The organism is Carboxylicivirga sp. M1479 (genome assembly GCF_007097485.1).
In the GTDB taxonomy this organism is placed as follows: Bacteria; Bacteroidota; Bacteroidia; order Bacteroidales; family Marinilabiliaceae; genus Carboxylicivirga.
On sequence record NZ_VKDE01000036.1, the window covers coordinates 1 to 45,484 of the forward strand.

Here is a 45,484-nt window from a genome sequence, read left to right on the forward strand (position 1 = left end):
TTGCCTAGTGCGCCTTTCAGAGTAACCATTGTTTCTCAAAGCGGGTGCAAAATAACGGAGTTTAATTCAAACCTCCAAATCTAAAAGCATGTTTTTTTGTAGCGTATTTCATCACGCAAGCTTTATGAGCTGATTTGGTGGGATTTGGGTAGGGAAATAATTTTGAGAGAGGGTGAGATAGTGCATCCACATGCTGAATTCTGTATAAAGTACGCCTTTTATGCATCCTGAATAAGGCTGAAAGGAAACAAACTCATACTAAAGTCATAGTTAAGTCATATTAAACTCAAAGTAAATTCGATTAGAGCTGAGTTTAGTGTGGGTTAAGTGTGACTAAACTATGGCTTGATGACTTTGTAATTTCGGAAGAGCTATATTAATGTCTTTTCAAATAAATATTGTAGCTATTTCCTTTTTAATAAAATATCGTGAAATTAGCTATCGATACATCCGCAATAAGTCATTAACAAACTATATACATATGAATTTTAAAAAATTAATGAGCAATCTGGGCTTTCAGATCTTGGTTGCTATGGTAATAGGCACAGTCCTTGGGGCACTAATGGGTCCAAAAGCATCGATGTTTGCGCCACTAGGTGATTTTTTCATGGACCTGATTAAAATGCTTGTCGTTCCGCTTGTTGCCATCTCTATCATATCTGGGGCAGCATCCTTGGGGGCAACGAAATCGGCAGGTAAGATTGGGATTAGTACAATTGGCTACTTTTTAATAACAACGGTAGTGTCTGTTATTCTTGGCTTGATACTGGGTGAAATATTTGCACCGGGTGAAGGTTTGGATCGTGCTGCTGTGAAAGAAATGTTTCCTCAATCCGGAGTGAGTAGCGCAGATGCTCCTGTCATGAGTTTTTGGCAAACAATCATTAATATCATCCCAGAAAACCCAATTGCATCCTTGGTAACTGGTAACATTCTTGAAATCATTTTCTTTGGTTTGTTTTTAGGAATTGGCATATCTACACTTCCAGAGAATAAGAAATCTCCGTTAATAAATGGCATGAATTATCTTGTGGAAGCATTAATATGGATGATTAAAGTGGTTATGTACACAGCTCCTATTGGTGTATTTGGATTAATGGCTTCTGCTATTGGAGAGTTTGGATTTGATCTGTTGATGATGGCCGTTGATCTAATGTGGGTTAATATTTTGGGTGGTGCCATCCTACTTCTTGCCCTCTATCCTTTAACCTTAAAGCTTTTCTCAAAGGTACCGATTATGACATTCTTTCGTAAAATGATAAAAGCACAAATTGTAGCTTTCTCTACTAGTTCTTCACTGGCTACCCTGCCTATTAATATGGAAGTGTGCGAGGAGGAGTTAGGTGTATCTAAAGCAACAACCGGTTTTGTACTGCCATTAGGTGCCACCATCAACATGACTGGCAGTGCTATGTACTACGCACTTGCCGCCGTCTTTTTTGCACAGTTATTTGATATTGATTTAAGCTTAGCCCAATACATTGCCATTATCGTTACTTCAACAGTTGGTTCAATCGGTCAGGCTGGCGTACCAGGCCCATCATTATTAATTGTAGCGGTATTGGTTGCTGCTGACATACCAGATGAAGGTCTTCCTTTACTTTTTGCACTAGACCGTGTATTTGATATGTTGCGAACTGCCTTTAATATTACGGGCGATGCAGCTTGTGCATGTATCGTTGATCGATTTAACGAAAAGAAATAAGTTTAATTGGGCTTTGTGATGAACGCAAAGCCCTTTATTTAAAATGCATACTCAATATACTTACCTTAACACATTTCAATATTTAGCATGAACTTGTTTGTAAAAGATTCAATAATGACCACAATCATTCTTTTTATGAGCCTCGACTGTTGCAATAATGAGCTCCTCAAGAACTTGCATATCAACATCAGTCAACTTATTAATGTACAAACACCCCTTACCTAACTTATGCTTTCCCAAGCGATCTAATAACTTTTGTACTTTATCAAAACCATACATGAGGTAGATCGTAAGGCTTTGCTTGCGAGGTGAAAAACCTGTTATAAACCAATCGCCTGTTCGCCCACTGCCATATTTATATCTATAATTACCGTAGCCAATTATGGAAGTGCCCCACATAACCGGACGACAAGCAGTTAGTTTTTCCATCATCTCTAATAAGACAAGGCTATCTTCTCGTCGTTGTTTGTGCTCAATGGTATACAAAAAATCCTTAGCATCAACTTGGGTTGGTTGCGTTTTATTTTCAGCCATATTCTTTTCTATTAAATCAATAAGGTTTCTTCGAAAGAAAACAATGGTATAAAGAAAAAGGTTGCTAATTATAACAATTAACAACCCCTACTCTACTTTTAAACTCATTTATTTGATCATATCATCGGGATGAATCTCTTTTAAAGAATTTAACTCCCCCGTTGCAATGTTAAAAATCCAACCATGAACAAAGAGTCGCTGTCCTCGTGACCAAGCATCTTTAACAATATCCATTGACGCCAACTTCTCCACCTGTTTTACAATACTCAGTTCAGAAAGGCGATTTAATTTTTCATCTTCATGACTGATAGCCTCGATTTCTTGCTTGTTATCAGCAAGCGTGTTCTTTATATCTCCAACCCATTTGCTTAAATAAGGATCGTCTAAGCCATCGAAAGCTGCTTTAACACCACCACAACTGTAATGGCCAACCACAACAATGTGCTTAACTTTTAAATAATCTACAGCATATCGTAAACCTGCCATTAAACTTTCATCGTCGGCATTAACCAGGTTGGCTACATTACGATGAACGAAAAACTCCCCCAGCTGACTGCGCGTAATTACAGTTTCAGCCATTCGGCTATCCGCACAGCCAATCCAAAAATACTTGGGTGTTTGAGCCAGTGATAGATTCTTAAAATAATCTTTATCGACGTTGTTTATTGTTTGCACCCAAGACCTATTGGCCAGGAATATTTGATCATATGATTTCATACTTATCGGTTTTGAAAGGTTAAAACTAAGCTACGTCTTTTCGGAACATAGGAATTACGGCTGTTTCAGACTTTTTAATGGTGACCTTAATCCTATTTCGTTCAGCCGTATCGCAAAAATCTTTAAAGGTTCCCAAAATATCGCCATCAATAAAATCAATCTGCGTTCCGTCAATTAACAAATTAATGTCTTTGGGCAGATACTGTAAAGTGCGTCTAAGCTGTGCCTTATTAAAGAAGTATAAATTACGTGAAATCTGAATCATGTAATTATTTCCTACATTGGATAAAACAATACCTGAACGGAAGTTCGATTTCAAAACAAATATGAATCCGATGACAATTCCAAAGGTGATCCCTTTTAATAAATCGGTTAATAAAATAACGATGATGGTTGCAAAAAATGGAATATACTGATTCGCACCTTTTTTAATCGCCGTTTTGTAAATGGATATCTTATTCAACTTTAATCCAACATGAATTAATACTGCAGCCAAAGCAGCTAAAGGTATGTAATTAAGAAATGGTGCAAAAAGCAACACACTTAATAATAACAACACTCCATGGAATACTGCTGACATCTTACCTTTACCTCCGGAATTAACATTAGCCGAACTACGAACGATTACGGCTGTTAATGGCAATCCACCAACTAAACCTGCCAACATATTTCCCCATCCTTGTGCTTTTAACTCCTTATTTGGTGATGCAATTCTTTTTGCAGGATCTAACTTGTCGGTGGCATCAAGACTCAATAGAGACTCCAAACTACCAACAATAGCAATGGTAAATGCAACCACCCAAACATCAGGATTAGCAATCGCTTTAAATTCCGGAAAGCGCAGTTCATCAACCAAAGAGCTTAAACCACTCATTTCGGGCAATGATACCAAATGCGTTGAACCAAGTGCCAAGGCTGGCACACTAGACTTAAATACTTCGTTTAAAACTACCCCGAAAACAACCACAACCAATGGTCCGGGAATTAATTTCAGTACTGCATTCTTTTTTATAAACGGACTATCCCAGGCAAATAAAATTAACATGGATAACGAACTAATGATAATAGCACCCGGTAGAATAGCTTCTAGCATATAATATAATTCCGAAAACGTATTGTGCCCATACTTATCTTCAAAGGCGGCGGTATCAATACCAGTAAGGTCGTAACCAAAGGCATGTGGAATTTGCTTAAGTATAATACTCAAACCAATTGCCGTAAGCATACCGATTATAACGGACGATGGGAAAAAGTGACCAATTACCCCAGCTCTTAGGTATCCTAGAACCAACTGTATGGCACCAGAAATAAAAACGGCCATCAGAAAAACCTCGAATGAACCCAAAGAAGCGATTGCTGAAAATACAATAACCGTTAAACCTGCAGCAGGACCACTAACACTTAACCTAGAGTCGGATAAAAAACCAACTACAATACCACCAATAATACCTGATATTACACCAGATAACAATGGCGCACCCGAAGCCAAAGCAATACCTAAACACAAAGGCAATGCCACTAAATACACGACTAAACCAGCCGGAATATCATTCTTATACGTCTTAAAGAAGTTCTTCATAGTAATATATGATTAAAATTTCACGACCAAGAAAACAATTGGCATGCCAAACAAACAAGCGTACCCATTCTTTATGATAGTTTTACTATTTTTAGCATTTGCAACACATCCGAATTAAGAATCGGTTAGTGTAGTGGGTAATCTGTTTAATCCTATAAATACATACAAAGTATGCACTATACGCTTATTCCATCAAAAAGTCAAAGCTATCTCCTGCATGTACTTCATAAGGATCAACACCATATTTAAAAATGCGAAGTGGTAATTTTCCCTCGTAGCCAATTTTACCTTTATTATAATTAAACATACATCCCTCGCGCAAACCAACAACAGTTGTTGATTGATTAACTACTAAAAACTCCATAATGCGCTCTTCACGTGTTTCGCCACCATGTCCCTCAGGGTTCGCATCTAAGTAGTGTGGGTTAATTTGAAAGGGAATTAAATTAAGGGCATCAAAACCAAGTGGATCAATAATTGGCATGTCGTTCGTTGTTTTAATGCTTGGACAAGCCAAGTTAGATCCGGCACTCCAGCCAATGTATTTTGTTCCTCCCAGTACTTTTTTGCGGATAGGCTCTGTTAATTTATTATCGTGAATCATGCGTAACAATTGCCAGGTACTTCCTCCTCCAACTACAATGGCTTCGGCACCTTCAACTGCTTTTAACGGATCCTCAAAATGGTGGATGGATACCACATCGTGACCTACTTCGTTAAAACGGCTTTTCACTTTAGCCTCATAGTCATCGAATGAAACGGTTACACCTGCGTAGGGAATGAACAGGCATTTCACTTTTTCCTTGCCTAAAAAATCAGCAATATTTTGCTTTGGATAATCCAGGTAAGCCTCACCGGCCATTGTTGAGTTAGATATCAATAATAAATTCATATTGTATAATGTTAGATATTTATAAAAAGCATTTGCCTTATTAGTTAATAGACAAAAAGATGCTAGACTTGTTTAACAAATCACCTTTATTTTATTTTCTCTATTAATAAATTCGAAGTTTTGAATCGACTATACTGCATTAATGGCTTCGACCGGATCCATTTTTGAAGCTTTCCAAGCGGGTATGTAACCTGACACAACGCCAATAACGGTTGATATTCCGATACCTTTTAAAACATTTAGCAATGTTAGGGCCATTTCGGTTTGGGTAATTAAACTAATAGACATAGCAATGCTAAACACCAGAAATAAACCTCCAAGACCTCCCAGTAAGGACAATACGGTACTTTCTATTAAAAACTGAAGTAAGATAAATTTACGTTTGGCACCCAAAGCCTTTTGAATCCCAATAATGCGTGTTCGTTCTTTTACCGACACAAACATGATATTGGCAATTCCGAACCCACCAACTAAAATGGAGAATCCACCAATAAACCAACCTGCCATATCAATAAAGTCGAAAAGGCTGTCGAAGTTTTTTTGCACCAAGCTAATGCGATTTAGTGCAAAATCATTATCGCCACTTGGCTTAATCCGTCGAATGGCTCTCATCACCCCTGTTAACTCATCCACAATATCGTCGGATGAATAGCCCTCTTTTGCTTTTACCAGAATCATGGGGTTCACTGATTCGCTCCGCAAGTTAAACAGGTTACGAGCATACTTTACCGGAATAATGATATTCTTATCAAGACTATTGCCAAAAATATCGGAACCTTGCCGCTGAATAACACCAATAACCAATATTTTACGTCCCATCATTTTAACACGCTTACCAATGGGGTCCATTCCTTGAAACAATTCATCGGCAATATCGGAACCAATAATACCTGAAGCCATGCCACTGTTTGTTTCGTAGGGCGAGAAGTATCGCCCACGGCTAATTTCAAAATTCCAAATGACATCAAAACCTTCGGAAACTCCCATTACTGCCACATTATCGTAGGCATTATCTTCGTATTGCAGCATCTTTTGCGATGACATAACATAGGAAACCGCATCGGCGATTTGCGAGCGACGTTTAATTTGTTCGTAATCATCTAAGGATGGTACCTGTCTGTTCATGTACCGCCACCAGGGGTATTCCGACTCTCCTTCGGGTGGGGTCCAAGGCCATTTTTGAATATATACAACATTATTACCCAACGATTCGATGCTTTCACGGACTTGTTTTTCCAAAAAATCGATAAGCGTAAAAACAGATATAATAGAAAAGATACCGATGGTTACTCCCGACAAGGTAAGGATAGTGCGCAGTACATTTGTTCGTAATGCACCAATGGCAAACAGGAAACTTTCTTTAAAAAATTTATAGACCAGAATCATGGCTTAGGGATGTTTGAAGAAGCAAGATAGGCAAAAAGTCTGAACACAAAACCTGTAAGCGGATTAAAGGATGGTTTCTTTTCATTAGTAACTTTTTATCCCCGAATAGCTATTGGGCTTGATTTGGTTTTTTGTTAGTATAATTCATTCAACTGAGATGGTGTTATCAAACCCAAACCCCGACTTCATATTTTACTCGGCAGCATTTGATTTTATATTCCCTCATCAATAACAAATGTAGTTTAGGTCACTATCACTCAGTTTTTAAAATAAATAATCAGGTAAGCCTCACTTTTCAGATAATTAACTTCTTTAATCTTAACCGATTTCACATCTAACTCGGTCGTTCTCCTTAGGTAGCTAATTAAATCCTCCCGTCTGGATGGTTTAGCCAAATCAATATTGCTTAGGGTAATATTTCGTTTTGAAAGCAAGCTGTTTGATTGATAATACTCAAGCCCATAAAGGGAAAGTACAACGAGGGAGTTACTTATTATCATGCCTCTTATAGGATGGGGAAATTGGGCTAATGCATTAATGGCAGACACTCCTATAATAATAAACAAATAGGCCATTTGGTAGGCCCGTATGTTTCGGGTACGAAACCGAATGATGCTAAAAATTGCAAACAAGCCCAATGCCATACCCAGTTCTACCTTAACAATGGATAAGTATGAGCTTAGCAAGAAAATGATAACCCCAATGGCCACTATGGGCAATACAAACTCCTTATTTTCGTCAGTTTTCCGATATAGAAAACCAATTATTATAGAAATGACCAACATGTTGACCAGAAAGCGACTGATAATACTAACTAATTGGGTATGCTCAGGGTTGGTTAAAAAGGATGCTAATATCATAAAGAACAAATTACTGTATACAGGTTGATTTCATATTTTTAATAATCTTTTCTTTCTCAATCTCTTCATAAAATGAATCGAGATAATTGAGCATCTGTTTTTGCTCGCGCTTATCAAGCCTTTCAAAATTAGTAATTACCCGATAAAACTCTTCTTTCTTATCCAAAAACTCTTGCAAGGCCTGTTTAAAAACCTCATCATCGCGGCACAATCCCATGTAATAGCGCTCTGTTACCGATGAAATATTAGATCCCTCACTTGGCAGAGCGTAACTGGTGTTAACCATGCCCGAATAATCGAAGTCGTATGGCACAGCAATGCCATTGGGCTGTGGCGCAGGCTTTGAGGGCACAAAAACTTTTAGGTTATGCTGGTTTGCTACACTCCAATCACCATTTCCTATCATGTAATTAAAAATAGCCACTCGATCTAAAACATCTTGCTGTATATGTAACTGAGATATTGTTTCCACCTCGGTATGTATCAAATGCTGTCGTTCTGACAGTAAATTTACTGGTTCTATCAGAAAACCATAATGGATAGTAGTGGTCTTCTTTTTGCCTGTATCAATGTAATTAATTTTGAGCATGCGCACTCCAAAGCTATTATCCGTTAAAACATTAAATAACTTGTAGCACAAGTACTCCTTGTAAATATTCTCTTCGCTTTCGTGTGAATACTGGCAATGCGTTACCAATTTCACCTTGTTCAGCTCATCTAAATCTTCGTAGCTAAAATCCCCTTTTTTAAAATTAAGCTTGATGGGTGGAAAACTGCAAAACTGATTACGAAATTCACCCCTCGACTTCAGCTTTAGCTTGTGATTAGTCGAATCGCTGGCGCTATGGTGAGTGGTTAACAAGGCTGGTATATATTCGCGTGGCTTCTTACGGGTATATTGCCGAACCTTAAATCGAATAGAAACCTCCAACACTTCATCATCGGTGAATAAGTTGGACGGCTCATCAATGGTATGATCAATACCATACTCTGCTTCAGTGTATTTTTGGGCTTTTGTAATTTGTAAACAACAAATAAAACACAGTGTCAGAAACAATTTGATTCTCATAAAAGCATGTCTTTTTATATTACTCTAGTTAAATTCCAAACTAATAACAACATTTCAATTTTAAACAAACGGCTATTAAAATCCTCACTATCATAACGATTGACAACTAAATACACAACTTCATTCTTTAAGATAAAGAAATGAAAGACCGTATTGGCGGTTCTGCTCATTGATTCGTAAAATATAAACTCCATTGTATAAACCAGAAGAAAGGGGGATGGTCACTTTTCCTCCGACCGGTTCAAACGATCCCAAATTTTGAATCACCTTACCTGCCATATCAACAATTTGAAAACCATATGAACCCTTGGTATTGTTTTCCGGGACACTTAAAACTATACTATTACGCACAGGGTTAACCATCAATGCTAAGTCATTGACACATTTCATTTGATTAGCACCATTACCTGCCTGTGCTCCTATATTTGGCCTTATATTTTGTATGTCAATGGGATTACCAAAAATATCAACAATTGGGTTAGATGGTATGTCTTTAAAAATACCTTTACCAGCCATTGGAAAATGTGGCTCAACAAATGACAAACCGTTGCCGATAGCATTACATGACTTAGTGATGCTATAATCATCGGGTAGGTAGCCTCCTGGATTTTTAAAACCAGGGTCTCCTGACACCATATTACTATCAAATACCTTTAATAGCTGTGTTACTGCTCCATCAAATAGATTGTTTGATATATCAATATCGTATTTAGTGTAGTTAGTAATAACAGCTCTTTTTCCAATACTCCCATAATTGAGGGCTTGAAATATATTATTATAGACAAAAACTTTTTTGGCATCGAAATAAATGCATGGTTCTATTAATTTATCGACATAAATAGTGTTGTTATAGAAATAACAGCTGTCAGATAATATTCTTTCAGGTCGTGAGAAGTTAGATACTTTTAATGAATTACCACTCACAGAAACACTATTTACCTCCCGAAATCCATCATTAACGCTAATGTTAAAACGATAGGTGCAATTAAAATTATTCCCTAAAATTTGTGCAAAACCTCCTTCACTATCTTCACTATAGTTGTATTGGTATATAATGTTTCTGCATTGATAATCGATGTGTTGTCCATATGAATCATCGTGACCACGTGGATGATAAATATGATTATATTGTGAAATACCATTAATCACTGAATACATCCAAGTTCCACTGCCACGTCCAATCATGCGTTCATCGCGCTCAATGTACCCCGGATAGCGAATCAAATTATTTTCCAACAGGACATTGTATGCTCTTGAAACCGTAATGCCTGAGCCCCCTGTTTCAAGAATGTGATTATTACGAACTATAACGTCCATGTTTTTATTAATCGTATCGTTTCCAACCCCTTCCTGTGCAATACCATTGTGCTTTACCCAAACACCAAATTTACCGGTTCTGGTTATGAGACAATCTTCCACAATAATGTCGCGCATATGTTTAGGATTGGCTGGCCAGTTCTCCGTTGTGTAAAAATAAATACCCGCCACATCCACGTATTGAAACTCAACCCCTTCGATGGTTACCGGATAAATATCCATGATGGTAAGGTCGCGTAAGCGAAAGTGCTCTTTAGACTCTGGTCCGCTATTTCGCACATGCACACCATAACAACGTGTATCTTTATCACCCGAGCGCGGCACTCTACGGTCGTTGCTTATCTCCAGGCTACTCACTTCAATGTATTCTTGATTTTCGATATATACCACATCTGAATAGTCACCACCTTCGCCTCCTGAACCATTTAAACGGGGTTTATTACCTTCTCCGTACCGTGTAAAAACAATATTTTTGCCAACTGTTCCGGAATAGCCAACTCGTAATTGGCCAATAAATTCATCGTTGGCTTTAAAGTAAACTGTATCACTTGGTACTAAAACTGCCTCGTTTACTCTATCCAAACTTTTCCAAGCCGTTTGGGGCGACAAACCATCGTCGTCATCATTACCCATTGAACTACTAACATAATAGGTCTTCGGTTCCAGATCAATGGGTTTTAAAATTACATTATCAATAAAACAAGAATCACCACCAGGATTACGGAAGAAGTTAAATCTTACACCACTAGCATTATGAGGAATGGTGATTGCACCCTTATAGTTATTCCAATTGGAAAATTCTGATACTTCCAGAGTATCTTGTTTCCATATCCACACATCAACAGGTGAACCATCGACCATTTTCTTTATACCAAAACGCAACACATTATCGTTGGTATTCTGCAATTTGGCCATAAAACTGAACTCATATACCCTACCAGCCTCTACCGACACATCTTGCCATATGGTAATATTATTTTGCTGCTGATCACTGGCATCGCGCTTAAAAAAGAAGCTGTAATTCCCTTCATACTTGGCTTCTTCGCTTGCTAAGGCAGTACCCGGACCGTCTTTTTCCCAATTGATTTTATTTCCTCGCCACGGTCCATCAAACACCCTTAGATCCTCTGTTTGGTTATCTTCAAAATATCCATTCTTAATCAGGTTCTCATCCGGCTCAGGAATGTATTCCGTTAAGATAACATTATCGATAAAACAAGAATCTCCACCGGGGTTGCGGAAGAAGTTTAACCTAACACCATCTGAATTATCGGGAATTGTTACTGTCCCTTCGTAGCTTTTCCAAGTAGAATATTCATTTACCTCTAATGTATCTTGTTTCCATAACCACACATCGACAGGGGAGCCATCCACCATTTTTTTGATTCCAAAACGCAACACATTATCTGTGGTGTTCTGCAATTTGGCCATAAAACTGAACTCATATACTTTACCAGCCACTACCGGCACGTCTTGCCATATGGTAATGTTATTTTGCTGCAGATCACTGGCATCACGTTTAAAGAAAAAACCGTATTCACCTTCAAAAACAGCTTCTTCGCTGGCTAGTGCCGAACCCGGTCCATCTTTATCCCAGTTTATTTTGTTACCTCGCCACGGACCATCAAACACACGTAAATCCTCCGTTTGGTGATCTTCAAAAGTGCCATTTTGCACCAAATTTTGACCAGCCCCAAATTGTGTTGACCCAAGCATTAACACAATTAAAACGAAAACATTTTTTAATATGTTATTAAAAATATTCATACGGTTTGTTTTTACATTCTCAAACGCCACCTCTTTCTGACATAAGCCTATTAGCCATACAACCAATTGATCAGCTATTTCCTATACATAAACGGTATTCCATATTCGTAAGCACTACTTTTTACACGGAGTACATACACCCCATTAAACAAGCCTTCGTTAGGCTGAACAGTAATAACCTTGTTCCACTGCTCATACTCCCCTAGTTCTTGAAGAACTACACCTGAAATATCCACAATTTGAAAATGAAACTTGGTGGTTAGGTGTTCATCCGGCACAATCAAACTTATAACATCGGAAACAGGGTTTACCCTAAGGGTTAATTTAGCAATGCTTTTTATTGATGTAGCACTATTACCAGCCTGAGCTCCTATGTTAGGTGTTATGTTTTGTAGATCAATAGGGTTACCAAATATATCAACCGTAGGGTATGGTGGTATATCTTTAAAAATACCTTTCCTTGCCATGGGGAATGGATGTTCCTTAAAAGTTTTTCCTTTACCAATAGCTGCACTCGATGGCATTAGCATGTAACCTTGGGCATTGGAGGCACCAGGGTTTGTAAACTCGGGATCGCCCGTCACCTTTTGGGTGTCCCATAACTTCATATAAGGCGACACATAGCCATTGTATAGATTATTAGAAATGGATAAAGTTGGGCCGCTTCGCAATATAATGTCAGTGCTGCGACCAATGGTACAATAGTCGAGTGCCTGAAACAAGTTATTATAAATGGTGGTATTGGATCCATCTACCCAAATGCTAGGGTTAATGTAATTGTCAACAAAGATGGTATTGTTATAGATGAAGTTACTATCTGACACCACCCGCTTGGGTTCTGAAAAATCCGATATTTTAATTGAACTACCTTTCAGTTTAGGATTACCACTCTCTCTGAAACCATCGTTAACACTGACATTAAAGCGATAGGTTGACTTGACGTTGTTACCCAGTATCTGAGCAAATCCTCCTTCACTGTCTTCGCTGTAATTGTACTGTATAATTACATCTTTATTTAAAAAGTCGATGTGCTGACTGTATGAGTCATTCTCGCCACGCGGATGGTATATTTTATTGTATTGCGATATACCATTGTGACAAGCGTAAAACCAGAGGCCACTACCACGCCCTATCATGCGCTCATCACGCTCTGCAAAACCCGAGTGACGTATGAGGTTATTCTCCAACAACACATTGTAAGCCCTTGAAACTGTAATGCCTGACCCTCCTGTTTCTAAGAAGTGGTTATTTCGAATAATAATATCCATGTTTTTATTGATGGTATCGTTACCAACACCATCTTGCGATACACCATTGTGCTTAATCCACACACCAAACTTACAGGTACGGGTAATAAGGCAATCCTCCACAATAATATCGCGCATGTGTTTTTCTTTATCTGGATAATTCTCGGTTACGTAAAAATAAACACCTGCCGCATCGACATACTGAAAATCTACTCCTTCAACCGTAACTGGATAAATATCCATAATGGTAAGGTTACGTATGCGGAAGTGAGATTTTGACTCGGGCTGATTCACCCTTACATGCACACCATAGCTGCGTTCATCTTTCGTGCCGGGACGAGGAACTTTTCGATTATTAGTCAGCTCCAGGTTACTAATTTCTATGTACTCCTGGTTTTCAATGTAGATGACATCGGTAAAATCGCCTCCTTCGGCTCCTGAACCATTGAGACGTGGTTTATTACCCTCGCCATAATCGGTATAAACTATGTTACTACCCGCTGTTCCCGAGTAATTAACTAATAGTTGACCAATAAATTCATCATCGCGTTTAAACATAATTGTATCACCCGGCAAAAAAACCGATGCATTAACTTTCTCAAGTGTTTGCCAAGCGGTTTCGGGCGTGAGTCCATCATTGGCATCATCACCTGCAGAGGCACTAACATAATAGTTTTGTGATTCCTGCTCATATAAAAACATGGATACATTATCAATAAAACAAGAATCACCCCCTGGATTTCGGAAAAATGATAAGCGCACCCCATCGGCATTATCAGGCATTTTAATTCGTCCGTTATAACTGTTCCAATCGGTATATTCTGCCACATCAAGTGTATCCTGCTTCCATAACCACACATCTACCGGAGCTCCATCCACCATTTTTTTAATGCCGAAACGAAACACATTATCTTCGGTATTCTGTAGCCTGGCCATAAAACTAAAGTCATATACTTTACCGGCTTCAACAGGGATATCGTGCCAAACAGTGATGTTATTTTGCTGCTGCTCACTGGCATCGCGTTTAAAGAAAAAGCTATAGATGCCTTCGTAAACATCTTCGCTACTGGCTAAAACAACTCCTCCTCCATCTTTTTCCCAATTGATTTTATTGGTTCGCCAAGGGCCATTGCCAACGGTGAGATCTTCGGTAGTGTTATCTTCAAAATCACCATTATTAACCAATCCAGTGTTGGACTCGGGCACATGCTCTGTTAGGATTACATTATCTACAAAACAAGAATCGCCTCCCGGGTTACGGAATAATAACAAGCGTACACCATCTGCATCATTGGGGATGGTAATGCGTCCCTCGTATTTATTCCAAGTAGTGTATTCTTCTACATCAAGTGTATCCTGCTTCCATAAAAACACCTCTTTCACTTCGCCACCCACCATCTTTTTAATACCAAAGCGCAATACATTTTCATCGGTATCTTGTAAACGAGCCATAAAACTAAAATCGTATGCTTTACCGGCTTCTACCGCAATATCTTGCCAAACAGTAATACTATTTTTCTGCAAATCACTGGCATCACGCTTAAAAAAGAAGCTATAGATACCTTCGTAAACATCTTCGGTACTGGCCAATGCTGCCCCGTCCCCAGCTTTTTCCCAATTGATTTTATTATTGATCCATGGGCCATTACCAACGGTTAAATCTTCGGTGGTATTATCTTCAAAATCACCGTTTTTTACCAGATTAGTACCCTGAATCATAGTGGCAGATAACAAAGTTATGACCAGCACCAGGTATATTATTTTCATTGAATTGTAAAATCGTTCCATATTAATAGGTATCAACAGTAACTAAACAACTATCAGCAAACTCGCCATGGTAGGCATAAACGTAGACACTGCCCAGCTTAAAAGCTGTTACTTCGCCACTATTAACCGAGGCTATTTCAATGTTTGAAGAGCTCCATGTTAATGTACCTTCGGCACCATCTGGAAGGAAAGTGACATTTATAAGTTCCACATTACCAACGGCCATTGTAAGGGTTTCAAGCTCCATTTCAATGCCCTGAACGGGTATATCGTCATCGCTACAACTTACAACAAAGAGAAAAGTTAACACTAAAGGAATCAGGATGTATTTCATAGGTATGGTATTTATGATTAAGTATTTTTAGTATGAACGCCGCTATACAGCATTGAATCAGTTTTATTGCAATCCCATTCACTGATCGGCATTATTATGCTCCTTTTGTAATTATTAAAGAACAAACTCAAGCAATAAGAATAACAGACTATAAGTGCTTATGGTTCAACAATTGATTGACCATAAATTAAGTCTTTTAAAAGAGTAAGGCAAGGCGTTCTATGATGGATGAAACTATTTTTGTTTCTAGCGCTCCACTCATTCAACAAAATAGCAAGATGAAACAGAAGCGAAGTACTTTGGAAACGAATAAATGCTTAACAAAAGTTAGTAACTCATTTATGCTCAGAAGTCGGACGTTATAGTTTTAGCTCGCAGAAAAAATATTTTTGAAATCCTCGAAATTAACTAACGGCATGCGGCATAGTTAGATGAAAAAATAGCTGAATTACATTGTCAAATAGAATATATTATACCAATTTTATCCTAAAATTTTTATCAATTGGGCTATTCGCCCAAACCCAACTTACTTTTTTAGCTTGATCTAAAAAACTAAGGAAAAAAGATCAAGGCTACTTTTTAAATTACTTTCTTATTAGTTCATATTGTGTCTGTTTTTATAGGTATTCATGATTTCCGCTCCGCTTCAATTTATCTCAAGCTTAAGCGCGGCCGAGTGATTTCCGAATCAAGTTCGGAACTTCTCGGTCTTACTAAAGCTTTCGAGAAAACTAAAGTTATTTAAAAGAGAGGCCATAAGACATGATGCTTAAAAGAACCCCAGTTTTCAATTAACACTAATATCATACTTAATTTCAATCAGTTCGATTCATATCAATAAATCATTTAGGACGCTATTGATATTATACGAATACATGGACTAGGTACTCGCATTAATTTAAGGCCGCACCTCGGTGGCATCAATGTAAGGGTACTTAGTCATCTGAGCCATCTATAAAAATTGAGAGACTGGCTTAAGACACCTCATCTCGGTCCTCTCCTTGAAGGAGAGAATACTTGCTGGATAGCATAATAATAGAAAAGCCTGCCAAAAAACGTTTTTTCTGGCAGGCTTACACCTAGGGACCGTAAAAATAATTAGCTCCTCACAAAAACGCCTAAAGCTTCGAGTAACTGTGGCTGGTCGTAGAGGGCTACTTTAGCCACAGCATAAAAGTCATCCATCCACTCTTTAAGTGCCAGCAATGCGGCGTTTTTGTTTTTAGTCATGTCTTGCGATTCGGCCAATTCTTTATCGAAATACGATCGTTTAGCTAACAATTCTTCCAATAGAGTCAAGCACTCCACCACCACTTCTGTAGTCAGTTTTATCTTATCCATCTCAGCCTGTATCGATTGGTCATTTTTTATTGTTGTGTAAAACAATCTCACCTTATCAAAAAAGTCGTTGTACTTGCGAGGGAATTCGCCCTTAACACCCAGCTTAACCAAAATCTCGGGGTGGCGTTTAAAAAAGATTAAAGCCTTATCACGATGCTCCTTAAAAATCGCTTGTAACTCTTTATAAGTCATAGAGTAAGCAAGTGATGCTTCGGTTGATTCGGCATCTTCTTTAATGTTGGCGTCCCATATTTTTTGGGTGGCATTATAAATTCCTCGTCCTACCGCTACTTGTTCATCACCCATGTTATAATCGGCCAAAGCTGCTTTTATGGCATCATTAGTTTCGGCATTGGTGATGCCTGTGCGGGCTTTCTCCAAGAATTTTGATTCTGATTTAAAAAGTCTCTTTGTCATTTGTATATGGTTTAATTAAAATTTCATTTGTGGTATGAAACCATGCATGCGCCATGCTTACAATGCACTGCGCCACCGTTCCCATGCATTGCGCCATGGGCGAAATCGACTGAGCGATGGACGAAATTGATTGCGCCGGCGTCGAAATTGACTGAGAGCTCGTTCCCATGGTATGCGCCTTAGACGAAATTGGCTGCGCAAGCGTCGAAACCTCTTGCGCATCTGTTTCGACAGGTGGCGCATTGCTTACCATAAACTGCGGCGTATCATTAGGCAATTGCTGGTGCCTGGACTTGAGCCAAAGCAAAAGAAAGTTTAGGGTATCTGTATTCATACTCATCATGTGCGGGTTAAACCCGCAATATGCATTAGAAAATCTATTACACATTGAAATTGCTTCAAAACAAGTCACTCCGTTGTTTCATCTCAACTCACCAGAACGGTGCTATGCCTCGTTTCGATAAAACCTTTTTTTATTGCACTTTCAATGTTCATAACGACATTCTAATACATAATGCGGGTTAAAAAACGACACACAAGATACAGCGAAAGTCAGTTGCTGATTCCAATTGGTATGAAAAACTACTTGAGCGGTAGAGATGGCAAGATAAGCGGTAGGTATTTAACGATAAGCGGTTAGGTGAGTAGCAAAATTTTACCCAATAATGGGCTGGCATTACGGCGCGAAACGTCAAATTCCACTCCGTTTTCGAGTACAACCTTTTGTGAAGTCTTAAAATAGGCAGATAAATAATGTAGGTTGATGATAACGTTGCGGTTAATCTTTACAAAATTATCGGGCAAGCTCTGTTCTACCACCCTGAGGGATTTACTGTGCTGTTTTTGTGTGTTATTATTCAGCCAAATACGAATGGCTCCTTGCTGGTACTGGAGGTAAACAATGTGTTGGCATTTGATACGCTGTACCTGGTTCTGACACTCAAGTATCAAAGTCGATTTTTTCATGTGATTATAATTTTCTTTCAATCACCACATGGAACTCTCAAGTAAATTTTATCATCTGCCTGTGTGAAAACTTAGATAATCAAATTTACATGGTCGTTTCATCATGTTGGGTTAATGGTTAAACGAAAAGTGAAGATATAAAAATATCTTATGGTCAACTGATGATTTTTATCATGCTTTGTTTTACAACAGGCATTGCAGAGTGCACGGGAAATATGCAACACCTCACTTATTTGTGATTGGGGAACTTCAATAATAATTGAATATTGTAACGCAAATAATTAGAGACAATATCATATATGCCTCCAAGATTATTGCGCGCATATATTCAGTCTTGATGAACTACCCAATGAGGAGCTATAGGGTTAGAACCATATTATTCTATCTTTGGTATGTTACTATCAAAAAGATTAGGCCATGACTCGCAGAAACTGGACACGCAAAGAATTAATTGCTGCTTTTAACCTTTATTGCAAAATGCCTTTTGGTAAATTACATAAACGTAATCCTAAAATTATTAAGCTCGCTACTATTATTAATCGTACGCCAAGCGCTGTAGCTTATAAACTTGTCAATTTCGCTAGTTTTGACCCGGTCTTAAAACTAAGAGGCATTAAAGGGATGAAGAATGCCGCTAAAGCTGATCGCGAAATATTCAATGAATTCTATACAAATCAGGAAGAACTCGTTTTTGAAAGTGAAAACGTAATTGCGCAACTTGAGAAACAACCTATTGAAGAAAAATATAAAGATAAGCTACCAATACTTGATTCATTTAAAGGCAATGAACGAACAAGCTATATTAAAACGAGAGTCAATCAACATTTTTTTAGAGAAGTTGTACTTTCTAATTACAGTTCATCTTGCGCAATAACTGGCATTTCGATACCATCATTATTAATCGCCAGCCACATTAAACCTTGGGCACAAGATGAAAATAATCGTTTAAATCCAGGTAATGGGATTTGCCTGTCAGCATTATATGACAAAGCTTTTGATAAAGGACTTATAACTGTTGATGGTAAATACAGAATTGTACTATCATCTATTTTAAAGGAATATACAACTAATGAGTATTACCATACACACTTTGGACAAATTGAAAATCAGAAAATAATTCTACCAGAAAAGTACCTACCTGAAATGAAGTTCCTAGAATGGCATCAAGAAAATATTTTTGAGAATCACAATTAATTTATAATGTGACTCATAGTCCGTTGACACCACAAGTATTTCTATCTAGTTTCGTCAACAAAAAATGAATATTAAATTCGGATACCTCTACCGCGATGAAGGCAACTACAAAACATTTGGTGAAGTCGTTTTCTCTAATCCAAAGCACTTGCCTTTTAAGTTTATCAAGCAAAGCATAGAATCCAATTTGATTGAAGGCATGTGGTTTGAACCCGATAAATGGAATGTTCCTCGCTTTATTTTTCACGTGCACAACCCTTTTGGCATCCATGATTATCTCTGGTATGAGTTTGATTGCCTTAGCCAATGCGATGAAACGCCTAACTCAAATAGCATCGACGAATTTTTAAAACGAATAAATAGTTAAAAACATTTCGGGGTTGGACTAACGGCAAGTAGCATAGTAAGGTCTTAAAAGGAGAGTTTCACACGTATTTATCGATGAATTATTAGAAATGCCCTCGCTAGCGCGGATTAGTAACCCGTGTTCGTGACAAATGGCACAGATTGCAAATCTGCACCAGCGGAGAATAATTACTTTTAGAGGGTGATTGACGGATGCGATCTTGATGCACCGACAGCCATAAAGATCGCATCCATCAATTTTAATTACTAATCTAAATTCATTCCATATTAATGCCAAAGCCACCTTGTTAACTGTGCTTATTTTCTTATTTTTGCGTGAAAGAATTAAACGGATATAAATGAGTACTTTAAAAAAGGTAAAATCGGCATTGGTTTCTGTCTTTCATAAGGATGGATTGGATGAAATCATTAAAACATTACACGAACAAGGTGTAACTATTTACTCAACTGGTGGAACACAGGCGTTTATCGAAGGATTGGACGTGCCATGTGAGCGTGTTGAAGACTTAACAAGCTACCCATCTATACTTGGTGGTCGTGTTAAAACGCTTCACCCAAAAGTATTTGGTGGTATTTTAGCTCGTCGTGATAACGAAGACGATTTAAAGCAGTTAGCTGAATACGATATCCCTGAGATTGACTTAATAATTGTTGACCTCTATCCGTTTGAAGCCACTGTAGCTTCAGGTGCTCCTTTGCAAGATATCATTGAGAAGATTGATATTGGTGGTATTTCATTGATTCGTGGTGCTGCTAAAAACTACAAAGATGTGATCATTGTACCGTCGAAAGATCAGTACGCCGATTTATTGGCCATCTTGAAAAACCAGAATGGCGAGTCGTCATTGGAAGATCGATTTAAGTTTGCTGCTGCTGCCTTTGGCGTATCATCACACTACGATTCGGCCATCTCCAATTTCTTTAACAAAGATAAAGACGACATGGAGCGCATTAGCCTTAACAATGGCGATGTGTTACGTTATGGTGAGAACCCTCATCAGAAAGCAACCATTTACAAATATAACAACGTGAAAGAAGGTGCTTCACTGGCCAATGCTAAGGTATTGCAAGGAAAAGCCCTTTCGTACAACAATATGCTTGATGCCGATGCAGCCTGGAAAGCAGCCAGCGATGCTTATCACTCGGTTGGTCATATCGAAGGTAAACAAGCTGTTTCGGTGGTAAAACACCTTAACCCATGTGGCTTGGCAGTAACCAACAACACCATGAAATCGCTTGAACTGGCCTGGGCTGGTGATCCGATCTCAGCTTTTGGTGGTATTATTTGCTTTACTGATACAGTGACAGAAGAGATTGCCCAGTGGTTTGCCAAGCGCTTTGTTGAAATCATTATTGCGCCAGCTTATACACCTGAGGCTCTTGAAGTATTTGGCAAGAAAAAGAACCTACGTATACTTGAGACTCCTATCAAGAATGAAATCACTGGCGAGAAATTAATTCGCTCGGTAAGTGGTGCTATCTTGGTTCAGGACGAAGATGAAGGTGTTGACAGCGATTTTAAAAACGTGACATCACAGCAATTTGATGCTACCAAAATGGAGTTAGCTAAGTTTGGTATCACTGCTTGTAAGCACCTTAAGAGTAATGCCATTGCGGTAGTTACTGAGCAGGCCGATGGCTCGTTTTGGTTAACAGGTGCTGGTATGGGACAACCGAACCGTTTGGATAGTATGCGTCATTTAACCATGCCTCGTTTTAATATGAAAGAAGGTGTTGATATTGCCAATTCAGTGGTTATCTCTGATGCTTTCTTCCCATTCCGCGACAGTATTGAAGCGGCCAACGAGTACGGTGTTAAGTACATTGTTGAGCCAGGTGGTAGTATTCGCGACGATGAAGTTATAGAAGCCTGTAACGAATTCGGCATGGCCATGTTATTCACAGGAAAACGTCATTTTAAACATTAAAATATAAGTTGAATGGGACTATTTTCGTTCTTATCGCAAGAAATAGCCATCGACCTTGGTACAGCCAACACCATTATTATCCATAACGATAAAATTGTTGTTGACGAACCATCCATCGTAGCGCTGAACCGCAAATCCGATAAACTGGAGGCCATTGGAGAAAAGGCTCGCCAGATGCACGGTAAAACACACGATAATATCTATACCATTCGCCCTTTGCGCGATGGTGTAATTGCTGACTTTAACGCGGCCGAGCAAATGATACGTGGCATGATTAAGATGATTAATCAAAAGCCAAAATTGTTTTCGCCATCCTTATCGTTGGTAGTTTGTATTCCATCGGGCAGTACCGAAGTAGAGATACGTGCCGTACGCGACTCGGCCGAACATGCCGGTGGTCGTGAGGTGCACATGATTTACGAACCAATGGCAGCAGCCTTGGGTATTGGTTTAGACGTGGAAGCACCAGAAGGTAATATGGTGGTTGATATAGGTGGTGGTACTACCGAGATTGCGGTTATCTCGCTGGGCGGTATTGTAACAAATAAATCCATTCGTATTGCAGGTGATGACCTAACAGCTGATATTATGGAGTATATGCGCCGTCAGCACAACATTAAGGTTGGTGAGCGCACAGCTGAAAACATTAAAATTGAAGTGGGTTCTGCTTTGCCTGAATTGGAAGAGCCTCCACAAGATTATATTGTACAGGGTCCTAACCAAATGACAGCTTTACCGATTGAGGTGCCAGTATCATACCAGGAAATATCTCATTGTTTAGAAAAGTCAATTTCAAAGATTGAGACTGCTGTTCTTTCAGCCTTAGAGCAAACACCACCTGAGTTATACAGCGATATTGTTAAGAACGGTATATTCTTAGCTGGTGGAGGTGCATTGTTACGTGGATTAGACAAGCGCTTATCGGATAAGATAAATATCCCATTCCACATTGCTGAAGATCCATTACGTGCTGTTGCTCGCGGAACAGGTATTGCACTTAAGAACAGACATAGAATATTGCCTTATTTAATTCGTTAATTAGTCAATAGATAATAGTATTCTAAGGATCGCATCTCTATTAGCAAATAGCTTATAAAGATGCGATCGATATTATAACCTTGTAAACAGGAGCCAATGTAATGAGGAACTTTATCCGCTTTATTATAAAATACCATTTTACTATTCTATTTTTTATTATTGAAGCCGTTTCTCTATTACTGGTAATCAATTACAACGCCTATCAACGCTCCTCTTTTCTATCATCATCAAGCAGTGTTAGTGGTGGCATATTAAAGCGCTACAGTGCGGGTTCAGAATACCTGATGCTGCGCGATATAAACGAAGATTTAGCACGTGAGAATGCTTACCTGCGCAGTCGTTTACCCGAATCGTTTAGAGCATCACGAGATTACTTTAACCTGGTGAACGATAGCACGAGTATGCAAGAGTATATTTATCGCTCGGCTCGTGTGATTAACAACTCCACCCATCGTCGTTTTAATTATCTTACACTTAACAAGGGCCGCCTCAATGGCATAGAGCCCGAAATGGGCGTAATCTCTAACAAGGGAGCGGTTGGAATTGTTAAAAACGTTTCAGACAACTACTCTACGGTGATTTCCATCATCAATACACGCTTAAAAATATCGGCCAAGCTCAAGGAGTCAGGATTCTTTGGTTCTTTAGAGTGGGATGGCACCTCGTACCAACATGTGTATTTATTGGATATCCCACGGCACGCAAACGTTAGTGTGGGCGATTTAGTGGTAACCAGCGGTTATTCATCCATATTTCCTGAAGGCATTTTATTGGGCAACGTGGAGGATGTTGAGCTGGATAAGGGCGCTAGTTTTTACCGCATCCGCGTAAAGCTATCGGTTGATTTTAAAAATTTATCCTTTGTAGAGGTCATTGGACACAACTCCATTGCCGAGCAAATTAACCTGGAAAAGATTAGCGAAGATGATTAGTTATGCACCCCGATATATCTTTAATTTTGTGTTCTTTACACTTATTCAAGTGTTGGTGCTCAATAACATTCAGCTAAGTGGCTTTGTTAATCCATACTTATACATTCTGTTCGTATTAACACTCCCTTTTGAAACACCCGGTTGGTTACTTTTACTCTTGGGTTTTTCATCGGGCATGGTCATTGATATTTTTAGCAATACACCAGGCATGCATGCCTCAGCCACCGTATTCATGTGCTTTTTACGTCCATACGTGCTACGATTATTTGCACCACGCGACGAATATCAACCTGGCACCATACCAACTATGGGCTATTATGGTTTTGCGTGGTTTTTAAGGTATGCTGTTATCTTGGTAGTGGCACACCACCTCTTCCTGTTCTTTATTGAAGTGTTCTCTTTAACTCATTTCTTCTCTACATTCGTGCGAGTATTAAGTAGTTCAGCGCTAACTTTGATACTGATATTAATAGCACAATTATTTAGTCAAGGAAAAAAACAAGGGAGGTAAACTGTGGGTGGCATCAACAATCGTACGCTTTTAATAGCAGCCATAATGGTGAGCTTGGGCTTAATATTTATTGCCAAGCTTTTTGTATTGCAGGTGTACGATACATCCTATAGCATGTCGGCAGAAAGTAATACCCGACGTAAGGTAACCCAATACCCCTCGCGCGGATTAGTCTATGATAGAAATGGTAAATTATTGGTTTCAAACCAGGCCGTATATGATGTAATGGTTGTTCCGCGTGATATTGTGGCATTTGACTCAACCGATTTTTGCGCATCGCTTGATTTAAGCATTGAGCAGTTAAGGGCGCGATTTGTACAGATGCGTAAAGACATCCGTTCACGAAAGATATCAACCTACAAACCATCTGTTTTTATGAAACAGCTATCGGCAGAGCAATACGGTAGCTTTCAGGAGAAACTATACAAATTCAAAGGTTTTTTTGTTCAGGGGCGTACTCTACGAAAGTACGAGCACCCATCGGCGGCTCATGTGCTGGGATACGTGGGCGAGATTAGCGAAAACAAACTCAAGAAAGACACCTATTACTCGCAAGGCGATTATGTGGGCATTAGTGGTATTGAACAGACCTACGAAAATGAGCTAAGGGGTAAAAAAGGTGTGAAGTACATGCTTGTGGATGTACACGGCCGTGAAAAAGGTGCTTTTAGAAATGCTAGACACGATACAGCAGCCATTGCTGGCAAAAACATTACCCTTTCGTTAGATATTGCTTTGCAACAGTATGGCGAACAGTTGATGAAGAATAAGATTGGAAGTGTGGTGGCCATTGAACCATCAACAGGTGAAATATTATCACTCATTTCGGCTCCCAATTATGAACCATCCTTATTGATTGGTCGTGATCGCTCTAAAAACTTTCCGGTATTATTACAAGACACCTTAAAACCATTATTGAACAGGGCCATTCAATCGGCCTATCCTCCAGGATCGACGTTTAAAACTATTAACGCCTTAATTGGCTTACAGGAAGGCACGCTGAAGCCCTATAGCACTCACGAATGCTTTATGGGTTACTTTACACGAGGTATTTCCGTAGGTTGTCACTTACACGATTCGCCACTTGACTTATCGCAATCGGTACAACACTCGTGTAACGCCTATTATTGCTATGAGTTTAGAGATATATTGGATAATCCTAAATACGAAAACATACAAGAATCGTTTAATGTGTGGAAAGATTACCTGGTGAAATTTGGCTTTGGCTACCGATTGGGAGCTGACTTTAGAAATGAAGTACGTGGCTTTGTACCGAATGCCAATTATTTTGACAAGGTCTACAAAGGAAGCTGGGACTCACGTACCGTCATATCCTTATCCATTGGTCAGGGGGAGCTATTAACCACTCCTTTGCAAATGGCCAATATGTCGGCCATGATAGCCAACAGAGGACGCTTTTTTACCCCGCACATAATAAAAGATATTGAAGCAGAAGATATTGATGAGCGCTTTTCGGAGATACATGAAACAGACATTGATGTGCAACACTTTGCCCCTATTGTAAACGGAATGGAATTAGCTGTTTGGGGAGGTGCAGGAAGTACGGCGCGCATCGCTCAAATACCAGGCATCACTATTTGTGGTAAAACGGGTACTGCACAAAATCCGCACGGCGATGACCACTCGATTTTTATGGCTTTTGCTCCCAAGGATGATCCGAAAATTGCCATAGCAGTTTATGTTGAGAATGGTGGGTTTGGTGCAACATGGGGCGCTCCCATTGCCAGTTTAATGGTTGAAAAATATTTAACGGATACCATATCCACCCCCTATAGAAAATGGATTGAAAAACGCATGTTGGAAGGAGACCTGATTAATGGCGAGCAGAAACTACAATAAAAATATCGACTGGATCACTGTTGGTCTGTACAGCCTACTTGTATTATTTGGTTGGCTAAATATTTATGCGGCCAACTTTAATCCTGAAAACCCCATATTTTTTGATACCAGCAAAGAATATTTCAAACAGTTGGTATGGATCGGTTTCTCTTTGTTTTTTGTTGGTATGATACTCATTACCGATAGTAAGTTCTACGTTGAGTTTGCCTATATATTTTATGGTATTACCATCCTATTGCTCATTGTAGTTCTACTTTTTGGCAAAGAAATAAATGGAGCCAAATCGTGGTTTGAGTTGGGCCCAGTACGCTTTCAACCTGCCGAGCTTTCGAAAATGGCCACCAACCTGGCTGTTGCCCGTGCTTTAAGTCGTTATGGATTTTCTTTTGGTAAATTCTCAGACCTCATTAAAGCAGGTGCCATTGTACTGTTTCCAATGCTATTGATCTTACTTCAAAACGACACTGGCTCGGCCTTAGTTTACAGCGTATTTATCATCGTGTTTTACCGCGAAGGTTTAACGGGTTACATTCTTACCTTTGGCTTTATAGCCGCCATTGTTGCCACTTTAACACTAATGGTTCCGAATGCTACTATTATTGGCCTTATTGTTATTTGTGTATTGGGCATTATGTATTTTAAAGGTGCCCGAACCGAGTTGATAAAAGGAATTATTGCCGGTGCAGTTCTTCTGGTAGTGAGTTATGCTGCTTATCGATATGCAAAACTCTCACTAGAACTTGAATACGTGCTACTGCCTGCTGTATTGCTTACCAGTGGCTATTTGCTATATACGACACTTGCCAAGCGCATTAATAAATTTATCCCCACCTATTTGTTAATCATGTGGAGCGCTATTGTATTAACGGTATCTGCCGATTACTTTTTTGAGGATGTACTGTCGCATTACCAACGCACACGTATTAATGTGTTACTAGGTATTGAAAAAGACCCTCTTGGAGCTGGATATAACGTTAATCAATCGAAAATTGCCATTGGATCTGGAGGTTTAACAGGGAAAGGTTATTTACAAGGAACACAAACGAAGTTTAATTTTGTACCAGAGCAATCAACCGACTTTATATACTGTACCGTTGGGGAAGAATGGGGCTTTATGGGATCCACCGCTGTTGTTGTTATCTTTTTAGCTTTGCTCTTACGCCTACTATACCTGGCAGAACTCCAGCACTCAGCCTTTAGTCGGATTTATGGATATGGCGTTGCAGCTATCTTCTTTTTTCACTTTGCCATTAACATTGGCATGACCATAGGTTTAGCACCTGTAATTGGTATTCCCTTGCCGTTCTTTAGCTATGGAGGCTCGTCCTTATGGGGTTTTACACTGTTGTTATTTGTGTTTTTAAAGCTCGATACCAACAGAAACGAGCTTATTCGTTAAAAATACTTAATCATTGAAAGTATTTTTTTAACATTTCATATTCACACTTTCATAAGTATCTGATTTAGTTTATATTTCACCCATTACTATCTGAAAGTTGAAGAATTTTGATTTAATTTTTTATTTTCCTACTTTTGCGGCACGTCATTTGTAATGATAGACACCCTGAGACTCTCGGTTATGTTGCTGTGGGAATGGAGGTTAGCAACTCTCAAAAATAGCCGGTCTTGGAATATTAACAAATGATTCCGCACGAAATTTGCCGAATCAATAAAAAAAGAGATTGCTTATGAAGTATAGTATTTATGCGCTGCACAATTATCGACAAATTCCACAAATAGAACGACTTACAGAAGAGGACATCTTCAGCATAGAAGTAGTTGGAACGGTATTACCATTTAAAACCAACAGCTATGTTGTTAATGAATTGATCGATTGGGATAATTATAAAGAAGATCCCATTTTTATCTTGACTTTCCCTCAAAAAGGCATGTTGGAAGAGGAAGATTTCAACCACATGGCTAAAGTTCTGAAAAGTGGAGCCGATAAAGCATGCATAAAGGAAGAAGCAAACAAGATTCGTGAAAAGCTAAATCCACACCCAGCCGGGCAGATGGAATACAATGTACCTGAATTAAACGGCGTTAAGCTAACAGGTGTACAGCACAAATATGACGAAACCATGTTGTTCTTCCCTGCGCAAGGACAAACATGTCATGCTTATTGTACTTTCTGTTTCCGTTGGCCACAATTTACCAACATGGACGAGATGAAATTCGCCATGAAGGAAATAGATTACGTTATTGAATACCTAAGACAACATCCTGAGATTACCGACCTGCTAATTACTGGTGGCGACCCAATGGTGATGAAAGGCAAAATGTTAGATACTTACCTAACAGCTTTAATTGATGCCGACATTCCTCATTTGAAGAATATTCGTATTGGCTCTAAAACTTTAGGTTTCTGGCCTTATCGTTACTTAACTGACAGCGATGCCGACGAAGTATTGGCTGCTTTCAAAAAAGTAACTGACGCTGGTATTTCATTGGCCTTTATGGCTCACTTTAACCACTACCGTGAGTTAGAAACTGAAGCTGTACAAGAAGCTATTAAGAAAATACGTGCTACAGGTGTGCAAATTCGCACCCAGTCGCCATTATTAAATAACATTAACGCCAAACCAGAGATTTGGTCAACAATGTGGCAAAAACAAGTAAGTTTAGGTTTAATTCCTTACTACATGTTTATTGCTCGTGACACTGGTGCTCAAAAATACTTTGGCGTATCATTGGTTGATGCCTGGAAAATTTTCCAAAAGGCTTACCAAAGTGTAAGTGGTATCTGCCGAACAGTACGTGGACCAAGTATGTCGTGTACGCCAGGTAAAGTACGTATTGTGGGTGTTACTGAGGTGAAAGGTGAAAAAGCCTTTGTTCTTGAATTTATTCAGGGACGCGAAAGCAACTGGGTAGCTCGCCCATTCTTTGCCAAGTACGATGATAAAGCTGTTTGGATGGATGACTTAAAACCAGCATTTGGTAACTCAGAGTTCTTTTTTGAGCAGGAGTTTTCAGATATGTTTCTAGGATAATCATTCGAAACAAAAATATTTCAAAAGCAGAATTACTTCGGTGATTCTGCTTTTTTTGTTTAGGAACAGATTCGCCCTTATCTTGGTAAACTAGTTTAGATATTTAGTTTAGAGGACAATGATTAGACCCTATTTTGAAGAGCAAGATTACCAGGGCATTGATTTTACTTTGGAAGAGTTAAGCCAAGGTGAATATGAGAATTGCTTATTTACCAACTGTAAAATGGCCGAAATATGTCTAAGCAATCATCAGTTTACCGATTGCCAGTTTATCAATTGCGATTTTAGCAATGCGCAAATTACACATACGGTTTTTAAAGATGTTCGCTTTAAGGACTGTAAACTCATGGGTTTGCAGTTTAACGAATGCAACGAGTTATTCTTCTCTGCCAGCTTTGACAATTGCCAGCTACCATTAGCATCTTTTTACAAGCGGAAGCTTAAAAACTGTGCATTCATCAATTGTCAACTCCATGAAGTTGATTTTGCTGAGTGTGATTTAAGCAAAACAAAATTTGTTGATTGCGATTTGAGCAACGCCTTATTTGACAATACCAACTTGTCAAAAGTTGATATGTCGAGCTCTTATAATTTCACCATCGACCCAGAAAGAAATAACATTAACAAAGCACAATTTTCAAACGACCAGTTAATTGGATTGTTAGGTAAATATCAGCTGACTGTGAAACAATAAAAAGCTGAGTTCAAATAGCTTTCAGCCACAAGCTTTTATTACCTTTGCCAGCGTTAAAAATCAGGCACATGTCAGAACGTTATAAAGTATTGGGTAGCTTAATTTTATCCATGATTTGCTGGGCTTTTTCATTTGTATGGATAAAGCAAGCTTTTGCATCGTTTAACCCCTTAACCATTGTGGTGATGCGATTGACTATTAGTGCAGGACTTTTGTTTGTTATACTAAAGCTTCTAAAGCAACTGGTATCCTTACGAAAGGCCGATTTAAAATGGTTCATACTTCTGGCTTTTTTCGAGCCCTTCCTTTACTTTATGGGCGAGAGTTTTGGTTTGGAATTGGTATCATCAACAGTGGGTGCCGTTATAGTTTCTACCATTCCACTGTTTGCCCCTATTACCGATAAAGTATTTTTTAAAAGCCGCATTAGCTGGGCCAATATACTGGGCATTTTTGTTTCGTTTGCCGGTGTTTTGTTACTAATATTTAAAGATGATTTTTCATTGGCAGCGCCTCTTAAAGGCATCTTACTGGTGTTTTTAGCTGTATTTGCCGCTCTGGGTTATTCGGTAGTTCTCAAAAAAGTGCCCAATCATTATAATTCGGTTAGCATCATCATGTTTCAAAATGCTATTGGATTGGTTTATTTCTTGCCGCTATTTTTCATTTACGATCTACCAAAACTTGGCGATAAAGTAATTACTGCAGAAGCTGTTTATGCAGTGGTAGCCTTGGCGGTAGTGGCATCGTCATTAGCGTTTATATTTTTCACTTATGGCATGCGAAAAATTGGCATCACTAAAGCCAATGTATTTGTTAACATGATACCTGTTTTTACAGCCGTACTTGCTTGGTGGGTATTGGGCGAAGTATTAACATTTCAGATGTTATTAGGCATTGCCATTGTCATCAGTGGTGTATTTGTTTCACAAATTAAAGTCAGAAAACGTGGCATTTGATCCTCAAAAACTTGATAAAGATGCGCGCAATAAAGCCAAAGAAAACAAGGCATTTCTGGCTAAACTAAAAAAGAAGCGCCCCAAAAGTTTAGATGACGAAGCACAGCGTTTGCATGTGGAGGTATTTGAATATACCGATTGCTTAGAATGTGCCAATTGCTGTAAATCCATCAGTCCCATCATAATCGACAGGGATATTGATCGTTTGGCTAATCATTTGCGAATGAAACCCAAGGAGGTTATTGAACAGTACCTGCTTTTGGATGATGACGGCGATTATATTTTTCGCGAAACACCGTGTCCATTTCTCATGCCTGATAACTATTGCATGGTATACGAATCGCGTCCTCGCGCCTGTCGGGAATACCCGCATACCGATCGAAAACGCTTTTACCAGATTACTTCTCTTACCTACAAAAACACCTTTGTTTGTCCAGCTGCATTTGATGTGGTGGAGGGCTTAAAGCCAATCTTTGATAAATGATTTGATTAAGGACACTATTTTAATATTTTTACCGTTTTAGTACTTACGATGAGGGGAAGAACAGTCATTTATATACTTACAATTGCGTTTTCTTGCATGTGTCAAATGGGCATGGCTCAGCAAGCAGGAAGCAGCACCTATGACTTTTTGAACCTAACTAATTCAGCTCGTGTGGGCGCATTAGGTGGTAATCAAGTGGGTATGAATAGCAAAGACGTTAGTTTGGTCTTTCACAATCCGGCTAACTTATCGCAAGACCTTCATCAATCTTTAGTTTTTAACTACGTGCCTTATGTCAGCGATATTAAAATGACGTATGCAGGCTATGCCCAAAAATTTGACGGCATAGGAACATTCGGCCTCAGCATTCATTCACTCAACTATGGTACTTTCGACAGAGCGGATGTGGACGGGAATCTCAATGGCACTTTTTCAGCTGCAGAGTATGCTATTAACCTTAGTTACTCAAAAGTATTATCGCCAAAGTTAAGAGCAGGTGTTAGCTTAAAACCCATCATTTCGAATCTGGAACAATACAACTCTTTTGGGTTAGCAGCCGATATAGGTTTATTATACCACTCCGAAAATCAACTCTTCTCAGCTGGTATCACATTAAAGAATGTTGGCTCACAAATAACCACGTATAACGATACTTACGAACCACTTCCTACTGATTTACAAATTGGATTAAGTAAGAAACTGGCCCATGCCCCATTTCGTTTTTCAATAACGGCTCAGGATCTATTTGATTGGAAGATGAAGTACAAGGTGGAAGATGGCAACGGCGAAATTATAGAAGATGCGGGCAATAGTGGCGGTGGATTTGACCAGCTAATGCGTCACATGATTGTAGGAATTGAGTTAGTACCATCGGATAACTTCTATGTGGCGGTGGGTTACAATCATCGTCGAAGACAAGAATTGGGTGTCAGCGATAAAATGTCTACTTCCGGATATTCATGGGGATTTGGATTTAGAGTGCATAAATTCCATTTCGCCTACGGCTCGGCGCGCTACCATTTGGCAGGTTCTTCCAATCATTTTAGCATCTCTACACAGTTATCAAACTTCAAGAGATAAAGCTACTTTTCAATAACCTTTGGTGAATATTAGCATAAGCCATCAATTTGATTATTTTTGTGACTCGTTCTACACACAACTTAATCATGGCTATATTTAAAATTGACGTTCCGGATAAAAAGCTGGAATTTATTCTTGAATTGTTTAATAATATCAAATTTCTGAAATATCAGGCTATTGAAGCTGAACCAACAGCTGATATTAGTGAGAGAAAGAAAGCAACGCAAGAGCTTATATCGACTCTTTCGCCCTCATCAAATGGGATCCAACAGGGAAAAAGCGTCAATGATATGGACAGCTTAATGGCGGCAATAAAAAAGGTACAAGATAAGCGAACTGCTAAATGTGAAAATGTTCTTTTTCGATTTCCGCATAGTACCGAATCCAATGCAGTGCCAATTAGCTCAATCAACCATTTGCGCACCACTATTGAAAGTTACTTTCGAACGAGTATTACTGGACTTTCATTCCATCGAAACAGAGATGAAGCCTACGAAATGGATCGATTCAAAGTCATTATCAAACTATCTGATGAATCGGAAGTAAAAGCGGGCTATTGTAATGCAGAAATAAATTAAGTACCAGCTATCACGTTTTATTACTCATCTTGTTTTTATAGGGCGATATAAGAATACGCAAGGATTGGTCGCGAGAGAAATAGCTTTGCGCCCAATTAACAAAAATGAAAAACCTGTTTTTTACACCTACTATTGCCATTAGATGAACAAAAAGCCATAAGAACCAGGCAAAAACGCCCGAAAAACTGATTCCTGGCAAATCAGCAACTGCCATGTTGCGCCCGATGGTTGCCAAGCTTCCCTTATCGGTGTATGTAAATGGTTTCCATGAGCCTTTGGTTTTGAGGTTAAACGCCAAACAATTAGCTTGCTGAATAGCTACCTGCGCCACCTGCGGATGTCCAGCCTCATATTTTTTGTCGCCAAAAACTAAACAGGCATCTCCGATGGCAAAAATATTTTCAACTCCCAGTACCTTGTTATACTTATCAACCTGCAAACGATTACCTCTGCCATAGCTATCGGCTCCAATTCCATTCGTTCTTCTGCCTGAGACTCCAGCTGTCCAGATTAAATTTTTAGTGTATAATTCGTGCTTATTTTGCAATGTGATTTTATCGCCGTCGTAATCGGCAATGGCCGTATTTAAGTTAACCTCAACCCCAAGCCTATCCAAAAACTCGAGAGCCTTAGTGCCAGATGATCCCGACATACCATTGAGCAAACGAGGACTCGCTTCATATAAGTATATTTTCATCCGACTAAAGTCCAATTCCGGATAATCCTTGGGTAAAACATACCGACGCATCTCAGCTATTGAACCAGCCAACTCCACTCCTGTTGGGCCTCCTCCTACAATCACAACTGACATTAATTTAGCTTGCTCCTGTGGGTCTTCCGTAAGGTTGGCTTTTTCAAACGACGACAAGATTCTATTTCGTAAGTTAATGGCCTCAGCTGTACTTTTCATGGGTAAGCTATTAACCTCCAGATTAGTATTACCAAAGTAATTGGTATTCACCCCATTGGCAAACACCAGATAGTCGTACGACAGTTGACCAGCTTTGGTCTGTATTTGTTTAGCTGCCACATCAACTCTCAACAACTCGGTTTGCCTAAAATGAAGATTGCTATGTGTTTGAAATATTTTACGAACCGGAAACGAAATAGAACTTGGCTCAATACCCGAAGCCGCCACCTGATAAAATAATGGTTGAAACTGATGGAAGTTTTGCTTGTCGATGACCACCACCTGATAAGGAGATCCACTCAATTTACGGGCTAGTTTTAATCCGCCAAAACCGGCTCCTATAATTACAATGCGCTGTTTATTATTACGAGGTAAATTAAAGTTGTTTTCCATGGTTTCTTATGTCGTTTTCATCAAAACACAAGTGTCCACAGAAAGTTTATTTATTTGAAGAAAAAAATCGTTAATAAACTTTAAATAGGAACTCCCTATTTTTCATTACTATGAATCTTTACCTTAAACGTAAAATATTTTTGGCACACATAACTGTAGCCCACCACCAGAATTGTGGTTAATATTTTTGATATGGTTGGGTATAATCCAAGAATCTCAACAAAAACTTTTAATAGTATATAGTTAAGAATTATACTGCCCAATACGGTTAAGGCATATCGGATTAATTGCACCCTACCTTTCAAATTTGAATCGGTAAAAGTGATGTATTTAGATAATAAAAAACCTGTTGCAAAGGTAATTGGGAACACAAAGATAAAAGCGGCAATATGAGGACTTATAGCGAGGATTCCGGTGTGAACAATCTGTTTATCAAGAATGAAATTGTAAGTGATAAAATATAAAAGGATATCAAAAGCTGTATTCGCTCCACCGCAGGCGGCATAGTTAAATGTTTGGCGGGGTAAGTATTTTTGAAATGGTTTATAAAACCAATCTAATAAAAAAAGTATGAGTCTTTTGAGCATGCTATAGCTTGAAATCTGTACGAAACAAAGCTACATAAATTTCTATTGTGATAAGGTATTCATGCTGTTTTCGTCACAGCAAGTCACTACTGAATTAAGCAAGCCAACAATAATAACTAATTATGTAAGCAGACTATATGCTTAGAACAATCCAGGTAAGAACAATGGCCACCAACATAAATAAACCAATATCCTTAAAACGATTTATTACAACAGATTGCAATACGCGCTCCTTGGCGTTGTCTACAAATTGTGGTTCGCGGGCTTTTGAATTTTTGGGCATGACAATATGATAATGTGTAGGTTGATGGTTTAATTTGATTTTAAAAATAATAGTTATCGACAATAGAACGCTGAAAGCTGCGTGAGAGTTGACGAACACACCAAAATCAATGACCAACACACTAAATGTGACGATAAACAAAGCCCCTCATGCATCTTGTGCATAAGGGGTTAAAGACGTTTCTGAATTCATTTCTTATTCTCCGGCTTTATTTACATGTACCCATTGTCCAAGTATACGTGCCGATACAGAACTATTATACATTGCTTCACAGCTAATTGCAGGCAGGTAATAACGGCCAGTATAACTTGCATTCAGCAACACAACAAATTTCTTATGCTTACCTCGGTCCAGATCAAAATATGAATACACCCTATCATCGCGATAATCACGATAATCAGGTTGGTTTAATTCGTGAGCTGATTCAATGTTTTCCATACGGGTATTTCGGATTTCCCAACCTGATGGGAAAATTTGAGTCAAGGCCAAATTATTAACTTGACCAAAATTACCAGGATTCTTAACAGTTACTATGGCCATAAAGTCAGTGCCCTGCTCCATGTTTGCCACATCAATGACCGAACCATTCATCGTTTTATACTCCACATTTACATTTAGGTTGGAAGCTACTACAGTTTGATCACTTTCCGCTGGTACTCCTTCCATAATTACACGAGCATACAATAAACCATCTGATAAATTATCAATCCTTAGCTCACCATCCATGTTCTCGGCATCCAAGTCTACCTGATACAATGGCAATTGCGAATTAACCTTTTCATCTTGACCATTGCATTGCCATTCGAATTTGAACTGTTTGCTTACCCCTGATTCGCCAATGAATTTAGATACTGCCAAAAGACAGTAGGCAGTTGTTTGTGTACTCATCCATCGCTGACCAGATAAGGCTTTGGACATGTTCTGAAGTAGTTCGGCGGCTTCTTTCTTTTTATCCATCAAAACAAGTGTTTCCATTATCATGGCCATGTCGCGTTCTTCTGAACCATAGGTATATGAATTATCGCGTTGATTAATAACACTCATCGATGTTTCGCTTATTAAGTCTTGAGCCACCTGCCCATGCCCCGCCAAAGCGTAAGCAGCAGCTAAACGCCAGACTGATTGATTGGATAAGCTGGATTGATTACGCATTCGGTTCATGGCACTTAACTCTGGTTCTCCAGCCAAAGCCAATGAATACAAACGATAGGCCTGTGCCAAATCACGTCCGCGATAAGAGCTATTTCGTCGCCATTGACGTGCTTTTCGTTTCTGATAAGTAATCCATTTATTTTTAAATCCCACAGGCAGGATATACCCTTTCTTTTCGGCCTCCAGCATAAAATGTCCTGCATACGTTGTACCCCAATCGGAAGACTCGTAACTACCTAGCCAATATCCCAAACCTCCATCGGAACGGATAAAACCCGCTAAACGGTTAATGGCAGCTTTTATATTCTCACTGGTTTTAGCCGCCAATTCGTCGGCATTATCAAGCACATCGGCAAGGTATAATTGAGGAAATGCAGCAGACGTTGTTTGTTCGACGCATCCGTGTGGATAACGCAATAAATATTTTAATCGTCGACCAAAATCCAATGGAGGTAGTGCCGAAACCTCAAGCGTAATTTTATTTGTCCCCGCCATTCCAGGTAATTGATAAGGAAGAGAAGCACTCTTGTTACCATCAATTACAGTACTCTCAATGGTGGTAATTGGAGGATTCGGATTTCGTACTTCAATCTGAATTTCATCTTTGGCTTTTTCGTTGCCCGATGATGCCAATACTTTTACCTGACCAATACCAATCAAAGGATTAACTTTTAACTTAAAAGTTACTACCTGCTCACCCTCTTGATCGAAATTTAATTCTTTGGTACCCTCACCAAAAACTTCCATCAGTTCATTACTCTGCACATGCACTTTTACGTTCTTAATGCCCTTTTTCATGGCAAAAACAGTAACAGGTAAATCAACGGTTTCATTGGGACCTAAAACACGTGGTAAAGTAGCTAAAACCATCAGCGGATTACGAACGGGCGTTGTTTTCTCAGCTTCCCCATAAGCAACGGCCGAAGATGCTACTACCATGGTGCGTACCGATCCTACATAACGCGGCATTTGAAAGCTGTGCTTTTGAGTATCACCCTCCTCCAAATGAAAAGGTCCGAAAAACTTCACCATGGGTTTAAATCGATTGGCCTTTTTACCGCCTTTTTTACCATCTAATTCGCCATCGCCTCCAATACTGAACATTTGCTCAATCTTTCCGCCGTAGGCACCAATTACATCATCGTATAAATCCCATGTTTTAACGCCCAAGGCCTCGCGAGCATAAAAATGATTCCATGGTACAGGCGTTTTAAAACGTGTTAAATCAAGCAAGCCATCTTCAACAACAGCCAAAGTATAATTCATGGCTCGCCCATCGCGCTCACTAACCTTTATGCTTACTTCCTTTTCAGGCCGCAACTCATCTGGCATTTCTATCTGAGGATAAATGTGAGATTGAGGATCCTCAGCCACTAATGGAATGACTCCATACATGCGTATTGGCAGATTATTAACTGTTTGCGCATGGGGTTGCAGCAAGGTCAGATGCACATAAGCATTTGGTGTCATCTCCTTTGTTACTTCAAAACTAAAGCTATTATCTCCTTTCGTTGGTGTTATCCACCAACTGTTTAGCACTTTATTACCCGTTTCAATGCTGACTAATGCTCGCCCCTGCCCCGAGGCTGGAAAACTAATTGTGGCCTGTTCTCCCACTGTATATTTTTTCTTATCGGCATTAAAAGCTAACATACTGGCCGAACTTGGATCTTTCTCTCGACTATTACCAGCCCAGCCAGGCCAATCGACATAAACAGTTTGTCCAGTGGCATGACCATGCACATTGTCCACAACTCGAATTAGGTAGCGTCCCCATTCGGGATAATCAACCTTGAAATTAAACTGCCCCTGACCGTTTATTGTATTCAGCTTTCCACTAGTCACCAGGTTTTGATGACGAGTGCCCACGTAGCTAGCCAAATCATCGGCCGAAGACTCCCACCACCAGCGCCAGCTAACTTTATAGACATAATAGGATAAACCATACAAGCTTTTAGGCTCGCCTTTTGCGGATAGACTGACGACTTTAACCGTATGGGTGGTATCAGTTAATAACATTCCCCGTTTATCGCCTGTTGGTGCTTTTACCCCTACAAAAACAGGATAAGGTGCATAAGGAACAGTAAAACGATCGATGCTAAAATCGCCACTTTCTTCAAACACACGTGTAATAAACGATGCTTTGAGCATACCTGGGGCAGCTTCTTTAACATCTATAGCAGCCTTTACCAATGCTTCGCCATTGCTATCTAATTGTCCCTCGTAAATAGTGCTTTCCTCAGAACTAAATCGTCGTGATGGATCATCGAAATGATAATCGCTATATTTTTTAAAGCTTGTTTTACTTTGGTTAAGCGTTACTTTAACATCGGCTTTTAAATGACGCGCAATGGCACCATGCAACCAATTAACCTTCATCGTACTTAACGATTGATCTTCTGGCACCAGCAAATCAGTATCAAAATCCAGTTTAATTTTTAAGCGATTGGGCTTAACCATTTCTACTCGTAGGCCTTTTTCAAAAATACTACCACCAATTTTAATTCGCGCCCGCCACATTCCAGTTGGAGCATCCTTATTGGTAGAGGTTTGAAACACATACAGGTTGTTTTCATTAATTGCTTGAACTTGCCTGTTAATGGTTTGTCCGTGCGGATTTACCCATTCGAATACAATCGGATGATTGGCTGGTAAAGCCTCTCCTTTGTTCTCAAGAATAAAGGAAACAAACAAAGTGTCGCCAGGGCGCCAAACACCACGTTCTCCGTAGATGAAGCCTTTCATGCCCTTTTGCACCTGCTGACCACTTACATCAAAACGGCTTAATGATAAAGAATTTCCATCATCAAGACGCAAGTATCCGCGCTGCTGATCGTTTTTAGCAATCAACAAAAATGGCTTTTGTGACACCTTTATGCGTGCTAAACCTTGGGCATCGGTTCGCATTTTGCCAACTAGCTGCATTTGGTAATTAAATACCTCGAGTTCTACACTTGCCAAAGGCTGTGTGGTGCGTAAATCGTTAACTGCAACCACCACTTCTTTATCTGTCCCTTTTTTAGCAATAATACCAATATCGGAAGCCAAAATATTACGACTTACCACCTTATTTCTGTAATACATGGGCGAACAAGGGTTTTCACGCTCTCGCCAATCGTAGTAATAATTATCGTTGTAACTATCCCAATAAGAACTATAATATTCTGTTGGCTGATCCCAATAAGCTATGTCTTCCTCTGTTAAACCAGCCCCTTCTACTTCCTGTTCATCCGCTTCTACTGCATCGCCACATGGATAAACGCTATCTTTCTTACGAATTTTTAGCTCGATATGATAAATCGCTCCTTGCTCAGGTGTAATTAAATCAGCCAAATTAAGTGAAAAGGTATTCCATTGGGTCAGATCCAAGCTTCGGTCATTATCTAATGGAATTGTTTTTTTGAATATTAGTCGACCCGCACGACGCAACTGGTACTGACCATCCATGCGATTAACCTGAAGAAAATTGGCGACATTGTTTTCAAATATCTTCACAATGCGCACCTCAACACTTCGAATGCTAACTGCCTTAAATGGAAAAATTAAGCCACTTGATGTTGGTAAGATGGAACCTTTGCCCAATAATTGAACGTCGGGCTTTGGCGTTTCAAACACCATATCATAGCTGGCCTCAGCTTTATGCACATACCCCAGCACATTTTTAATTCCCTCGTTAATGCTCACTTTATGCGAACCTGTTAAACGAAATGACGGATATACTTTTACCCTATTTCGCTCTATGACATAACGCAGTTGGGGAGCATCACTGATGTCGATCAAGCCATTTAAGTTCTGTTGCTCGTCCAATGGATCTGAGAAGATGACTAAAACATGCTGATCGGGCTGCATCACAACTCGAGTATCAATCACTTTAAAGTCTGTTAGCGATGGAATATCAATGTCATCGCGATCTGATTTTTCTACTCCAATGGCTGATCCTTTGTATTCAATCTGCAGTACACTGCTTTGTTCGCTTCTCTCAACTCCTTTTATCGCGAACTGGTGTTGTTTCTCACTGCTTTGATGTTGCCATTTAATCGTAAGTGACTTCCCGTTTTGAGATGCCACCAACATATCCTCAACCCGTTCATCATCGATATAATCAGCTAGATTTATATGTCCACGATAAGTATTCATTTTTAGCTCACTGACAACATCGGGCTCCAAGCCAATGGATTGTACTCTGAAATTCTGTTCTATAACGCTAAAACCAAACTTAAAAACATCATGCTCATCAACAAAAACCTTCGATAAATCAAGCTCCACCTTAAAAGAAGCTCCCGATGGCAGCCTTTCATCTGGAATAAACTCAAGTGTATACTTATCCAACCAGGACAACTGCCCATTGATATTCGGTTGTATTTTTAAAAGTTTTTTATCGGCTGCATCGCCAGTTTGAACTCCTTTTACTGATTCGGAAAACTGAACTTGTACTCTGCCCTCATTAGAAATAACGCCAGAAGTAAAAGCGCTTACTTTTGAATTAAAAGCAACCTTATCATTACTTGTTTCGGTTTTATTACCACATGCATAACATAGGAGTACAAGCAGATAAATAGATGCAAAAAGTTGAATGTGTTTAAACATAGTGTTTAGGAATAATGATTTGGCTTAAAGTTAATAAAGACTTGAATGAGCCTATGAATTAGTGCCATATATTTTTTCAATATTTAAGCTGAGTTCTTACAGTTTGCAATAGTCTTGTAAATATTCAGCATTAATAACCCTTAACATGCATGCGTTAGTTTAATTAATCACACAAGTTATTAATCACCAGACTTAAACTCATTTATTGAGATTAGTTTAAACGTCTAATTCGAATCCAATTTAAGTATGTTCTATATGTAATTAAGGAAAAAATTCTTAATTACACATCACTCTTAATCTGCAACTTAGATAGCGATAGTAATAAAAGTAAAATTTACTCGTAACCATAGTTGCATGCTGCCGTAATAGCGGATAAAGACATCTTATTATCGACTTAGTGCGATAATTATTGGGGAATCACACACATAACTATGAAAAATCTAAACTTCAGAACAAAGCTGATACTAATTGCTATTGTTCCAATATTTGTAGCAATCGGAATTGCTATCTACGTTTCATCTTCAATGCTTAAAAAACAAGGTATTGAAACCTTAGAACGTAAAACAAAAGCCATACTAAGTCGAATGGAAGCCGTACGCACATATGTCGCTACCCAATTCGACATTGCAGAGGAAATTAATGAGTTAAAGTCTAAGCATCCAGATGGCAATATACCTAAAGAAGTGAAAATAAGCATGCTCAAAAAGGTGCCTATTTTTGCATCTATGGCAGTGGGCGAAAACAACACCGAAGATGATAATTATAAATTTCGAGTAGCCTCAGCCAGCGCGCGTAACCCTAATAACTTAGCCAACAAACAGGAAGCTGACTTCATCAAGCAATTCGAAGACGATCCCAGTTTGGTATCCTTAAGTCATAATAATACATCGAGCAATGAACTATGGGTAATGCGCCCAGTACGTTTATCCGAACAGCAAGGTTGCCTGCAATGCCATGGAGCTCCTGAAACTAGCCCTTGGGGCAATGGCAAGGACATACTTGGATATGAAATGGAAAACTACACCGATGGGCATATTGTTGGTTTATTCATTATAAAATCGAGCCTTGATGCCAATTCAAACGATGTGCAAGCCAATATTAGAGCTGCTATTTACAAAATCATACTGATTATGCTATTCGTATTACTAATAGTGGTATTGATTAGCCTCTTGTTCGTACGAAATACAAGCCTGAAGATTAAGGATATTATTAGGATGAATAAGATGTTGGCTAAAGGTAATTTATCACAAAAAATAAGGGTTAGCGGCAATGATGAATTTTCACAAATCGGACGAAATCTAAATGAGATGGTGGACTCGATTAAATCGGTTGTTACATCAGTGAGCCAAACAGCTGCTCTGCTCAATAATGAAAGTCAAAATACCCAGGTCATTTCCAAACAACTTGCCGATTCATCAAGTTCACAAGCTGCTTCAGTGGAAGAAATATCTGTATCGATGGAAGAAATGACAGCAAACATTGAAGCCAACGGACAAAATGCCTATTCAACAGAACAAATTGCCAAGGAATCAGCCACTGAAATTAAATCAGGCAACGATTCGTCGAACATGGCCATCACGTCAATGAATATTATTCGACAAGAGCTATCAAGCATTGAAGAAATTGCCCAACAAACCAATATCCTGTCACTTAATGCATCGGTGGAAGCTGCAAGAGCAGGCGAATACGGAAATGGTTTTGCAGTTGTAGCGGCTGAAGTACGCAAATTGGCCGAAAGAAGTAAAGATTCGGCATTAAATATTAATAAACGTTTTTCCGATGGCATGGAAGTAGTTACCACTACGGCCAATAAATTGTCTGAATTAGTGCCAGAGATCAATAAAACCTCTGAACTGGTATCTGAAATTGTTTCTTCAAGCCGCGAACAGGGTTCAGCCGTTTCTGAAATTAACAATGCCATTCAGGTCTTGAATAATTCAACACAATCCAATGCTCAACTGGCCGAAAACATGTCAGATAAGGCAATTGAACTCAACCATTCAGCCAATGAATTACAGGAACGCATTTCCTTTTTTACTTTTGAAAAATAAAGTGGTAATATTGTATAAGTCCCCTTTTCACATTATTCAAACCTAATGCTTAATGAGTCCATTAAAAATTACATATCAACGAATACCTTTTGAGTACAGGCTATCGATAGCTTACTTGATAATTGGTGCTTTATGGATTTTATTTTCGGACAAAATTGCTGGTAACCTTTCGGATAATGAAGAAATGCTTAGTCTGATACAACTATATAAGGGTTGGTTTTATGTCTTATCAACAGCTGTAGCCTTGTTCTTCTTTAGTCGCTTGCATGCACGACGCTTGCGAAAAGCTGAGAACATTGCCAAACAAAATGAGAAACTTAAAACGGCCTTTATTGAGAACATATCGCATGAACTAAGAACACCAATGAACGCCATTATTGGCTTTACTGAAATAGCCCAAACAGAAGGTGCCACAGACGAAGAAAAGCATCAGTACCTTGAAATCATCCTCAACAGCTCAAAGCAATTATTATCAATTGTAAATGATGTTATGGATACCTCACTGCTAGAATCGGGCAATAGCTATGTACATAAAGAGATATTTACATTGGATCAGATGCTTGATAGTGTTCATGCCTACTTCTCGCCATTAATGCGAGATAGCGTTCATTTAAAAATAAATAGAATTGGCTCTAACCTAACTATTAATACCGATAAGGAAAAGCTCACACGTGTATTTCATAACTTGGTAAACAATGCTATAAAGTTTACTCACAAAGGACAAATTGAAGTTGGTTATCAGATTAAAGAACGTGACATTTTATTTTTTGTGAAAGATACAGGAGTCGGCATACGTGAGGAATTACACCATTCAATATTTGAACGCTTTAAACAAGCCGAAATAGAACTATCCAATAGAACAGGTGGTACGGGTTTAGGCTTATCCATTTGCAAAGAGATACTCCTTTTGTTAGAAGGTAAAATATGGCTCGAGTCGCAACCGGGTGAGGGCACGCAATTCTATTTTTCGATGTCTATTGATAAAATAAGCGCCTAACACCTATCGCGTTTTTTGATTGAGTTCAACATTCTCACCTTTCACTTTATATCCAATAACTTCACCCTCTTCGTTATAATACTTTTGCATTTTAACAGATTCCTTAGAAAGGAAATTCATGACTTTAACACCACTTTCTACCAAGGCTAATGAAATGGATGGCGACTTCTGTTCCTCATCAATTTGCCTATAAATATTAGCCAGCTCAGCACTTAGTAAATTATTATTTAAATACTGTGGCATCATCACATTTAAACCGTGCTCGTATGCATTTATTCGTTTGGGTGTTAGAGAATGTATAGTGGTAATGCTGCTCAAATGAATCAGCTGTTCGGCAAATACCTCAACAACATCTGCTATCTGCTCTTTCTTCTTCAACTCCATCGGATCATTGGCAAGTTTTAAGATACTATCTTTTGATGGCTGTTGTTTTTCAACCAATACCTTCTCAACAATTTTTGTCTCAGCCAGTATGCTTCCGTTGGTAGTCGAGTCGCTTTGATTAAGTATTGTGGCCTCCAATGGTATATTTGTATTGGTATCTTGCATCATCCATACCGATAAAAACATGGCAACAATTATAGCTGCGGCAACTGATCGATTAAGCAATACCTGTTTAATTGCTGGTATCAATACAAAACGAATATGTTTTCGCTTGTCTGAATAACGAAGCGAATGATCAGCTTTTAATTGAGTTTTTGAATAGTCCTGTATTTCTTTATCGAGCTGATTATTATTGCTTTCAACTAATCGCAGCTGTAACAACTCATCCTCATCCAAACCATCCTCAAGGTTTTTAATTAACAGATAATCTTTCACTGGCAAATCAAAAGTATCCGCTGGATGCTTCAACAAGGATTCCTTAGCGCTAAAAATACCATCTGCACTTTCAACTTTTAGTTGTAGATCAATATCAACATCTAAAGCATCTTTATACTCGGGATACAATTCAAAAAAACGAACCAATTGCTCGCTATCTTCAGAAGAAATAGTTCCCTCGAGATAATCAAGCACATATGCTTCGTAATTATTTTTATCAATTGTCATCATACCAGTATTTCTATTTTCCCAATATACTCTTTCAAGAATTTGCGAGCTCTAAAAATATATACTTTTACTTGTGCTTCGCTTAATTCACAAATCTCACCTATTTCTTTATAGGAGTAGCCTTCATAATCGCGCATCATCACAACCATTCGTTGTATATCGGGTAAGCGTTCAACAGCCTTGTGCAGCACCTCGTTTAAGTCGGAATACGATTCATTGTGCGCATGGGTTCTCACATTGACCTCGGTCCAGGGGGCTTGCTTTTTTTCTCGTCGGGTTAAATCTATTAAAGTATGGTAGGCCGCCGAAAACAGATAACTTTTTACTTTTAAGAAATCAACCTGCTCATGTTTTTTCCATAATTTCTCATAGGTATCCTGCATGATATCTTTTGCTTTATCCTCATCCTTAATACTCTTAAGAACAAAGCGATAAACACCATCGGAATACTGATTTACGGCTTGGTTAAATTCTTTTACTGTCATACAACTTACCTATAAGACAATGATAGGACGCACTAGCTCTTATGGATGTTACACGGTTATGCTAATTTTTATTATCTCCTTTGTTTTATTTTAAATTGTCGATAACCATAAAATGGGATATCACTCACCATAAAATTATCGATACGCGATGATTGTGGACCTTTTCGGCATTCGATTAAAAAATGATGAATATTTTCACTCTCTCCTTCTGCATCTATTTCAACCTTTCCATCGGGCAAATTTTGAACAAAGCCATTTATATTTAAGTCTCGGGCACCATTAGCAACAAAGTACCGAAATCCAACCCCTTGCACTCTTCCATCAACAATTATTCGAACTCGTTTCATATACTCTAATTAATTACAAGTTTTTAAGCCACTTTATTAGTGGAGCTATTAATATTTTTCTCTCTCGGATCAAGACATATATAATCCTGACGATATGGTGTTTTGTTTTTAATGACGCTGTAAATAGTTC

General features: G+C 38.9%; 37 protein-coding genes. 17 read left to right on the forward strand and 20 right to left on the reverse strand.

Translation table 11 applies throughout. The features are described 5' to 3' along the window. Positions 1-481 precede the first annotated feature (481 nt). Positions 482-1,705 (forward strand): dicarboxylate/amino acid:cation symporter, encoded by a 1,224-nt coding sequence (locus FNN09_RS18185; RefSeq protein WP_143303912.1) that lies wholly within the window; start codon positions 482-484, stop codon positions 1,703-1,705. A 108-nt stretch (positions 1,706-1,813) separates the two neighbouring features. On the opposite strand, the gene FNN09_RS18190 is transcribed toward FNN09_RS18185, so the two are convergent. The 13 genes from FNN09_RS18190 to FNN09_RS18250 form a co-directional block, all read right to left on the reverse strand. After that, the gene (locus FNN09_RS18190) at positions 1,814-2,239 is read right to left on the reverse strand and encodes a DUF1801 domain-containing protein (protein WP_143303913.1); all 426 of its coding nucleotides are present in this window, start codon (positions 2,237-2,239) and stop codon (positions 1,814-1,816) included. Positions 2,240-2,347: 108 nt separating this feature from the next. After that, a complete protein-coding gene (locus tag FNN09_RS18195; RefSeq protein ID WP_143303914.1) occupies positions 2,348-2,956 on the reverse strand; it encodes a carbonic anhydrase in 609 nt (202 codons plus the stop codon). Between the two features lie 25 nt (positions 2,957-2,981). Beyond that, positions 2,982-4,535 carry a SulP family inorganic anion transporter gene (locus FNN09_RS18200; RefSeq protein WP_143303915.1) on the reverse strand — a complete coding sequence of 518 codons (1,554 nt, stop codon included), beginning with the start codon at positions 4,533-4,535 and terminating at the stop codon, positions 2,982-2,984. A 184-nt stretch (positions 4,536-4,719) separates the two neighbouring features. Next, positions 4,720-5,427 (reverse strand): dipeptidase PepE, encoded by a 708-nt coding sequence (gene pepE / locus FNN09_RS18205; RefSeq protein ID WP_143303916.1) that lies wholly within the window; start codon positions 5,425-5,427, stop codon positions 4,720-4,722. Between the two features lie 129 nt (positions 5,428-5,556). Further along, positions 5,557-6,813 carry an ABC transporter permease gene (locus FNN09_RS18210; RefSeq protein ID WP_143303917.1) on the reverse strand — a complete coding sequence of 419 codons (1,257 nt, stop codon included), beginning with the start codon at positions 6,811-6,813 and terminating at the stop codon, positions 5,557-5,559. A gap of 257 nt (positions 6,814-7,070) precedes the next feature. Beyond that, positions 7,071-7,673, reverse strand: a complete 603-nt coding sequence (locus FNN09_RS18215) for a DUF4956 domain-containing protein (RefSeq protein WP_143303918.1) — start codon at positions 7,671-7,673, stop codon at positions 7,071-7,073. Between the two features lie 10 nt (positions 7,674-7,683). After that, complete coding sequence (locus FNN09_RS18220) at positions 7,684-8,742, reverse strand: hypothetical protein (protein WP_143303919.1); 1,059 nt, start codon at positions 8,740-8,742, stop codon at positions 7,684-7,686. Between the two features lie 120 nt (positions 8,743-8,862). After that, entirely contained in the window at positions 8,863-11,826 is a 2,964-nt protein-coding gene (locus tag FNN09_RS18225; protein WP_143303920.1) for a carbohydrate binding domain-containing protein, read from the reverse strand. Between the two features lie 74 nt (positions 11,827-11,900). After that, positions 11,901-14,861, reverse strand: a complete 2,961-nt coding sequence (locus tag FNN09_RS18230) for a carbohydrate binding domain-containing protein (RefSeq protein ID WP_143303921.1) — start codon at positions 14,859-14,861, stop codon at positions 11,901-11,903. A gap of 1 nt (position 14,862) precedes the next feature. After that, entirely contained in the window at positions 14,863-15,174 is a 312-nt protein-coding gene (locus FNN09_RS18235; protein WP_143303922.1) for an Ig-like domain-containing protein, read from the reverse strand. Between the two features lie 1,098 nt (positions 15,175-16,272). Beyond that, complete coding sequence (locus FNN09_RS18240; RefSeq protein WP_143303923.1) at positions 16,273-16,932, reverse strand: hypothetical protein; 660 nt, start codon at positions 16,930-16,932, stop codon at positions 16,273-16,275. Further along, the gene (locus FNN09_RS18245; RefSeq protein WP_143303924.1) at positions 16,913-17,272 is read right to left on the reverse strand and encodes a hypothetical protein; all 360 of its coding nucleotides are present in this window, start codon (positions 17,270-17,272) and stop codon (positions 16,913-16,915) included. Before FNN09_RS18245 ends, FNN09_RS18240 begins: the two co-directional genes overlap by 20 nt. A gap of 296 nt (positions 17,273-17,568) precedes the next feature. Then, positions 17,569-17,898 carry a LytTR family DNA-binding domain-containing protein gene (locus FNN09_RS18250; protein ID WP_143303925.1) on the reverse strand — a complete coding sequence of 110 codons (330 nt, stop codon included), beginning with the start codon at positions 17,896-17,898 and terminating at the stop codon, positions 17,569-17,571. 417 nt (positions 17,899-18,315) lie between these two features. Here FNN09_RS18250 and FNN09_RS18255 point away from each other — a divergent pair, with 417 nt between their 5' ends. The 14 genes from FNN09_RS18255 to FNN09_RS18320 all read left to right on the forward strand — a co-directional run bounded on the left by FNN09_RS18255 (position 18,316) and on the right by FNN09_RS18320 (position 32,515). Continuing rightward, positions 18,316-19,092: an HNH endonuclease gene (locus tag FNN09_RS18255; RefSeq protein WP_143303926.1), complete on the forward strand. Its 777-nt coding sequence runs from the start codon at positions 18,316-18,318 to the stop codon at positions 19,090-19,092. Between the two features lie 64 nt (positions 19,093-19,156). Continuing rightward, entirely contained in the window at positions 19,157-19,459 is a 303-nt protein-coding gene (locus tag FNN09_RS18260) for a hypothetical protein (RefSeq protein ID WP_143303927.1), read from the forward strand. Between the two features lie 337 nt (positions 19,460-19,796). Next, complete coding sequence (gene purH / locus FNN09_RS18265) at positions 19,797-21,386, forward strand: bifunctional phosphoribosylaminoimidazolecarboxamide formyltransferase/IMP cyclohydrolase (protein WP_143303928.1); 1,590 nt, start codon at positions 19,797-19,799, stop codon at positions 21,384-21,386. 12 nt (positions 21,387-21,398) lie between these two features. Further along, the gene (locus tag FNN09_RS18270) at positions 21,399-22,424 is read left to right on the forward strand and encodes a rod shape-determining protein (protein ID WP_143303929.1); all 1,026 of its coding nucleotides are present in this window, start codon (positions 21,399-21,401) and stop codon (positions 22,422-22,424) included. 101 nt (positions 22,425-22,525) lie between these two features. Further along, positions 22,526-23,356 (forward strand): rod shape-determining protein MreC, encoded by an 831-nt coding sequence (mreC, locus tag FNN09_RS18275; RefSeq protein ID WP_143303930.1) that lies wholly within the window; start codon positions 22,526-22,528, stop codon positions 23,354-23,356. Beyond that, positions 23,349-23,867: a rod shape-determining protein MreD gene (mreD, locus tag FNN09_RS18280; RefSeq protein WP_143303931.1), complete on the forward strand. Its 519-nt coding sequence runs from the start codon at positions 23,349-23,351 to the stop codon at positions 23,865-23,867. The genes mreC and mreD overlap by 8 nt, the downstream gene beginning before the upstream one ends. Before the next feature lie 3 nt (positions 23,868-23,870). Continuing rightward, the gene (gene mrdA / locus FNN09_RS18285) at positions 23,871-25,727 is read left to right on the forward strand and encodes a penicillin-binding protein 2 (protein WP_143303932.1); all 1,857 of its coding nucleotides are present in this window, start codon (positions 23,871-23,873) and stop codon (positions 25,725-25,727) included. After that, a complete protein-coding gene (gene rodA, locus FNN09_RS18290) occupies positions 25,705-27,126 on the forward strand; it encodes a rod shape-determining protein RodA (protein ID WP_143303933.1) in 1,422 nt (473 codons plus the stop codon). Before mrdA ends, rodA begins: the two co-directional genes overlap by 23 nt. A 289-nt stretch (positions 27,127-27,415) precedes the next feature. Continuing rightward, positions 27,416-28,720, forward strand: a complete 1,305-nt coding sequence (locus tag FNN09_RS18295) for a KamA family radical SAM protein (protein WP_143303934.1) — start codon at positions 27,416-27,418, stop codon at positions 28,718-28,720. Positions 28,721-28,838: 118 nt separating this feature from the next. After that, a complete protein-coding gene (locus tag FNN09_RS18300) occupies positions 28,839-29,414 on the forward strand; it encodes a pentapeptide repeat-containing protein (RefSeq protein ID WP_143303935.1) in 576 nt (191 codons plus the stop codon). A 68-nt stretch (positions 29,415-29,482) separates the two neighbouring features. Beyond that, positions 29,483-30,373, forward strand: a complete 891-nt coding sequence (locus tag FNN09_RS18305) for a DMT family transporter (protein WP_143303936.1) — start codon at positions 29,483-29,485, stop codon at positions 30,371-30,373. Beyond that, positions 30,363-30,857, forward strand: a complete 495-nt coding sequence (locus FNN09_RS18310) for a YkgJ family cysteine cluster protein (protein WP_143303937.1) — start codon at positions 30,363-30,365, stop codon at positions 30,855-30,857. Before FNN09_RS18305 ends, FNN09_RS18310 begins: the two co-directional genes overlap by 11 nt. Before the next feature lie 48 nt (positions 30,858-30,905). Then, entirely contained in the window at positions 30,906-31,937 is a 1,032-nt protein-coding gene (gene porQ, locus FNN09_RS18315; protein ID WP_143303938.1) for a type IX secretion system protein PorQ, read from the forward strand. Positions 31,938-32,023: 86 nt separating this feature from the next. Further along, the gene (locus FNN09_RS18320) at positions 32,024-32,515 is read left to right on the forward strand and encodes a hypothetical protein (RefSeq protein ID WP_143303939.1); all 492 of its coding nucleotides are present in this window, start codon (positions 32,024-32,026) and stop codon (positions 32,513-32,515) included. A 10-nt stretch (positions 32,516-32,525) separates the two neighbouring features. Here FNN09_RS18320 and FNN09_RS18325 read toward each other — a convergent pair whose 3' ends face one another. The 4 genes from FNN09_RS18325 to FNN09_RS18335 form a co-directional block, all read right to left on the reverse strand. Then, complete coding sequence (locus FNN09_RS18325) at positions 32,526-33,818, reverse strand: NAD(P)/FAD-dependent oxidoreductase (RefSeq protein WP_143303940.1); 1,293 nt, start codon at positions 33,816-33,818, stop codon at positions 32,526-32,528. A 95-nt stretch (positions 33,819-33,913) separates the two neighbouring features. Next, positions 33,914-34,405, reverse strand: a complete 492-nt coding sequence (locus tag FNN09_RS18330; protein ID WP_143303941.1) for a GtrA family protein — start codon at positions 34,403-34,405, stop codon at positions 33,914-33,916. 133 nt (positions 34,406-34,538) lie between these two features. Further along, the gene (locus FNN09_RS21215) at positions 34,539-34,688 is read right to left on the reverse strand and encodes a hypothetical protein (protein ID WP_185969058.1); all 150 of its coding nucleotides are present in this window, start codon (positions 34,686-34,688) and stop codon (positions 34,539-34,541) included. A 195-nt stretch (positions 34,689-34,883) separates the two neighbouring features. Then, positions 34,884-40,427 (reverse strand): alpha-2-macroglobulin, encoded by a 5,544-nt coding sequence (locus FNN09_RS18335; protein ID WP_143303942.1) that lies wholly within the window; start codon positions 40,425-40,427, stop codon positions 34,884-34,886. A gap of 431 nt (positions 40,428-40,858) precedes the next feature. Between FNN09_RS18335 and FNN09_RS18340 the strand changes: the two genes are divergently transcribed. Both FNN09_RS18340 and FNN09_RS18345 read left to right on the forward strand, forming a co-directional pair. Continuing rightward, positions 40,859-42,478, forward strand: coding sequence for a methyl-accepting chemotaxis protein (locus tag FNN09_RS18340; protein WP_143303943.1), 1,620 nt, complete (start codon positions 40,859-40,861; stop codon positions 42,476-42,478). 52 nt (positions 42,479-42,530) lie between these two features. Beyond that, on the forward strand, positions 42,531-43,475 hold the full coding sequence (locus FNN09_RS18345; protein WP_143303944.1) for a HAMP domain-containing sensor histidine kinase: 945 nt from the start codon (positions 42,531-42,533) through the stop codon (positions 43,473-43,475). A gap of 3 nt (positions 43,476-43,478) precedes the next feature. Here the strand turns inward: FNN09_RS18345 and FNN09_RS18350 are convergent, their stop codons facing one another. The 3 genes from FNN09_RS18350 to FNN09_RS18360 form a co-directional block, all read right to left on the reverse strand. Further along, a complete protein-coding gene (locus tag FNN09_RS18350) occupies positions 43,479-44,525 on the reverse strand; it encodes a hypothetical protein (RefSeq protein ID WP_143303945.1) in 1,047 nt (348 codons plus the stop codon). Continuing rightward, positions 44,522-45,007: an RNA polymerase sigma factor gene (locus tag FNN09_RS18355; RefSeq protein WP_143303946.1), complete on the reverse strand. Its 486-nt coding sequence runs from the start codon at positions 45,005-45,007 to the stop codon at positions 44,522-44,524. The genes FNN09_RS18350 and FNN09_RS18355 overlap by 4 nt, the downstream gene beginning before the upstream one ends. Positions 45,008-45,078: 71 nt before the next feature. Continuing rightward, the gene (locus tag FNN09_RS18360; RefSeq protein ID WP_143303947.1) at positions 45,079-45,354 is read right to left on the reverse strand and encodes an acylphosphatase; all 276 of its coding nucleotides are present in this window, start codon (positions 45,352-45,354) and stop codon (positions 45,079-45,081) included. Positions 45,355-45,484: the final 130 nt, after the last annotated feature.

What these genes read in the sequence shown, in the direction of transcription:
- FNN09_RS18335 (WP_143303942.1), bottom strand. Translation starts at nt 40,427, where the DNA reads ATGTTTAAACACATTCAACTTTTTGCATCTATTTATCTGCTTGTACTC.
- FNN09_RS18345 (WP_143303944.1), top strand. Translation starts at nt 42,531, where the DNA reads ATGAGTCCATTAAAAATTACATATCAACGAATACCTTTTGAGTACAGG.
- FNN09_RS18320 (WP_143303939.1), top strand. Translation starts at nt 32,024, where the DNA reads ATGGCTATATTTAAAATTGACGTTCCGGATAAAAAGCTGGAATTTATT.
- FNN09_RS18215 (WP_143303918.1), bottom strand. Translation starts at nt 7,673, where the DNA reads ATGATATTAGCATCCTTTTTAACCAACCCTGAGCATACCCAATTAGTT.
- FNN09_RS18230 (WP_143303921.1), bottom strand. Translation starts at nt 14,861, where the DNA reads ATGGAACGATTTTACAATTCAATGAAAATAATATACCTGGTGCTGGTC.
- FNN09_RS18255 (WP_143303926.1), top strand. Translation starts at nt 18,316, where the DNA reads ATGACTCGCAGAAACTGGACACGCAAAGAATTAATTGCTGCTTTTAAC.
- FNN09_RS18295 (WP_143303934.1), top strand. Translation starts at nt 27,416, where the DNA reads ATGAAGTATAGTATTTATGCGCTGCACAATTATCGACAAATTCCACAA.
- FNN09_RS18245 (WP_143303924.1), bottom strand. Translation starts at nt 17,272, where the DNA reads ATGAGTATGAATACAGATACCCTAAACTTTCTTTTGCTTTGGCTCAAG.
- FNN09_RS18300 (WP_143303935.1), top strand. Translation starts at nt 28,839, where the DNA reads ATGATTAGACCCTATTTTGAAGAGCAAGATTACCAGGGCATTGATTTT.
- porQ (WP_143303938.1), top strand. Translation starts at nt 30,906, where the DNA reads ATGAGGGGAAGAACAGTCATTTATATACTTACAATTGCGTTTTCTTGC.
- pepE (WP_143303916.1), bottom strand. Translation starts at nt 5,427, where the DNA reads ATGAATTTATTATTGATATCTAACTCAACAATGGCCGGTGAGGCTTAC.
- FNN09_RS18260 (WP_143303927.1), top strand. Translation starts at nt 19,157, where the DNA reads ATGAATATTAAATTCGGATACCTCTACCGCGATGAAGGCAACTACAAA.
- FNN09_RS18355 (WP_143303946.1), bottom strand. Translation starts at nt 45,007, where the DNA reads ATGACAGTAAAAGAATTTAACCAAGCCGTAAATCAGTATTCCGATGGT.
- FNN09_RS18220 (WP_143303919.1), bottom strand. Translation starts at nt 8,742, where the DNA reads ATGAGAATCAAATTGTTTCTGACACTGTGTTTTATTTGTTGTTTACAA.
- FNN09_RS18250 (WP_143303925.1), bottom strand. Translation starts at nt 17,898, where the DNA reads ATGAAAAAATCGACTTTGATACTTGAGTGTCAGAACCAGGTACAGCGT.
- rodA (WP_143303933.1), top strand. Translation starts at nt 25,705, where the DNA reads ATGGCGAGCAGAAACTACAATAAAAATATCGACTGGATCACTGTTGGT.
- FNN09_RS18305 (WP_143303936.1), top strand. Translation starts at nt 29,483, where the DNA reads ATGTCAGAACGTTATAAAGTATTGGGTAGCTTAATTTTATCCATGATT.
- FNN09_RS18360 (WP_143303947.1), bottom strand. Translation starts at nt 45,354, where the DNA reads ATGAAACGAGTTCGAATAATTGTTGATGGAAGAGTGCAAGGGGTTGGA.
- FNN09_RS18350 (WP_143303945.1), bottom strand. Translation starts at nt 44,525, where the DNA reads ATGATGACAATTGATAAAAATAATTACGAAGCATATGTGCTTGATTAT.
- mreD (WP_143303931.1), top strand. Translation starts at nt 23,349, where the DNA reads ATGATTAGTTATGCACCCCGATATATCTTTAATTTTGTGTTCTTTACA.
- FNN09_RS18340 (WP_143303943.1), top strand. Translation starts at nt 40,859, where the DNA reads ATGAAAAATCTAAACTTCAGAACAAAGCTGATACTAATTGCTATTGTT.
- FNN09_RS18225 (WP_143303920.1), bottom strand. Translation starts at nt 11,826, where the DNA reads ATGAATATTTTTAATAACATATTAAAAAATGTTTTCGTTTTAATTGTG.
- FNN09_RS18270 (WP_143303929.1), top strand. Translation starts at nt 21,399, where the DNA reads ATGGGACTATTTTCGTTCTTATCGCAAGAAATAGCCATCGACCTTGGT.
- purH (WP_143303928.1), top strand. Translation starts at nt 19,797, where the DNA reads ATGAGTACTTTAAAAAAGGTAAAATCGGCATTGGTTTCTGTCTTTCAT.
- FNN09_RS18240 (WP_143303923.1), bottom strand. Translation starts at nt 16,932, where the DNA reads ATGACAAAGAGACTTTTTAAATCAGAATCAAAATTCTTGGAGAAAGCC.
- mreC (WP_143303930.1), top strand. Translation starts at nt 22,526, where the DNA reads ATGAGGAACTTTATCCGCTTTATTATAAAATACCATTTTACTATTCTA.
- FNN09_RS18330 (WP_143303941.1), bottom strand. Translation starts at nt 34,405, where the DNA reads ATGCTCAAAAGACTCATACTTTTTTTATTAGATTGGTTTTATAAACCA.
- FNN09_RS18185 (WP_143303912.1), top strand. Translation starts at nt 482, where the DNA reads ATGAATTTTAAAAAATTAATGAGCAATCTGGGCTTTCAGATCTTGGTT.
- FNN09_RS18210 (WP_143303917.1), bottom strand. Translation starts at nt 6,813, where the DNA reads ATGATTCTGGTCTATAAATTTTTTAAAGAAAGTTTCCTGTTTGCCATT.
- FNN09_RS18235 (WP_143303922.1), bottom strand. Translation starts at nt 15,174, where the DNA reads ATGAAATACATCCTGATTCCTTTAGTGTTAACTTTTCTCTTTGTTGTA.
- FNN09_RS18325 (WP_143303940.1), bottom strand. Translation starts at nt 33,818, where the DNA reads ATGGAAAACAACTTTAATTTACCTCGTAATAATAAACAGCGCATTGTA.
- FNN09_RS18200 (WP_143303915.1), bottom strand. Translation starts at nt 4,535, where the DNA reads ATGAAGAACTTCTTTAAGACGTATAAGAATGATATTCCGGCTGGTTTA.
- FNN09_RS18195 (WP_143303914.1), bottom strand. Translation starts at nt 2,956, where the DNA reads ATGAAATCATATGATCAAATATTCCTGGCCAATAGGTCTTGGGTGCAA.
- FNN09_RS21215 (WP_185969058.1), bottom strand. Translation starts at nt 34,688, where the DNA reads ATGCCCAAAAATTCAAAAGCCCGCGAACCACAATTTGTAGACAACGCC.
- FNN09_RS18190 (WP_143303913.1), bottom strand. Translation starts at nt 2,239, where the DNA reads ATGGCTGAAAATAAAACGCAACCAACCCAAGTTGATGCTAAGGATTTT.